This window comes from Lacimicrobium alkaliphilum, from assembly GCF_001466725.1.
Taxonomy (GTDB): domain Bacteria; phylum Pseudomonadota; class Gammaproteobacteria; order Enterobacterales; family Alteromonadaceae; genus Lacimicrobium; species Lacimicrobium alkaliphilum_B.
In genome coordinates, this window is sequence record NZ_CP013650.1 from 228806 (window position 1) to 286476 (window position 57671).

The following is a 57671-nucleotide window of genomic DNA, read 5'->3' on the forward strand; positions in this document are numbered from 1 at the left end:
TACGCTGTATGTGCTGGCGCACAAGGAACTCAATGGTGCCACCCTTGGGGAGCCGTCGCCGCATAAGGGTATCAGCGGTCTCGAGCATCTGGATAAGGTGGTGGATATTGATCAGAGCCCCATTGGCAGAACGCCGCGCTCGAATCCCGCCACCTATGCCGGGTTGTTTACGCCGATTCGGGAGCTTTTCGCCGGCACCCAGGAAGCCCGCTCAAGGGGTTATAAGCCGGGGCGGTTCAGCTTTAATGTGAAGGGTGGGCGCTGTGAAGCCTGTCAGGGTGACGGCGTGATTAAGGTGGAGATGCACTTTCTGCCTGATGTGTACGTGCCCTGTGATGTGTGTAAGGGCAAGCGTTATAACCGTGAAACTCTGGAAGTGAAGTATAAGGGCAAAAGCATTCATGAAGTGCTGGAGATGACTGTCGAAGAGGCCCGTGAGTTTTTCGATGTGATCCCCTCCATTGCCCGTAAATTGCAGACTCTGATGGATGTGGGGCTGTCTTATATCCGCCTGGGGCAAAGCGCTACCACTCTGTCTGGTGGTGAGGCTCAGCGGGTGAAACTGTCCCGAGAATTGTCCAAGCGGGATACCGGCCAGACCTTGTATATTCTTGATGAGCCTACCACCGGACTGCATTTTCATGATATCCGCCAGTTGTTGCAGGTACTGCATCGTCTGCGCGATCATGGCAATACTGTGGTGGTGATCGAACATAATCTGGATGTGATTAAAACCGCCGACTGGCTGGTGGATCTCGGCCCGGAAGGGGGCTCCGGCGGAGGCCAGATTATCGCCGAAGGCACGCCGGAACAGGTGGCGGCCACAAAGGCTTCTCACACCGGTCACTTTCTCAAGCCTTTGCTGAAAGATATTTCAACCGTGAAAAATTAATTCACCACAGAGGCACAGAGAACACGGGGTTAATTAAGGGATTTCCGGATTGCGCTGCATTCAGGCTACAGCGAACTGTAGCCCGTAAGAAGCGCATCTGATTACAGGAGTGGGTCGATTTCACCGCAAAGACGCAGAGAACGCAGAGGTTTTAAGGCAGATAACCTTATCCGCTCTGTGCCCTCCGTGGCTCTGTGGTTAATATTGGAGTGATTATGCTAACTGAGAAATTTAAGGTCAGGTTTTATGAGACCGATGCCCTTAAACATGTGAGTAATACGGTACTGGCCGGCTGGTTTGAAGCCGCCAGAGAGCCGGTTTTCAGAATGTTTACACCGGACATGGATCTGGACAACTGGCCGCTGATCCTGGCCGGTTACAAGATCGACTTTCTGCGCCAGATTTACTTTGGTCATGATGTTGAGGTACGAACTGGCATTAAGCGCATTGGTAACAGTTCCTTTGAGGTGATACAACAAGTCTGGCAGCAGGGTGAAAAAGCGGCCGAAGGTGTGACCACTATGGTGCATTTTGATTATCATCAGCAAAAATCAGCACCCATACCAGAAGATGTAAGTGAGCAGTTACAAACGTTGATGGTTACTGACGACTGAGGTGAAAGGAGTTCGGTGTGAAGAGGAAGGCGAGAGGAGTATAAGGTGAGCCAGTTTATAGAAGTGATCGATAATGCCCTGCCAGAGGAATTATGTGAGTCACTGATCCGGCAGATTGATACCAGTCCTAACCGTCAGCCTGGGCGAACCGGCGGTGGTGTGGACACCAGTAAAAAGGTCAGTGAAGATGTGTCTATCTGCACCCATGATGAATTTGCATCGCTGTTGCCCAAAGTACTTGAGTGCACCACGTCACACCTGGTAGAGTACTTTGCCAAATATTATTTTGCCCTGATTGGCCCTATTGGCCTGACCCTCAAGCATCCCAAAACCGGTGAACCGGTTAAGCTCACACAGGACAACTTTGATGAAGTGGCTCGGCCAAATCTGCAGAGCCTGGTGCAATACCTGTTTCGCATGGGTGATATCAATGCACAGAAATACCCGGCCAGCAAAGGCGGCTATCCGTACTGGCATTCTGAGGTGTATCCGCAGACCGGCCACAACGAAGCGCTGCATCGCATTTTGTTGTTTATGTATTATCTCAACGATGTCGAAGAAGGAGGAGAAACCGATTTTTATTATCAGGATCTGTCCATCCGTCCCAAACGCGGCACAATGGTGATTGCTCCGGCCTATTTCACCCATACTCACAGGGGTAATGTGCCTGTGAGTAACGATAAATATATCCTTACTTCCTGGGTGCTGTTTAACCGGGCAGAAAATCTTTATCGGGGATAAAGACGCTTATTCTTTTCCATTGTCCAGCCACCTCAGCCGTCGTAAGGCTCCACCTTGGTGCCGAGCAGGCGATACCCCACAGTGGCAATCTCTCCTTTCCAGCCCTCGGTAGATAATGTGCCGGTCAGCCATACGGCGTCCCAGAGGTTTTCCACCGGTGCACCTTCGGGGAATTTTACATGCACGATCTGATTCGGCGGCGGCGGGGGTACGTGAATACAGGCACCAAAGAAAGGCACCAGTAAAAATTCGGTAAGCTTTTCTTCATCCCCTTCCAGCGGCACGACAAATCCCGGTATTCTGACCACACTGCCATTCAGTGCTTCAACAACGGGGGCATCCAGATTTTGCTGGACCATGTTGTTATTGGCTTCATGATCAACCAGCTGTTCCGGTAACTGATAATCTTCGGGGATAAGATCTTCCCAGAATAACTCCAGCGGCTCTTCGGCAAAGGCGAGCACAGGCATTAGGACAAGTGCAATAATCCACTTCTTCATCAGGTATCTCCGTGGTTAATCTGTAGAGAAAAAAGGCCAGCTTGTGCTGGCCTTTCTGACAGTTTTAAGCTTAAAAAGCCGGTTTATCCGGCGCATCATTATAGCGCTGTACGCTCTCAGTAATTTCTTTTTTGGCGGCAACGCTGTCTTCCCAGCCCTGGATCTTGACCCATTTGTTAGGTTCCAGATCTTTATAGTGAGCAAAGAAGTGTTCAATTTGATTTTTCAGCAATTCATCCACCTGATCGATTTCGGTAATGCCCCGATAAATGGTTGAAAGCTTGTCAGCCGGAACAGCCAATACCTTGGCATCTTCACCGGATTCATCGGTCATTTTCAATACACCCACAGGGCGGCAGCGGATCACACAACCGGGTAACAGGGCGAAAGGGGTCATCACCAGTACATCCACAGGGTCACCGTCATCAGACAGTGTATGGGGCACATAGCCGTAGTTAGTCGGATAGTGCATACAGGATGACATAAAGCGATCCACAAAAATTGCGCCGGAGTCTTTGTCGACTTCGTATTTTACCGGATCCGAGTGGGCCGGGATTTCGATGATTACATTGATTTCTTCAGGCAGATTGTTACCTGAGGGGACGTCATTCAGACTCATGAAAAGTTCCTTTAAAGTTGGCTAACAGGAGATGGCGGGGAATTATACGGATTTTAAGTGAAAATGGCATCCTGCCTTGGTCGATAAAGATAGGCCAGTCCATCTACATAACTGTTCCCAATTATGAGTCCCGTGGTGTTGTTACGATTGAAAACACGCGGTAAATCCTTCCCTGGACGCTCCGCCACAGCGTCCATGCTGCGGAGGGTTGTCAATCATAACAACACCATCTGACACATATGGTGCTGAGTGAGTAATGATCCCGATGGTCTGGTAATGATAAAAAAGGCCGCATCAGCGGCCTTAGGTGGTAAAACTACAATCAGGCTGAAGCCACCCACTCCTTGATCTTTCTCTCCAACAGCGGCAATGGCAGCGGGCCGTCAAGCAGAATCAGATTATGAAAGGTTTTGATATCAAAACGCTCGCCGAGTTTTTGTTCGGCATAATCACGCAGCTCCTGCATTTTAAGCTGGCCGGTCTTATAGGACAGGGCCTGGCCCGGCATGATCATATATCGCTCAACTTCAGACTCGACATCGGATCTGGCCATGGTGGAGTTAGCCAGCATATAGTCAATGGCTTGCTCACGGCTCCAGCCTTTGGCATGGATGCCGGTGTCTACGACCAGACGCATGGCGCGGAACAGCTCGGCATCCAGTTTGCCGTAGTACTGGTAAGGGTCAGTGAAAAAGCCAAGTTCTTTGCCCAGACTCTCGGCGTAGAGCGCCCAGCCTTCGGCGTAGGCGGTGTAAAAGTTCTGGCTGCGGATTTTAGGCAGCCCTTCAATTTCCTGCTGCAGACTAATCTGAAAGTGATGGCCAGGAGAGGCTTCGTGGATAGACAGGGTCTCTACACCGTATTTAGGTTGGCCTTTAAGGTTATAGGTATTGGCGAAGAATATCCCGGGTCTGGAGCCATCTTTGGCCGGTGGTGTGTAGGAGGCTCCCGGTGCAGACTTGGCCTGTGAAGGGGGGTAAGGTCTGACCATATAGTCGGCTTTGGGGATCTTGCTGAAGAGGGTCTCCAGTTTAGGCGCCATACGCTCTTTGACCGCTTCATAGGCGGCGAGGATTTCTTCCTCTGAGTCAAAATAGAACTGCGGGTCGGTTTTCAGGAACTCAAAGAATTCTTCCAGGCTACCTTCAAAGCCCGTTTCTCTGGCCACTTCGCGGATTTCATTGTGTATTCTTGCCACTTCGTCAAGACCGGTCTGATGAATTTCATCGGCGCTCAGCTCCAGCGTGGTATTGGTTTTAATCATAAACTCATACCAGCTCTTGCCGTTTGGCAGAGCGCTGTAACCATGACTGTCGCGGGATGCAGGCAGGTATTCCTGTTCAAGAAAAGTGTGCAGGCGGGCGAAAGCCGGTGTCAGGCGCTCGTCCACCAACTCTGTATAAGCGCTGTGCAGACGCTGATAGTCTTGTTCGCTGAGTTTGTCTTTGGCCTGGTTTAGTGGAGCAAACAGATCGCTTTGTGTCGGGTCTTCATGCAACTGAGCCTGAATCTGCGGCAACATGGATTCCACTACCGGGCGTGGCTGCACCACATTCATGTCGATACCTTTGCGCATATTGATGACCGCCTGATCCAGCCAGATCACAAAACCGTCGGCCCGTTGCAGAAAGTTGTCGAAGTCTTTGGCGTTATTGAAAGGCTGAGCGCTGACACCACCACCAAGTTGCATAAAAAAGTTATGGGGGCTGAAAATAAACTGGTTCAGTGGCAGCAGCTCAAAGGGATAAGCGCTGCCCTCAAGCTGCTGTTCAAGGTTGCCCTTAAAAATATCATAGGTGTAAAGATCCTGGCCTTTGAGGCTGGCGCGATCGATTTGTTTAACGGCTGTCAGATACTTGCTGGAAATCGCTTCTCCCTCTGCAATAAATTCTGCTGACAGCGTATTGGGCCACAGATGATTAAAGCGGTTATCTCCTAAGAACAGCGCATTAATCGGCTCCCTGGGTAAGGTCTCTTCAATATACTGATCGGTCAGCGCGACCAGACGGGCATCGGCGGTTTTGGCCTCGGCCATAATTCCGGCCAGCGTAGGATCGACAGCGGTGGTGTTGACTGAGCTGGTACTGCAAGCCTGCAGCAGGCTGGCACAAACGGCCAGGGTGATGAGTGATTTTTTCATTGTTGGTCTCTTATTCGGTGGTATTTATTTCCCGTTTGCCAGATTAGCAAATAATGCTGCGCTGATTTGCTATTTAAGTGTTAACGAATATGACAGTGGTTTTTAAGAAGCCCGTTAAGGCATTAAATCCGGCTATGAGCAGTTGGGGCAGAATAATTGCCGTATTTTTCATCAATCAGTTGCTGACAGATCAACATATGGCGTTTATAGTGGTTTTGCGTAATGCAAAAAAACTAGATAAAACAACGGGGTAAAGCCGCGTTTTTTAAGTTGTAGTGGTGATGCCCCGATCAGCGCCGGACAACAGCGCAAGCAGCACAGCTTGCCTGGTTGGCTTCGGCGCCCTGATTAACTGCTGGGGAAACTATGACTGAATTATTCTATTTGCCACCGCTGTTCGGCCTGGTCGGGCTGATCCTCGCGTTCGTGATTTACGGACTGATTAAACGCATACCTGTTACCAATAAGGCCATCGATGTGATTGCCGATCGCATTCACCTCGGTGCCATGGTGTTTATGCATCGTGAGTACAAGATGTTGTTTATCTTCTCACTGGTGCTGGGCATCTTTTTATATTTTTCTCTCGGTGCTAATACTACCCTGGCGTTTGTGGTGGGGGCTGTCAGCTCTGCCGCAGCCGGTTATATCGGTATGTTTACCGCCACCAAAGCCAATGTACGTACCACTCAGGCAGCCCATGACACCGGGGCTGCTTCTGCATTGTCTGTGGCCTTTATGGGCGGTTCGGTGATGGGGCTTTGTGTGGCCTCGATGGGACTGTTGGGTCTGGGCATGCTGTACTGGTATTTTGGTGACGATCCGGCCACCGCCCATGTGATCCATGGTTTTGGTATGGGGGCTTCCAGTGTCGCGCTGTTCTCCCGTGTGGGTGGCGGTATTTTCACTAAGAGCGCCGATGTGGGCGCCGACCTGGTGGGTAAAATCGAAGCCGGTATCCCTGAGGATGACCCCCGTAACCCGGGCGTGATCGCCGACAATGTGGGCGATAACGTAGGTGATGTGGCCGGTATGGGCTCAGATATCTTTGAATCCTATTGTGGCTCAATGATAGCGACCATCGCGATTGCTTCCACTCTGGTGATGAGCGATCTCGGTAGTCGTGAAACCCTGATGTTTCTGCCTTTGGGTCTTGCCTCAACCGGCCTGATTTGTTCTGTGCTGGGTATTTTGCTGGTTAAGATGATGTCTGCCAACAAGCCTGATGTGGCACTGAGGGCCGGTACCATAGGTGCTGCGGTGCTGTTTGTGATTGCCGCCTGGTTTGTGATTCAGCAGGCCGGCATCAGTGCCAATGTGTGGTGGTCGGTGGTTGCCGGTGCTGTGGGCGGCATTATTATAGGTCTGGTGACTGAGTACTACACTGCCGGTTCACCGATTCGCAAAATCGCCAAATCCGGTGAGACCGGACCTGCTACGGTAATGATTACCGGATTGGCAATAGGTATGCAGTCGGTAGTGATCCCGGTGTTGACGCTGTGTGCCATCATCTATATATCCACAAGTTTATCCGGCCTTTATGGTGTGGGTATTGCCGCAGTGGGGATGCTGGCCACGGTGGGCATTACCATGGCTATAGATGCTTACGGACCGGTGGCAGATAACGCCGGTGGCATCGCAGAAATGGGCGGTCTGGGTAAAGAAACCCGTGACATTACCGATTCGCTGGATGAGCTGGGTAATACCACTGCGGCCATAGGTAAAGGCTTTGCCATTGGTGCGGCGGCGCTGGCGGCACTGGCCATTATCGCCGCTTTTGTGGAAACCATGACATTGAAATACCCTAACTTCACACTGCATCTGGGCGATCCTATGGTGCTGACGGGGTTGTTTATTGGTGGTGTGCTGCCCTTTCTGATCGCCTCTATTACCATGACGGCAGTGGGCGATGCCGCTTTCGAGATGATTCAGGAAATCCGTCGTCAGTTTAAGGAAATTGCCGGTTTGATGGAGGGCACTGCAGAACCGGACACGGCCCGCTGTGTGGATATTGCCACCAAGGCAGCGTTGAAGAAAATGATCCTGCCCGGGGTACTGGCGGTGGCCGTACCGCCATTGGTGGGCTTTATTATTGGCCCCCATGCACTGGGCGGCATGCTGGGTGGCGCCCTGCTCGGCTGTGTGCTGCTGGCACTGATGATGGCGAACTCAGGCGGGGCCTGGGATAATGCCAAGAAGCATGTGGAAAAAGGTAACTTTGGTGGTAAAGGCTCCGATGTTCATGCCGCCACTGTGGTGGGTGACACTGTAGGTGACCCCTTCAAAGATACCTCTGGCCCGTCCATGAACATTCTGATCAATGTGATGGCCATTGTCAGCCTGGTGATTGCACCGCTGTTGTAATCATCACAGGAAAAGCAATATTCACCACAGAGGCACGGAGGACACAAAGAAGTTAAAGGGGTTAAACCCTTGATACCTCTGTGTTCTCTGTGGTCATGTAGGGTCCAATTTATTGGACTGTTTCAGGATAGTTGTTGAATGAATTCGACCCCTTTATCAAAGATGGTCAAATTCGATCTCGCAAAGGCGCAAAGACGCAGAGAACTTGGCCTTGTAAGCTCCTTGCGTCTCAGCGAAAGATAGTTATTAGTTCGTGATTTTAGTGGTCGAAGGCTTTTTACCACGAACCACACGAAAAACACGAACAGGAAATGTAACCCCAGAGACAAAGAGGTTTTAATGCTGTAGTTTCCTTTTACCCCTCTGTGTTCTCTGTGCCTCTGTGGTTATTCTTAGTCTTTCCCAAAGATTCAGGTTTTGATAACTTTTTACCCGGCGTGCTGCTTAAGTAGTTTAACCATCTCAGGTTCATTATTCAGTTTGGCCAGATCGATCAGGTAGCCCACTTCCAGCTCGTTCAGGGTTTTATCACCCAGCGCCTGTTTCAGGCTGTCCAGATTGCCATTGACGATAATGGTTTTCAGGCCCGACATTTCGCCAATGCCTTCAATTTTGCTCGATGAATTTGACATCTTTACGTTCTCCTATCAATAGAATGGCAATAACAGCAAATGATCCGAAAGAAAGCTGATCAGATTTTCCCGTTGCTGGCGGTATCTTTTAACTTGGTGGTTAACAGCCCCTCTTTAAAGGGTAGCTTGTATGTGGATATAAAAACACGCCAATAACTGTTTATTTATACAGTTATCATGTTATGCTGACATGACTTTCCAACACAGGAGATTGTTATGGCGATCATCGTACGCTATGTGGTTGAACACAAAGGGGTAGAGAAGCTGGTGACAACAGACAAGAAAGAAGCGGATCAATACGACAGGATGCTGGATGTGGCCGATAACCTGGCCGATTATATCCAGGCCAAAGGGCTGAATATTGATGATGCCCTGCTCGAAGAGTTGTCTATCCTGCTGTCACAGAATAAAGACAAGGTAGCAAAACTGTTTAAAGGCACCGATGCCCAAAGCTTGCTGGAACAGGAAAAGGCTGAAGTCGTTAAGCTGGAAAAAAAGCAGGCTTAGTCAGAGTTGAATTGCTGTAGCCAGACTTACTCGAAAAGTTTCTATTATGTGTCATCATTGAGGTAGTCAGGGTAAAGGTTCCTGCTCTCTGGAGATGAGTGGGAGTCTTTTATAAAAGCACTGCTTTTTAGAATAAACCTGCCGTGCTAAAGTCTCTGAAAGAATCAATAACAGGGAAATGTTGTGCCTTCCAATAAAAAACACTCCTGTGGTCGACCTCCGGTGGCTGTCCTTTTTTTCCAGTCCAATGTAGCTATTTGTTTTCTTGTACCTGTGCTCTTGTTGCTATGCACTAAAGCATTTGCTGATGACATTGATCGTGCTAATGAAGCACTGACTTACATAGAGACTAACCTCACTGGGGACAGTTACATTGAACCGTTGGATATTACTGCTTTGGAGCAACACCTGGGCGCTTTGAGCCTGGTGCTTGAAAACTATCAACTTGATGGTGACGACGGAAGGTTAGTCAGATACAACCGGATTCAGGCTATCGAGTGGTTAAATTTTCACCGGCTTCACACCGACAAAATAGTGGACATTGCTCAGGTTGAGATGGCGATAAGGGATACAAATATTCTGGTGCAACAGATCCCATACAGAGAGGCGTCCTCGCTACAGTATGGGGCCGGATTGATGGCAATGCATTTGCTGGAATCTACTGATATGGCATATGAGTTCTGGCGTGAATGTGCAGGCCTTCAGCACGCTGGTTGCATGAATATTCTGGCTAGCGGCCATTTTACCGGAGAGAATGGAATTCCTGTTGATTTTGAGCAAGCAGTGCTTTGGCATCAGGGGGTTTATAATACCGGGACAGATTTTAGATGTGCAGGCTTCTATTCAGCTAATCAATTGGCTCAGTTAAGTTTTCACTTTCCTCAATATGACACTGGTGGCACCTGGCAAGAGTGGTCGGAAAAAAGTGATGCTTTGATGAAGCAAGTAAGAGAAAGAGCGGGTGAGCAGGTTCATTGTCTGCGTTGGAATCAGGATACCATTATTGCTGTAATGAACTTTGCAACAGAAGGAGAGTTAGATCATCAGCGTCTCGACGAGGCTCTGTCAATGATCGAGGATAAAGCTCTCTTTGAAGCGACATTGATGTTAAAAAATGGTGCTGATTTGTCTCAGGCTCCAAACGTTTTAGATGCTATTGAGTATGATTTTGAACGTTGCTATATAGCTTTGCAACTGACGCTATTTGCGAAGTACAGTGGATTGCTACAGCAAAAAGCAATGTTGGAGGATTACCTGCGCTCAACAGGTCAATGTACTTGGGGTAGTGCTCTTATCGATAAATTACAGACTGCTGGCCGATGGTAATAAATCGGAGTTGCTAAACCTGTCAATTAAGGGCTGAGTAGGTAGCGCTGAATAATCTCAGGCTCAGGGCTCTGATCGAGGATAACTTCAGACTCCAGTACACCGCCACAGGCCATAATCATCCGCGCCGAGGCGGTGTTGTGCCGATAACAATGAATATGCACTGTCTTAATCCCCATTGCTTTCGCTTTGCCTATGGTCAGCTGTAGCAGCGTTTTACTCAGACCTTTTCCCCGGTGCGAAGGGCGAATACTCAGACCAATATGGCCACCGGCGTGGCGGATAATGTCGTTTAAACTATGACGAAGACTGGATACACCGATAAGCTCGTCATTCTCAACCAGCCAGTATGTGCTGCTGGGCACATAACCAGGCGGCAGGTTAACGCCCTGCTCAAATTCTGTTAATCGTGCCAGGTAGGCTGGAAAATCCTGATAGTCAAAATCCAGCGGAAACGGATAGCGCTCCTCATCTCCCAGTTCCTGAATATACTGATGATAGCTTTGCTGGTAGTGCATATCCGGAGCGATAAGTTTAATGGTCACGACGTAGCTCCGCTGTAGCAGAGGACAAAACTCTGAGCGATGAGCGCAGCAACAGCACTACCAGACCCAGCGCCACTATAATATCCGGCCAGCCAGAGCCTGTCAGCCACACGGCCCCTGCGGCCACAAATACCGACAGGTTAGTAGCGATGTCATTGCGCGAACATTCCCATACCGAGCTCATATTGACATCTTCATGGCGATGCCGCCACAGCAGGTAAAGACACACTGAGTTGGCTGCCAGGGCAATCAGACTAAAGGTGCCCATGATCTCAAACACCGGTGTGCCAGGTACCATCAGCTTGTAGATTATCTGCCCGGCCACTACACAGGCCGCGATAAAAATCAGTAACCCTTTAAACAGTGCGACTCTGGCTTTGGCCCGGGCACTGCGTGATACCACATATAAACTCAGAGCATAGGTCAGTGCATCGCCTAAATTATCCAGGCTGTCGGCCAGCAGTGCACTGGAGTTCGCATAAAACGCTGCCACCGCCACCACCACAAACATCACGGCATTGATCGCCAGCACAATTTGCAGGGTACCTTTTTGCCGTTGGCGCAGGGCGTCAGCAGCACAACTGCTGTTACAACATCCACTCATAAATTGTTATATCCGTTAATTAATGCTGTCTTGTTGTTTTTATTCGAGATAAAAAATGCCAAATTTATTGCCATCGGGGTCGCGAAAATAAGCCGCATTGACGCCGGGTTTTCGCTCTCCCGGCTCACCCTCACAGCTGCCACCCTGTTTTAGTGCAGTGGCGTAAACATTTTCCAGCTGTTCAACGGATTTGGCTTTAAGACCGACCATGCTGCCGTTGCCGTGACTGGCCGGGTTGCCGTCGTAAGGCATGCATACCGCGATGCCGGTGTCCGAGCCCGCAGATTTCCACAGGATTGAACGTTCATTTTTCATTACCTGTTTAGCGTCGAACAGGGTCAGTAATCTATCGTAGAATTGTTCTGCCTGCTCAAGATTATTGGTGCCAAGAACAATATTTGAAACCATCATGCCTCCAGCCTTAATGCAGTCTTTATGTTAGATCCAGCGCCTGACGCTGGCCTTATAGTTGGTAAATTCTGCGCCGAACTTTTCCAGCATAAAGCGCTCTTCCGGGATAATCTGCAGACGATTCATAACAACTACAAACAGCGGCAACATCAGCAGGCTAAACGGGTTGGCAAGATAGATTGCCCAGCCCAGCAACGCCAACAAAAAGCCAACATACATAGGGTTGCGGCTATATCGGTAAATACCACCTGTTACCAGACTACTGGCCTGATCCGGTACCCTTGGGTCAACGGTGGTTTTAGCCCGTCTGAATTCCCATACCCCGGACAAAGCGATGGCAGCGCCCGCCACAGCCAGTAAAATTGCCATCCAGAGATTAGCAGGCAGCTCCAGAGCCGCTGCCGGAAACCACCGATCCAGCAGCCACATTGCCAGAGCGAAAATAGCTACCTGCACAACAGGAGGAATACGAAGTTCGAGTTTCTGGATCATATTTTAAGTCTCAGGAGTTACAGGCGCAGGCTATCTGCCCATTTTTCTGATTCCACTGTGCATAATCCTGATGTGCACATTGGCGTTTTATTCTCTCGCAGTGAGCCGGGTTGCGGGAGTAGTCTTTGCCGGTGGCGGCTTCAAAAAGACTGTCTTCAACCTGCTCCTTAATACTTTGCGAGGCACAACCGCTCAGGAAAAGGGCTGTTGCCAAAAACAAATATTTCATATTAATCCTTTAAACTGCATTACGCGACGTTACTTTACCAAAGCTGTTGCTGGCAAACAGGCTTTTGTGTTTTTAAGGTCGGGGCTGGCTGTCGGGTAGCAGCAGTACATTACTGCACCGCCGACCCCTAAGAACCGTACGAGCGAGTTTCCCCCGCATACGGTTTAAGCCTTTATAAGTCAGTACCTAAGTACTGACCGGCGACTAAATGGGGTGCCGAGTGGTAAACCACTCGGACTTTTATCACAGTAAACCAGTAATATATGCAGTAAATAGTAACGTGCTAAATGCAGAAATTATCTTTGCAACATCAAAAGTCACCGTAATTTTCAGATCGTAATTCATGGCTAAAGCCTCAAATTCGATCTGGGCGCCCAGACCAAAGTGTTGATGGACTGGAATTTATATTCGCGCCCTTGCCAAGGCGCTAGTTGAAGCTTTGTCTAGAATAAACAACAACAGCGGACAACAATCGGAAGGTAAGTCATATTCGATACTGATTTATTAGACTGTCTCAGCGGACAGCTTCCACCATATTAACGTGGGGTGTACACACGGCGGTTAAGGGTCACCGACCCTACCTCGACTTACGATTTAAAGTTTCGTCAAACTTTACCGAGTATTTTTCAGTGGTCTTGTTCCACCCGAATATGTAACCGACTTCAAGGAAGCCCTTAAGCCACCGTATCATTGGTGACAAGTGAGCCTGATAAAGCTCACACCCCATATATATAGCTTTTGAGTAAAATATCAACAGCTATTTGCATGCAACTGCCGATGACAATTGGGATGCAACAAGACTACGTTGCTCAGCTTATCGCTACTCCCTTTACCCACTCGACAATATGATGGATATTCCATCTTGTTGGTTAAAGAAATGTGGCTTTTGTATGTTGACTCAACTTTGACCTCCCTGTCTTTTATGTCTCTCGTCCCTTCGAGCCAGTTACCTTTGTAAGGACACAAAGGTAACCGAAAAGTCCCTCGCTCAGGACAGCTTCTGATTCCGTTTCCGAAGCAGGCTTACTCATCGCACCGGCCTTAGGTAACATCCATGTAAGGGTGGCGGCCTCTGGCGAACGTCCCTGTTCGCCAGTGCGGTAAGCCCGCGAAGCCGCCTCTTATTCCCCCTAAAAACGCCACGTCCGGACAGGGCGATGTGTAAAAGGCGGATAATTTTCAGGGATGAAAATTAAGCGGAGACTGAACAGGGATGTGAATCTCCGCGACCGGCTTTTACCAAGCCATGGCAGGACTTTGTGTGGCGTTAGGGGCGTGCTTTCTTTGGGTTACCTTGCTTTACACGAGTAAAGAAAGGTAACTGGCACACCAGGGACGGTGTGTCATACCTGCAGGGACAGCCAAGCCATCTGTTTTGCTAGAGCGTTTGAAAAAACACAAAAAAGCCCGGTACAGGACCGGGCTTTTCAGATTACTTAGCCTGGGGGCTGATTACATCATGCCGCCCATGCCGCCCATGCCACCCATATCAGGCATGGCTGGTGCATCTTCCTTTGGAATTTCGGCAATCATGGCTTCAGTGGTGATCATCAGGCTGGCTACAGAGGCTGCAAATTGCAGTGCGCTGCGGGTTACCTTGGTAGGATCCAGGATACCCATTTCCAGCATGTCGCCGTAAGTGTCGTTACCAGCGTTATAACCGAAGTTACCTGAGCCGTCTTTGATCTTGTTCACAACCACAGAGGCTTCTGCACCGGCGTTAGCGGCGATTTGACGCAGAGGCGCTTCCATCGCACGCAGGGCCAGTTTGATACCGTGAGTCTGATCTTCGTTGTCGCCTTGTAGCTCGCCAACTTTAGTGGCTGCACGTACCAGGGCCACACCACCACCAGGTACCACGCCTTCTTCAACGGCAGCACGGGTAGCGTGCAGCGCGTCTTCAACACGGGCTTTCTTCTCTTTCATTTCCATTTCTGTGGCAGCGCCGACTTTGATTACTGCAACACCGCCAGCCAGCTTGGCCAGACGTTCCTGCAGCTTCTCTTTGTCGTAGTCAGAAGTGGACTCTTCGATTTGCGCACGAATCTGACCAACACGATCCTGAATGGCTGCGTCTTCACCGGCACCGTCAACAATAGTGGTGTTGTCTTTGTTGATGACAACACGCTTGGCGGTACCCAGATCTTCCAGCGTCGCTTTTTCCAGTTCCATGCCGATTTCTTCAGAAATCACGGTACCGCCAGTCAGTACAGCGATGTCCTGCAGCATGGCTTTGCGGCGGTCACCGAAACCAGGGGCTTTAACTGCAGCCACTTTAACGATGCCACGCATGTTGTTAACGACCAGTGTAGCCAGCGCTTCGCCTTCCAGATCTTCGGCAATCACCAGCAACGGCTTGGACGATTTGGCCACGGCTTCCAGAGTAGGCAGCAGTTCACGGATGCTGGAGACTTTCTTGTCAACCATCAGGATGTAAGGGCTGTCCAGCTCAACGGTGCCATTTTCGGCTTTGTTGATAAAGTAAGGAGACAGGTAACCGCGGTCAAACTGCATACCTTCAACCACGTCAAGTTCGTTCTGCAGACCCTGACCTTCTTCAACGGTGATCACACCTTCTTTACCGACTTTTTCCATGGCATCAGCAATCAGCTTACCCACTTCCTCGTCAGAGTTGGCAGAGATAGTACCCACCTGAGCGATGGATTTGCTGTCGGCACAATCCACAGACAGGGCTCTGAGTTCTTCAACGGCAACCGTCACAGCTTTGTCGATACCGCGTTTCAGATCCATAGGATTCATACCAGCGGCAACAGACTTCAGGCCTTCGGTGATAATCGCCTGGGCCAGTACGGTGGCTGTAGTAGTACCGTCACCAGCTTCGTCATTGGCCTTGGACGCCACTTCTTTTACCATCTGTGCGCCCATATTCTCGAACTTGTCTTCCAGTTCGATTTCTTTAGCCACAGACACACCATCTTTAGTGATGCTGGGTGAGCCGAAAGACTTTTCCAGTACCACGTTGCGGCCTTTAGGGCCCAGGGTAACTTTTACCGCGTTGGCCAGAATATTAACGCCCTTAAGCATTCTGGTGCGGGCGTCATCAGAAAAACGTACTTCTTTTGCTGACATAATCTCTTTCCTCTAAATTCAGTTAAACCAATGGGCCGGATCAGGCTTCAACAACAGCCAGAATGTCGCTCTCGCTCATGATAAGCACTTCTTCGCCATCCATTTTTTCTGTTTTGACGCCGTAGCCGTCGTTGAAAATCACTGTGTCGCCAACTTTCACATCCAGGGCTTTCACATCGCCATTTTCCAGAATGCGACCATTACCAACGGCAATGATTTCACCACGGGTAGACTTCTCGGCAGCAGAGCCAGTCAGTACGATACCTCCAGCAGACTTGCTCTCCTGCTCTTGGCGTTTAACGATAACGCGATCGTGTAAGGGACGGATTTTCATTCTCAAATCTCCTGAAAATTACCAATATCGAAGGATAGGTCCCGATCACTCGGGGAATGTATGACCGCAGGCTTGCCTGTCAGTCTGAATCGTTACTGACAGCCAAGATGGGGGTGGCAAGTTTGATCTCAAGGGCCGGATGAAAAAAAACTATAAGATTTTTAAATCTCAGGAAGTTTTTGTACTTCCGTTATTTTGCCGAGGATCTGGTTAAAGGCGTCAATAAATTCTGTGTCTAACCTGGCTCTGCTGAACATAAAGTGCTGAGGGGTGACGTGAACCGGTTTATCAAGAATCCGCAAGTCAGTCAGATTTTCTTCTCTGATGCGCACCTGCACCGCCAGACTGTCGTCGATAAAACCATCGATTCGTCCCAGACGCAGCATATCCAGCCGCGAGCCGAAAGACTCAACATGCAGCAACGACACGCCTAACCGGGAATGTTTTAATTGCTCAATCTCATTGCCAAACCAGCCGCCACCATTGAGGGCAATCAGCCATCCACGTTCGAGCCATGAACGAACAGAGCCCTGATTTTCAGGCAGCACAACGTCAGTCCGGTACACCAGAACATTATGCTGTTGGCGGTAAGGTGCTGAGAACCAGAATTGTTGTTGTCGCTTAGGGTTTTTGCTGGCTGCAATGACCACATCAGCCTGACCCGAGCGCAGCGCCATTTCGACACGCTTTTCCGGCAAAGGCAGTATCTCCAGATGACAACCCATCTTTGCCAGAGCGCTCTCTAACAATACTTTGTCAGTACCAGAGTAAGTACTGTCATTTACTCTGAAAAAGTAGGGCGGCCAGTCTCCGGTGTATACCAGCGTAAGCGGCTGCTGACAAAAAGCATCCGCATCAAGGGAAGAGCTCAGCATGCAGCACCAACAGAGTATTCTGATCATTCTTTCCATCTTCAACCACTAAACCCTTGTTTCAGAGTGTTTATTCGCACAGCCTGGCTATCAACATAAAACAAGTATAGAGGTTGTATTGAGGAAAACAGCGTTTGGGTCAGGGGGCCTGCTCCAACGGCAGGCTTATCAGCCTGCCAGTGGCGGTGCCAAGATAAAGGTGGTTGTTTTCAACACTGAGGCTGAGAATGCTGTCCAGTCCTTGCAGCATTTGCTGTACCTGCCATTGTGCGCCCTGATGGGCCGATAGATCAGCCGGGGGGTTCTGATAGAGGGGGCCACTCTCTGTCTTAACATGTTGTGAATAGTTTTTGCTGCTGGCCTGGCTCTGATAGATGCGCTGATGCTCCATTGTGCCGGTGTCGAGTTCAAACACCTCACCGGAGAGGGTGGCAAAATAGATTTTATTCTGTGCCGCCACAGGTGCGGCGAAAATCAGATGAGGCATCGGGACAAACTGGGTTATATTGCCGTTGGTCTTTTTCCGCGCCACCAGTCCCAGGCCGTCAGACAGCCCATAATAGAGCTGTTCCTGGTGAATAATGGCCGGGGACCCTACCCAGGTGTTGCCGTGTTTTGCAGACCAGAGTAACTCTCCGGTTTCTGCCCTTAGCCGGTAGGTATAACCCCCTCTGTTACCAGCATACACAGACTTGCCATCGGTCACCGGGTCCAGATTAAATCCCAGCCAGCCATTCCAGTCTGCTCCATAGCCCCGCTGTTTGTCGCCCTCAAACTGCCACACTTGTTCGCCGGTCTGTGGATCAAGGCCGTATAAATGATTGTTCCAGCTACCGACTACTAACCGATTACCAACCAATACCGGGGTGGTATGGGTCACGCCGGTATCGGTATGCCACAATCTGCTGCCATCTTTAAGCGATACAGCATAGGTGCCGTTTGCGGTGCCATAGTAAGCCCGGGTGCCATCAACCGTTACCGAAGAGCGATACCAGGCCCATGGGTCGGTAAACAGGCCTTCTCCCCAACCCCAGCTCTGGCCTTCAATTTTTAATGGGCCATCGACACTGGCATGATGCCAGATTGTATTACCGCTGAAATCCAGAGCGTGCAGGCCATCCCCGGCATGGATCAGCAATCCGCCCTGATGCGCTACAGGTGTGGCATACAGCTTATGTGAAAATCCGGTGCGGTTAAGCACCTGGCCCTGATCATTGAACTGGTACAGGGTATGGCCGGCCGCCACATAGATGCCCTGCTCTGTGACCAGAGCTTTGCCACTGACAGGCCCGTCCAGCTGATGTTGCCAGCTGGGCTCAGTCGCCTGTAGCGGCGCGCTCAGAAAATAAAGTAACAATAACAGTAACGCCGATAAAGATTTCATTCTGTGATCCTGATAGGGAATTATTAACAGGAGTCAGAGTGAGGTGTTCCGGCGAAAAAGTCCTGAGCCGACGGTAAAGCTTTCTAAGGAAAGGTAAATAATGTTAAATATCAGTTGGTTAGTATGCCAATTTGTTTGAGCAGTTGCTGGTATTCGGGCAACGGATGCAGCGGCGCATAGGCCGGATCGACGGCCAGCCACAACACTTCTGTCTGCTTTTGCTCCACGGCCTGATGCAGTTTATCAAGGGCCAGCTGAAGTTTGCCGGCTTTGGTGGCATAACGGGCCTGCGACAGCGGTGGCGCGTATTGGCCGATATTCTGGTCGTAATTATTCTCCAGTAACCATTGATAAACCGCCTGCAAACCGCCCTGCTGAAAACGGGCTGTGGCTGAGGTGAGTTGCCGCTGGCTAAAGCCGCGTTGTTGCATGATCTCGCGCAGATGACGGAAGGATTCTTCCTCACGGCCCATATTCTCCAGTACAGCCTGGATGGAAATATGGTAGCTCAGTTGCGGCTCACTGAGGTTGGCAATTTTATTCAGCTCATCCAGTGCCAGCTGGTATTTGCCCATCATATTGTAAATCCAGGCGACCACAGGCGCGGCGTAGTTCTGTGGCGCCAACCTCATATACTCCCGGGTATGTTGCAAAGCAGAATCGAACTGGCCACGGGCGAGCAGGAATTGAGCATAGAGAAAATGACTCTGACTGTGTTTTGGGTCCAGTTTAAGGGCCTGCTGAAATGTCCTCCCCGCTGCTTCGAACTGCCAGCTGCGGGTAAAGTAATACTGGGCCAGGGTCAGGTGTGCCGGGGCGAACTCCGGCGCCAGTCTGATCGCCTGTTGTAACCAATTCTCTACCTGATCCTGTGCGGCATCCGGTTGTCTGAGTCTGGCTTCGGCCATTCCCCAGTGCGCTTCACCCATGTCAGGTGCCAGTTCCCGGGCGCGGTTAAACAGTGTCTCTGCTTGCCTGGCTTTATCGGCACCGTTCTGAGACAACAGATAACGGCCCTGTTGATAGGCATCAGCAGCCTGAGGTGGATAAACAACAGACGATGTTGATGTGTTCAACGTGGCATACCATCCCAGTATACCGGCTAGCGCGATGGCAAAAACCGCCAGAAACCAGACTGGCATGGGATATTTTTTGCGGGTGGGGTTGTCCTCTGTCGTTAACGGGGGAGGCAGGGTAACCGGTGCAATCAGCTGATAACCTTTGCCGGGAAGAGTTTTAATATAGTCCGGTTGGCGGGCGCTATCGCCCAGAGCTTTGCGTAGCTGACTGATGGCAACGGTCAGGGCATCTTCACTGACCACTTTGCCTGCCCAGATAGTTTCCAGCAGTTCGTCTTTACTGACCGGGCGATCATGGTGCTGCACCAGATACAACAACACCTGCATAGGCGTATGCTCTATGCTGCGTTGTTGTTGATCCTGCTGCAAACTATTGTGAGCGGGACTGACCCGCCATTGCCCAAGCTGAAAATCCTGCATAACCACATTGTCAGATAAATACACCGCGTATTTAAAGGCTAAAGGGGGCCGGGGTAAACCTTTATTTATTGCTGCTCAGTCACGGGATAATTCTTCTGCCACCAGTTTTAAGTCTTCTACCAGACAACCTGCTGCGGGGGTTAAGCCGCCCTCGGTGCGCATGGTGATCCCCACCGGGCCTTTTCGGGCCAGATCCGGTACCGGCAGACGACACAGTTCACCGAGTTTTTCATAGGTTCTGAAAATCTGGTAGGGCATCGCCGCCAGCATATCGGTTTCTCTTAATAAAGTGCGGTTAGTAAGTACTGACACCGATTCTACTACCGGTACCGGAGAGGGCAGGCCCTGATCACGGAAGTTCTGATCCAGCTCCCGGCGCAGATAGGTTTGTACCGATGGCAGGATCCAGGATTCTTCCAGCAGGTCTTCCAGGCTGAGTATGCCCCGGCTGCTGAGGTGATGACCGGTACGGGCGACAATCACGGTCGGCTCCTGATACAGCTCCACAGAGGTCAGGCCGTCGTAATCCTGATGCTCGGGAATCCGTCCTACCACCATATCCAGGTCGCCCTGCACCAGGCCAGGCAGCAGCACATCCTGTGTGCCTTCAATCACAGTCACCGAAATATTCGGCCGCTCCGCCCGCAGCCTGACCAGCGCTTTGGGTAATAAAGTCAGGCTGGCGGTGATCAGGGTTCCCACCGTCACATGGCCGGATAAGCCACCCTGCAGCGAGGTGAGTTCTTCGCTGACATGTTTTATCTGCGATAGTACCAGTTTGGCATGTTTAATCAGCACCTCTCCGTAGAGCGTCGGTGTCACGCCCCGGGATGAGCGTTCAAACAGAGTTAACTCGTACGCTGATTCGATGTCACGGATGATCTTGGTTGCCGCTGGCTGAGCCATATTCATCAACTGCGCCGCCTTAAAGATATTGCACTGCTCTCCAACGGTGACCAGCAATTTAAGATGCTTGAGTTTCATGCGGGCCACCATGTCCCGCTGTAGCTTCTCAGGTGTCATCACAACTCTCTCATAGGGTGAGCTTATTACTATAAGCTAAAATGTATACTCTGCGCAGCATTTAACCTTTTAAATTATATCTGGCACATTTGCAAACGGTTAAGAAAGACCGCGCAGACCTCCTTAGCCCATCCCCGGGCCGGAGCGTACCACCGCCTTAGGGATAACTTTTTTTATATATCTGAGCGTTCAAATTCTATTTTTATATTATGTTAACGGTCTGTAAAGTCATTCCCAGTCCGTAATCAGGTTGCCAGGCAACCATTAATGAGAGTCCGGAATGACCACTACATTATTGAAGAACTATATCGGCGGAGAGTTTGTGAGCGGTTGCCGAGAGTTTAATAATCTCAACCCGGTGACCGGTGAAATTATCTGCCAGGTGTGCGAAGCAGACCAGGAGCGGGTCAATCAGGCCGTGACTGCCGCGAAAAACGCCCTCAAAGGCCCCTGGGGAGAGTTATCGGTGCAGCAGCGTGCCGGACTGCTGCATAAAGTTGCAGACGGGATCGAGGCCCGCTTTGATGAGTTTGTCGCCGCAGAGATGGCGGATACCGGCAAGTCACTGCAACAGGCATCGACTATCGATATCCCGCGCGGGGCGGCCAATTTCCGGGTTTTTGCCGATATGGTGAAGACCGCATCCAGTGAGTGCTTTCATACCGACACCGCCGATGGCCGCGGTGCGCTGAATTACAGTCTGCCCCGGCCCTTAGGGGTGGTGGCGGTAATAGCGCCCTGGAATCTGCCATTATTGCTGCTTACCTGGAAGCTGGCACCGGCGCTGGCCGCCGGCAATTGCATTGTGGCTAAACCTTCTGAAGAGACGCCCTCAACGGCCACCTTACTGGCGGAAGTCATGCATGAAGTTGGCATCCCGGCAGGCGTATTTAATCTGGTACATGGCTATGGTCCCAATTCAGCGGGCGAATTTCTCACCAGTCATCCACAGATTGATGCCATTACCTTTACCGGTGAATCCCGCACCGGCAGTGCCATCATGCGGGCGGCTGCCGAGCATGTGAAACCCCTGTCTTTCGAACTGGGGGGGAAGAATGCGGCGATTATCTTTGCTGATGCCGATCTGGAAGAAGCGGTGGCAGGAACGGCTCGCTCTGTGTTTACCAATGGCGGCCAGGTCTGTCTTTGTACTGAGCGTGTCTACGTGCAGCGCCCGCTGTTCGATACCTTTGTTAACAAACTGAAAGCCAAAGCACAGAGCCTGAAAATAGGCTGGCCAAAGGATCCTGACACCGATATGGGGCCGCTGATCTCTGCAGAGCACAAGAATAAGGTGCTGTCTTACTATCGCCTGGCGCGGGAAGAGGGCGCGACCTTTATCACCGGTGGCGGCGTGCCCGAATTCGGTGATGAACGGGATCAGGGTGCGTGGGTGGAGCCGACCATCATCACCGGATTACCAGAGTCTTCCAGATGTGTGAAAGAAGAAATCTTCGGTCCCATTTGCCATATCACTCCTTTTGATACTGAAGAAGAAGCCATCAGTCTCGCCAATGACAGTCGTTATGGTCTGGCGGCAGCTATCTGGACCCGGGATATCAGCCGTGGTCACAGAGTCGCCAGAGAGATGGAGGCCGGTATGGTCTGGGTTAATACCTGGTACCTGCGTGATCTGCGCACACCTTTTGGTGGCGTGAAAATGTCTGGCATTGGCCGGGAAGGGGGGCAACATTCACTGAATTTCTATGCCGAACCCAGCAATATTTGCATTAAATTATAGGAGGCGAGTATGACAATACCTTGCGGCAAGGCTGAGCAACAAGCTGCACTGCAGTTGCGCCAGGCGACGGAAACCTTCGTGCCCTGTCAGCCGGTTCGCTCACTGCTTACTGAGCCGTCCCTGGAGTCAGCTTACCGGGTGCAGGAGCTCAATACCCGTCACTGGCAACAGCAGGGACGCCGCCTGGTGGGTCGCAAAATTGGCCTGACCTCAAAAGTGGTGCAGACCCAGCTTGGAGTTGACCAGCCTGATTTTGGTGCGCTGTTTGCGGACATGGCTATTGCTGAGGGAGAAGAAATCTCTGCCTCAAGATTATTGCAACCTAAAATTGAAGCTGAGATTGCGCTGGTGCTGGAAAAAGATCTGAGTATGGAACAGCCCACTGCCGCTGATGTTATCCGCGCAACCGCCTTTGCCTTGCCAGCCCTTGAAATTGTCGACAGCCGAGTGGCCAACTGGGATATTAATATCCTCGATACCATAGCTGACAATGCCTCCAGTGGTTTATATGTGTTGGGTAGTCAGCCGGTCAGCCTGAGCCAGCTTGATTTGAAATCCTGTGCTATGGCCTTGTGGAAACGAGGTGAGCCGGTTTCCAGCGGTGCAGGTGTCGCCTGTCTGGGTAATCCGTTAAGTGCTGCATTGTGGCTGGCCCGTACCATGAGTCGTTTTGGTCAGCCCCTGAAAGAGGGCGACACCATATTGACCGGAGCCCTGGGCCCCATGGTTCCGGTTCAGCCTGGCGACGTATTCGATTGCACTATCAGTGGCCTGGGTAATGTCAGTGCCTGTTTTGCCAGCCAACCAGAACAAGGAGCGCAGGCATGAACAATAAACAACATCAGACTCAGCAACTGGCCGAACGGCTGGATAAAGCGGCAATCACCGCCACTGCGACACCGCAACTGAGTCAGGATTACCCTGAGATTAATCTGTCGCAGGCTTACCAGATTCAACAAGCCAGTATTGCCAGACGTTTATCGCGTAAAGAAAGGCTGGTTGGTGTCAAGATGGGGTTTACCAGTCGCGCCAAAATGGTGCAGATGGGGGTGGACGACCTGATCTGGGGACAACTGACTGACAACATGCAACTGGTGGAGGGCGGCATTCTGAATATGCAGCATTATGTACATCCCCGTATTGAGCCTGAAATTGCCTTTCGTCTGAAAAAGTCACTAAAGGGCAAAGTGAGCCTGACCGAAGCCATGGCTGCGGTAGAAGCAATCGCGCCGGCCCTGGAAATTATTGATTCACGCTACGCCAATTTTAAGTTTTCACTGACCGATGTGGTGGCTGATAACTCTTCGTCCTCCGCCTTTGTGCTCGGCCCCTGGTGTGCACCATCTGAAGATATCAGTAATCAGGCCATGATCCTCTGTATCAATGGCAGGCCACAAGAGGTGGGATCGTCAGCGGCGATTCTGGGGAATCCTTATCGTTCACTGGTTGAGGCGGCACGTCTGGCCAGCGAGTCTGGTCTGTGTCTGGAAGCCGGGTGGACAGTGTTGGCGGGCGCCGCAACGGCTGCGCAGGCGTTGTCAGCAAACAGCCATATTCAGCTTAAAACATCGACACTGGGTGATGTACATCTGTACACCTCAGCAGCGAAACAGGGAGCGGCGATATGAAACCTTCAGCGACGCTGGTAAAAGGTAAAGCCACGCCACGGGGTGCTTTTCCGCATATCAAACGGGCCGGCGATTTTTTGTTTATTTCCGGTACCAGTTCCCGTTTGCCGGATAACAGCATTGCCGGTGCTAAAGCTGATGCTATGGGCACCACCACATTGGATATCAAAATTCAGACTCGTGCTGTGATCGATAATATCGCCGATATTCTCGCTGCTGAAGGTGCCACATTGCAGGATCTGGTAGAGCTGAACACCTTTTTGGTGAATATGAATGATTTTGGCGGTTATAACCAGGTGTACGCCGAGTATTTTGACGAGCAGGGGCCTGTACGTACAACGGTTGCCGTGCATCAGCTACCTCATCCGCACCTTCTGATTGAAATAAAGGGGGTTGCATACAGCCCTCTGCAGCAAAACAAGGACATGATATGAGCCAGTTAAAAGCCTTTAATTTCCAGCAATGGCTGCAGGAGAACCAGAGCAAACTGCGGCCTCCGGTCAACAACGCCATGATCTGGGAAGATGCCGATATGATGTGCACCGTAGTGGGAGGCCCCAATCACCGGTTGGATTATCATGTGGATCCGGTTGAGGAGTTTTTCTATCAGTTCAAAGGTAATGCCTATCTCAACATCATGGGGGAAGACGGCCCCTATAAGCTCGAGTTAAAAGAAGGTGATGTGTTTCTGTTGCCTCCCTATGTGCCTCACTCGCCTCAGCGCCCCGAAGCCGACAGCCTGTGTCTGGTGATCGAGCCTAAGCGTCCCGCCGGCAAAAAAGATGCATTTCGCTGGTATTGTCTGAACTGCAATCATTTGCTGCATGAAGTACAGGTTGAACTGGTTTCTATTGTCAACGATCTGCCGCCCCTGTTTGCAGCCTTTGCGCAGGATGAGCAATTACGTACCTGTGATGCCTGCGGCCAGCTGCACCCGGGTAAATAGGAGTGACGATGAAACTTATTGATATGCACTCGCACTTTTTCCCGGCCACGGTGCCCGATTTTGCCAGCCGTTTTGCTAACAACGGCTGGCCCACAGTCGTACACCGAAATGCTGAGCAGGCCGATATTATGATTGACGGCAAAGTCTTCCGGCCCATTACCCATGCCTGCTGGGATACCAGTAAACGGCTGGCGGATATGGATCTATTGGAGATAGATACGCAGATCATCTGTGCTACCCCGGTCTTATTTGCGTATCACCGGCCTGTTGAACAAACCCTGGCGCTGGCCGAGTGGCTGAATGATCAGGCATTGGAAATGTGCCAGCCTGCACCCGGTCGCCTCAAAGCGCTGTGCCAGGTGCCGATGCAGGACATCGACGCAGCCTGCAAAGAAGTTTCCCGCTGCATGGAAAATGGTCATGTGGGTGTGCAGATTGGCAACCATGTGGGTCTGAAAAATCTGGATGATGAGGGCATCGTCAGCTTTTTGCACCATTGCGCTGATATTGGCGCGCCGGTGCTGATTCATCCCTGGGACATGATGGCGCCGGAACGGATGCCTAACTATATGCTGCCCTGGCTGGTGGCGATGCCAGCTGAAACCCAGTTATCCATCTTATCGTTGATCCTCTCGGGCGCATTTGAGCGCTTACCTGAGAGTCTGAAAATTTGTTTCGCCCACGGTGGTGGCAGTTTCCCTTACCTGATTGGTCGCGTGGATAATGCCTGGCGGCACCGCGATATAGTGCGACAGGATTGTCCCAACCTGCCGTCCAGCTATATGGACAGATTCTACGTCGACTCTGCCGTGTTTCATCCTGATGCCCTGGATTTATTAGTTAAAACCATGGGGGCAGAACGGATCATGCTGGGTTCGGATTACCCTTTCCCGTTGGGTGAACAGGTGATCGGTGAGCTGGTGAAAACTCATCCAACAATTAATGACAGCGTTAAATCACGCATTTTGGCTGGCAACGCCGCTGAATTTTTTAGCCTGGATTAAATCCGATAACAGCAACGACCATCGTGTCTGCAGGAGTCATTATGAACAAAGTAAACCGTATCAGCTCATCAGTGCTTTTAGCGCTGGCAATGATGGGAAGCAGTCAGGCCAGCCCGTGGGATATCAGCAAAGATGCGCCGATTAACATAGACGATCCTATGGTCAGAATACAGGCCGGTATGTCGACCGATCGCAGCCCTAATCCGCCAGCACCCGGCAGCTATGGTATGCAAAGTGATGGCAGCTTCAAACATCCGGTGGCCACGCCAGAATCCCATGATTCGCATCCGTTTGCCGGACAACTGGATTACTGGGATACCAACAGCTATATCAAAAATATGAAGGTGGAAGCCTACTATCCGATACAGGTTGAGCCCTTCCATACCTGGCAGAATATCGTGGATTTTGACGGTAAGCGTTACCTTTACCAGTATGTACGCGGCGATCTGAAAATTTTCGATATCACTAATCCAAAGAAGGTTGAACTGCTGCTGACCAAAGGCCATACCTGGGGGCCTGAAGGCGGCGGTGAGCCGGTTAACCCGTTTCCTGAAGGCGAAATGATGGGTGCGGCCTCCATCCAGTGGAGCGATGTGCGGCAAAACTATGTGATGGTGCAGGCATACGAGATCCGTCGTTTTGGTTTGCTGCGCGATAAATACCGTCAGCCGGACAAGGTTGAGGCGATTCGTAAAAGTCCGCACCTTAAAGGCTTTAAAGTCTATGAAATGAAAGGGCCAATGCCTCAAGACTGGACCTTACTGGCCGAACGCACCACCGATATTCTCAATCCGGATGCGCCGGTGGGCGAGCAGCAGGGTTCCGGTGTGCGTGATATTCCGGCCTATTATGGTGATGGCATTATGTACGTGGCGGCGGCACCTGATAAACGTTATGGTCTCACTGAGTATCCTAATGACCTCTACAGCGCCGGCTATCAGGCCTGGGATATGTCAGACCCGGCAAACCCCAGATTACTGGATATGCTGTCCGTTCCTGGCCAGATTATTGGCGACCCCGAACATGAGGCCGTGTACAGGGCCGACGCGCGGGTGGGTAATCGTACTTCATGGATGGGTGCCCGTATGGCACTGTTTCTGCCCCATAAAGATTCCCGCTATGGCTATGCCGCTATGGGAGGACTGGGCTTTTACGTAGTGGATATCAGTGACCCCAGCAATATGCAGGTGGTCGGTAACCTGAAATTCCCGCCCAATATCGCCGGTACCGAAGGTGACTTTATCGACGTTTCTCAGGTGGAGGAAACCGGGCTGGTCTATTTTAGTGGTTACCCGCTAAATGAAGATTGCTACGAGCCTTACAAGAATATTCACATCATCGATGTCTCTGATCCAACTAATCCGGTGGAAAAGGGCGTTATGCCGAGGCCGAAACCGCCTGCAGATGCCGCCTTTACTGATTTTTGTCAGCGCCGTGGCAGTTTCGGGCCAAAACGCACCGGGGCTTATCATCAACCCGGGGTCGCGAAGCAGGGCATTTTGCCCTTTAACTTCTATAACGCCGGTTTGCAGGTGTTCGACGTCTCCAACCCTGAAAAACCGCAAATCAGTGCCTACTTTGTGCCGCCTTTTGCGCCGGACAAGGTGGCCAGTTATGCCATGGGGAATCTGTCACATGCGGTTTATGTGGAATATGATCGCAATCTGTTCTGGTTATTTACCAACCATGGCTTTTACGCCCTGTCGAGCCCCGTACTCGGTGAGCCGAGCTTCAGCGCACCAAAGACACCCTGGCCACCCAGGCCTTAGGATCAACAGTCTTTATACTAATATAGGGAGCTCAAGGCTCCCTTTTTTATGTCTTTGGATGGGTAATGCAGGACGGGCTTTAGCCAGACAGTCCAAACAGGGGGATTTTGTCGGAGTCAGTTCCACCCTTCGGTTCGCAAAACAATACATCCTGGTATTCGTTTTTGACTTTGGTGTAGCCTGCAAGGAGCGTAGCGGATTGCGGGATGTTGTTCTGTTCCCGGATTCCGCTTCGCTGCATCTCGGGCTACAGTGTTTTTCATGTCTTCGGTTGAGCAATGTAGATCGGGCTTCAGCCCGACAACGTATGCATGGCAGGGATTGTGTCGGAAACAGTTCCATCCTGCGGTTTGCAAAACAAGGCAACTTTACTCGGGGTAGAAAGAAGGGCAGAGCCAAATTTATTGGGCATATGGGGTTAGCCTTCGGCCTATCTGGGCGAATAAATTCCATCCTTAGGTTCGCGAAACAATACATCCATGTATTCGCTTTCGACCTTACAATAAAGGTAGCCTGCAAGGAGCGCAGCGGATTGCGGGATGCTGTTCTGTTCCCGGATTCCGCTTCGCTGCATCACGGGCTACGGTGTTTTTTCATGTCTTCGGTTGAGCAATGTAGGTCGGGCTTCAGCCCGACAACGTATGTACGCCAGGGATTGCGTCGGAATAAATTCCGACCTACAGTTCCTGGCGGGCCATATCCAGTGCCAGGTCTTCGATCATATCTTCCTGGCCACCGACGGTACCGCGTTTGCCCAGCTCCACCAGAATATCTCTGGCGCTGACACCGTGGCGCGCTTCGGCCCGTTTGGCAAATAACAGGAATGAGGAGTAAACACCGGCATAGCCCAGTGTCAGCGAATCCCGGTCAACACGGATTGGCTGGTCCATCATGGGAACAACCAGATCCTCTGCTACGTCCATGATTTTGTACAGATCGATATTGTGTTTGGCGCCCATGCGATCCAGCACGGCAACCAGTACCTCAAGGGGAGTATTGCCGGCTCCGGCACCCAGCCCGGCCACAGAGCCGTCGATACGTGAAGCGCCAGCTTCGATAGCCGCAAGGGAATTGGCTACGCCCATGGCCAGATTATGATGGCCGTGAAAACCGATTTCCGTTTTGTCTGAAAGGTGCTGACGCAGCAGCCCGATTTTGGCGGTCACCTCATCGGGCAGCATAAACCCGGCAGAATCGGTGCAATAAATACAGTTTGCACCGTATGACTCCATTAACTTTGCCTGTTCCAGTAACTGCTCGGCGCTGATCATATGGGCCATCATCAGAAAGCCGACGGTATCCAGTCCCAGTTTGGCAGACAGGCCGATATGCTGCTCCGATACATCCGCTTCGGTGCAATGGGTGGCAACCCGGATACAGCTTACGCCGAGATCTTTTGCCATACGCAGATGATCCACAGTGCCGATACCAGGCAGCAGCAACGCAGAGACTTTGGCCTGACGCAGTTTGGGAATAACGGCTTTGAGGTAGTCCTCGTCACTGTGAGCGGCAAAGCCGTAATTCAGTGACGCCCCTCCCAGCCCGTCGCCGTGGGTCACTTCAATCATGGGCATGCCCGCGTCATCAAGACCGGTGGCAATATCAATCATTTGTTGCAGCGTAATTTGGTGCTGTTTGGCATGCATGCCGTCGCGCAGGCTCATATCATGCAAGGTGACAGCTTTATTGGTCAGATTCATAGCATTCTCCTCAGGCCAGTTTATGCGCGGCAATCAATTCGGCGGTGTGCAGACCGGCTGCGGTCATAATGTCCAGATTGCCGGCGTAATGGGGTAAAAAGTCGCCTCTGCCTTCAACCTCCAGGTAAATAGACACTTTCTTGCCGTCGAACACCGGGCCGTTTTTAAGCCGGTATCCGGGTACGTAGGCTTGTACCTTTTCAACCATTTTCAATACTGATTCGGTAATGGCCTGCTCATCGGGTTGGCTGTCACACAGGCAGTGAATAGTGTCGCGCATAATCAGCGGAGGCTCAGCCGGATTGATGATAATGATAGCTTTACCCTGCTGTGCTCCGCCCACTGATTCTACAGCACGTGCGGTAGTACGGGTAAATTCATCAATATTCTGTCGGGTGCCCGGCCCGACAGAGCGGCTGGAAACCGTGGCCACGATCTCGGCGTAGCTGACCGGCTGAACGTCGCTGACAGCGGCTACCATGGGAATGGTGGCCTGACCGCCGCAGGTAACCATATTGACGTTATCGAGTTTGCCCGGCTCCAGTTTGCTCAGATTCACCGGCGGTACACAAAACGGGCCGATAGCAGCGGGGGTCAGATCCACCATAGTAACGCCCAGAGTATTCAGCTTTTCGGCATTGTCTTTATGGGCATAGGCCGAGGTGGCATCAAAGGCGATACCGATATTCAGTTCCTTAACCAGCTCCAGTGCGCCTTCCACACCTTTGGAACAGGTTTTAATACCCAACTTGTCGGCACGTTTTAACCCCTCCGACGCCGCATCAACCCCTATCATCAGTACCGGATTGATATGTTCGCTGCGCAGTGCCTTGTAGAGCAGGTCGGTGCCGATATTGCCGGGCCCGATGATGGCGGCATTAATTTTGTTACTCATAATGGCCTCGTAATAGTGAAGGTGAAAATAGTGAGGGGATCAGAAGTTATTGATGAACATCAGCACTAATACGCCGGGTGCAACAACTCTTGAAACCCATAGCCACAGCCGGTAGCGATTGCTCTGCTGCGACCAGCCCAACTCGTCTGCACTGACATGTCTGGCCACCACCCAGCCTACGAACAACACCACAAAGATGCCGCCCAATGGCATGGCGATGTTAGAGGTGAAATAATCGAACAGACCAAAGAAGGTGGTCGTCGCAAAAGCCGGGATAAAGCCAAGCGGATACACATCAGCCAGCAGATTGAAAGACAACGCGGCCAGAATGCCCAACCCCCAGGCCAGCGAACCGGCACAGAAGGTGGCGCGACGGCGTGACCAGTTTGTTTTATTGACTAACCAGGATGTTGGCACTTCCAGCATGCAGATAGCAGAGGTCAGGGCAGCAAAAAACAGCAAGGTAAAAAATAATGCACCCAACAGCGCACCGGCGGGCATCTGTGCAAAGGCTACCGGCAAGGAGACAAAAACCAGTCCGGGTCCTTCTGCCGGGTTCAGGCCGAAGGCGAAAATAATCGGAAAGATGGCCAGCCCCGCCAGCAGCGCCACCAAAGTATCGGCCGCCACAATGGTCACGGAAGAGCGGGGAATAGAGGTGTTTTTATTCATATAGGCGCCATAGACCATTAAATTGGTCAGCCCGACACTGATTGAAAAGAAGGCTTGTCCGGTGGCTTCCAGCACAACCCCCGGTGTGACTTTGGAAAAATCCGGTGTGAACAGAAATGCCCAGGCGGCAGAAAAATCGCCGATCCAGGCGGCATAGCCCACCATCAGCAGCAGCATCACGAACAACAGCGGCATTACGATCTTAACCAGACGTTCGACACCACCAGCCAGCCCCAGGGAAGAAATGCCCACCACCAGAGCCAGAAACAGGATATGCCAGAACAGGATAAGGCCGGGTGCTGCCTGCAGATTCTCGAACACGCCGGCCACTGCGCCTGCATCCATGCCCTGTAATTTACCGGAGGCCAGTTCCAGCACATAGGCCATGGTCCAGCCGCCGACAATGGCATAAAAAGACAAGACTAAAATCGCGCCGAATACACCCAGATTTCCCATATGTCGCCACAGTGGGTTGCCTCTTGATTCCCTGGCGACGGTGGCAATGGCCTGCGGCGGGCTGTTGCGACCGCGCCGGCCGACCATCAGCTCGGCAATCAGTACCGGCATGGCGATCGAAAGCGCCGCCACAATATAGATAAATACAAAGGCACCGCCACCATTGGTACCGGTGGTGTAGGGGAAACGCCATATATTCGCCAGCCCCACTGCAGTGCCGATGGAGGCCATCATAAAGGCAAAATGCGAAGACCATTGTGGTGCTGTGGGAGTGGATGACATTTCAGTTCCTCTTGATGACTGACAAATGCGGCTTGGCTCAGGTAACCGCATGACGTTGGTTAAAACGGGGTTCCTGCCAGCGCTCTGTGAGCATAATCTCTTTAAAGCGTTGCACCGCATCCCAGATATCTGCATAACTGTTGTACAGGGGGGCAAAGCCAAACCGCAGGATATCGGGGGCACGAAAATCACCCACCACACCGGCATCAATTAACGCCTGCATAATGGGGTAGCCGTCGGCGTGACTGAAGGCCACCTGGCTACCACGTCGTTCTTCATCACGGGGGCTGACCAGTTTGAATCCGTATTCGCCACACTGGCTCTCCACCAGTTCGATAAAGTACCGGGTCAGTGCCTGGGATTTTGTGCGGATCTGTTGCATATCTGCCGCGCCCATCAGGTCAATGCCCACTTCGGTAACGGCTAGGCTCAGTATCCCCTGAGTGCCCGTCAGCATCTGGCTGATGCCTGCACCAGGCTGATAATCCCGCTCAAAATTAAAGGGGGCGTTGTGCCCCCACCAGCCACTCAGCGGCTGGTTAACTTTGTTCTGATGGCGTTTGGCAACAAAGATAAAGGCCTGACTGCCGGGCCCACCGTTAAGGTATTTATAGGTACAGCCTACCGCCAGGTCGGCGTTGGCGGCATTGAGATCAACCGGCAATGCGCCGGCGCTGTGGCAAAGATCCCAGACTACCAGGCAGCCCTTTTGCTGTGCCTGTTCAGTGATGGCCTGCATATCCAGTAAACGGCCACTTTTGTAGTGAACCTGAGTCAGGCACACCACTGCCACCTGCTCATCGATTTTGTCGGCAAACTCGTGCTCTTCGGCGAAGCGCACTTCAAAGTCACTACCAAGCTGCGCCACCAGGCCCTGAATCATGTAGTTATTGGTGGGAAAGTTACTGCCTTCCATCAATACCACTTTGCGCTGCGGGTTGAGCTTGAGCGCCGTGGCCACAGCCTTATACAGGTTAATGCCGGTGGCGTCGGTACATACCACTTCGCCTTTGTCGGCGCCGATAAGACCGGCAATTTTATCGCCGATACGATAAGGCAATTCAAACCAATGATGGGTGTTCCAGCTGCGAATCAGGTCTTGCCCCCACTCCTGCTCCAGCACTTCTGCGGCGCGTTGTGCGGCTTTTTTGGGGCGGGCACCGAGGGAATTACCATCAAGATAAATTTCTCCCGGATTCAGTGCGAACTGGTCTCGAAATCCCGCCAGTGGGTCCTGTTTATCCAGTTTTTCGAAGTGTTCTCTGGTATAGATCATATTATGTCTGCCAATAGGTTCCGGCCGTTACTAAACGACATTGATGAAGTCATGTTAGAGAGTTGTGCCTTTTGTTAAAAATAATAATAATGTAGCCAGCTATATCATTAATTATATGTCTGAGGCGCTACCAAGATACCAGCCTGCCCGATGGCGCTGCTACGGTGACAAGGTGAAGGCGGCAACTTTTGGTTTTAATTACCTCAGTGACACTATATGGATTGTGCCGGACGCTGGCGAGCAATGCAGGCGGGTATGTCGAATGTTACGGATATGTAAATTATGTTATAGCAGAGGCGAAACAAAGTATTTCTATTATAACAACACCTCCCTTAGGGTTATTTCACAGCGGCGGGGGAATGTCTCTCTGGCCCATTGGATCACAACCTTAACCCTGGTTACCGGGGAGGAGTACACAAGATGAGATTGACCAAAAACCCTTTAATTCGTCGCCATCCGCTGGCTATGAGTATTGCCCTGGTACTTTCCGGTAACGCAATGGCGCAGGATGTTGACGCAGAATCGTCGGCGAAAACCATTGAAGTGATTAAGGTCACTGCCAGACATAAGGTCGAGAGCCTGCAGGAAACACCCATCGCCATCTCTGCTTTCAGCGGCGACGATCTCAATGATGCCCGCATCGATGCGCTTAATGGGATTGCTGAGCGCGTGCCTGGCTTTCAGATGAACGTATACAACGCCGCGGAGCCGGAGCTGTTTATGCGTGGTATCGGCAGTGATATCGAAAGCGCGGGCGCCGGCGCTGCCATCGGCGTGTATGTGGACGGCGTATATATTTCCCGCGGAGTGGCCGCGGCCATGGATCTTTACGATCTGGCCAGTGTTGAAGTACTGCGTGGCCCTCAGGGCACCTTATATGGAAAGAACGTGGTGGGCGGGGCGATTAATTTTATTACCCGTAAGCCCTCTCAGGCTTACCCCGAAGGTAAAGTGGAACTGAATGTGGGTAACTATGGCCTGCTTGAAGGCAAAGGCTACGTGACCGGCGGTCTTGCCGATAACGTGGGCGGTAAGCTTGCCTTTAGTGCCACCAAACGGGACGGTTTCGGCGAAAATACCTATACCGGCAATGATGCCGACACCATGGACAGATATAGTCTGCGAGGCCAGTTATTATTTACCCCCAGTGATGATCTGGAAATACTGCTCAGTGCCGATGCCTCCGATTCTGATTCGGTGCCGCCGGTGCGTTATATCAGCTATAGTGAGGGCCGTAACCAGCCCTTTATCAGCGATGATCCCCGCCATGCCCGCAACGAATTTGATGGTTTTGAGAAAGCCGAAGTCAAAGGGGTGAGTGCCAAGATTGATTATCAGCTGACCAAAGCCACCCTCACTTCCATCACCGCCTACCGTGACAATGAGTTTTCCTTCTTTGAAAATGCCGCCGCCGGGCTGGTGGATACCTCTGTATTCTTTGACCCCTGGGGAGACCCGGCCAACAATACCGTCGCTGACGACGCTGAAATAGCCGCGTTGCAGGTAGACGATATGTGGTATCAGCAGAAAAATGAATCTTCCTCACAGTTTTCACAGGAATTCCGCCTTGCCGGTGTCAGTGGCGCGGTGGACTGGCAACTGGGTGCCTACTATATGCGCGAAGACATTGAGCGCGATGAAATGGTGCATTACTGGTTCCATACTCAGTGGGGCACCACCACGGGCAGGTTGTACAATATTACCGAGAATGTCACCGACAGCTACGCCGTGTTCGGCCAGGCCAGTTATAACTTCAATGAGCAGTGGCGGGTCACCGCAGGCTTGCGCTGGAGTGAAGACAAAAAAGACTTCCGCTCGGTTGCCTGGGGTCGCCGCTTTGATAACTTCGACACCCTGCATCAGGATCTGAATGGTAACCGGGTTGAGCGTTATGATGTGTCCACGTCAGAATCATGGGACGCCTGGACACCAAGTCTGGTGGTGGATTACAAAGCCGACAAAGACCTGTTCTATTATTACTCGCTCTCAAGAGGTTACAAAGCCGGTGGCTTTAACGGTGAAGGCCCGGAAAGTGCCGAAGAAGCAATTCTCGCCTTTGCGCCGGAATTTGCTCTTAACCACGAAGTCGGCGTTAAATCCCAGGCCTTTGACGACCGACTGCGTCTCAATGCTGCGGTGTTCTTCACTCAGTATACCGATATGCAGAATCAGGTCTGGGTTGAAACCGGCCCTAATACGCCTGATGATCTGGAAGTAAGAAACGGTACCGGCGAAGCCAAAGGGGTTGAACTGGAGCTGACCGCACTGGTCACTGACAATTTTACCCTGACCGGCAGTTACGGCTTTATTGATGCGGAATTTACCGACTCCTTCGAGGTGGATGGCAATGATCTTCAGGGCAACAGAATGCGCCGTACCCCGGAACACAGCCTGAACCTGGCCGCTACCTATGACTGGGAAACCGAAAGCGGCTATTGGTCAGCGCGACTGGATTACCAGTATCAGGACGAGTACTTCTTTGATAACTCCAATGATCCGCTGACCAGTGTGGATTCCGAAACCACCCTTAACGCCAGTGTGCAACTGGCCAGTCTGGATGACACCTGGTCTGTGCAACTGTGGGGTAAAAACCTTACCGATGAACAGAACGTTGCCTCCACCACAGTGTACGCGGCCTGGGACAATACGGTGTTCTCATCCTACAAAGCTCCCAGAACCTTTGGTGTGTCAGTCACCTATCAGTTCTGACGATTAACAGGCCGGGGCCATGCTGCCCCGGCCGTTCCGTTACTTTCCTGCCAGCGCCAGCATTGGGGTATTACTCACAGTTGTGCCAGTCGTTACCTTGTCAATGCCAACAAAAATATAACATTTATATAAAGTGTTCTTGACACTCAACATGTATACAAATAGATTTAAATGTATTCATAAGCAGAGGGCAATCCCATGAATGAACGAGTAGAACAGAGCACAGTAAAACCCGCCGGCATCTTTTATGGCTGGTGGATCGTAGTGGGGTCGATCATCGGCCTGGCCTTTGGCTATAGCGTTATTGCTATGTCTTTTGGCACTTTTATCAAGGAATTTGAGAGCAGCTTCGGCTGGAGTCGCGGGCAGATTTCCTTTGGCTCGACGGTGATTGGCATTACCGCCATTCTGTTCTTCCCCTATGTGGGCTCGCTGGTGGACAAATATGGCGCCAAAAAAGTACTGGTACCCTCCACCTTATTGTTCGCGGTGACCATAGCGTCGATGTCACTGATGACCTCTTCTATCTGGCATTTGTATGCCATGTGTATTCTGATCCCGCTACTGGGTGCCGGTACCGCACCGCTGACTTATTCCAGATTACTGGTAAGCTGGTTTAACAAACGACGTGGCCTGGCGCTGGGCATTGGCCTGGCAGGGGTAGGGCTGGGTACAACCCTGGTGCCATTAATCGCTTCGTACTTTATTAACCTGTATAGCTGGCGCGAAGCCTATCTGGCTATTGGCCTGATTATTCTGGTGCTGGTATTGCCGATGACCAAATTCCTGATGCGGAATAAGCCAGCAGATATGGGGCTGCAGCCAGATGGCATCGCACCGCAAGCTGCGCCCAAAGCTACCATGGCACAGGCCACCGCTGATAAACCCCTGATTGGCTATACCGCTAAAGAAGCCCTTAAGCAGAAAACCTTCTGGCTAATGTTCGCATCCTTTCTGATTACCGGCCTGACCACCTCCACAGTGCTGGTACATCTGGTACCCATGATGATGGACCGTGGTTTAACCCTGCAACAGGCAGTGGAAACCTTTGCCTATCTGGGGATTTCCATCATTCTCGGGCGGCTGGTAGCCGGTTACCTGATGGATAAGTTTTTTGCACCCTATGTGGTGGTGTTCTTTATGTTCGGCCCGGTGATTGGCCTGGCAGCGTTTGCACTTGGGGCTACCGGTCATTCCGCGGCTTTATGTACCGCACTTATCGGCATCGCCATTGGCGCTGAATTTGATGTGATGGCTTATTTTACCAGTCGTTACTTTGGTAATCGTTCCTTTGGGGTCATTTATGGTTACAGCTATTCCGGATTCAAAATAGGTGCCAGCGTTGGCCCCCTAATCATGGGCGTGGCCTACGATCTGCTCGGCCGCTACACAGAAGTGCTGTGGGCCATGTCGGCAACGATGATCATTTGCTGTGTACTGATTCTGATGATGGGCAAGTACCCGGTGTTGCCGTCCAGACCAGCAGAGGCAGGCAGTGTATCGCCATAAAGAACAAAACAAATAACTTGTATACAATAAATAATAAATGTATTCTTTGTTCATGATGTTAATCAAGACAGGTGGAGTATGACTCAGGTTCTCAGAGTGGGGGTCGCCGGTTTCGGTACCATTGGCCGCGTTGTCGCCAAAGCTCTGGATGAGGGCATGGAAGGGCTGGCACTGAGCGCCATTGCTTCAGGCAATGAACATAAGGCCCGCCAGGCTATGCAGCAACTGAAAACGCCAGTCGCCTTGCTTAATGCGCAGCAACTTGCCAGAGAGGCCGATGTGGTGGTGGATTGTGCCCCCACTGCAGCCTTTATGGACATTGCCGAACCAGTCCTCAGTGCGGGTAAAACCCTGATTACGGTAAGTGGTGCGGCCATATTGCAGAACCCGAAAGTGGTTGAACTGGCACGGCGCTGCCATGGTCGCATTATTCTGGCGACCGGGGCGTTTTTAGGGCTCGACGCCGTGCGTGCTGCGGCACTGGGAACCATCTATTCGGTCAGCATGGTCACCCGCAAGCCGCCCACGTCCCTGGTTAAAGCTAAATACATTGTCGAAAACCAGATTGAGTTGCTGGGTTTAACCGAATCCTTGCGGGTATTCAAAGGCAGTGCCGCAGAGGGGGCCAGGTTGTTCCCGTCTAATGTCAATGTGGCCGCAGCCCTTGGCCTGGCTGGCGTGGGTGCGGATAACACCGAACTGGAAATCTGGGCCGACCCGGATAAAACCCGCAACACTCATACCATCCGCGTGGATGCTGACAGCGCCAGTTTCGAAATGACTATCGAAAATGTGCCCACGGTTGAGAATCCCGGCACCGGGCGTATTACCGCACTCAGTGTGATTGAAGCCTTACGTTCGCTGACCGCGCCACTGCGGGTTGGCAGTTAATATTCTTGCAGGAGTAATGATTATGGCAGCAAAGCCAAGTTCACCGATTCAGTTAAAACATCTGGCCATGGCCTCCGACGATCCGGACAAGAGCAAAGCCTTTTTCGAGAATGTACTGGGCTGGAAAGTGGCCGGTGTGGTCGCCAGCCGCAATGCCAACGGCTACTACATGACCGATGGCAATATTAATCTGGCCATCCTTAAGTTTAAAAACGGCCCGGCTGCCGGCAAAGAGTTTCCGCAGGGCTATGTGGGCCTTCACCATGTCGGCTTTCAGTGTGATGACATCGAACAAATGGTGGCAAGTTTTAAGGCTAATGGTTACGAACCCCGCCATGATGTCAATCTGGCCCAGGGGCTGGGCAAAAACCCGGCCAAAGACAACGCCGAGTATAAGATGAACGGCCCGGAAAATATCATGGTAGATATTTCTGAACGGGGCTGGGTGGGTACACAGAGTTATAAGACACTTTAGTCACCGTTTTGAGGCGTCCATGTTCGCCTTCCCTTGTCCCGGAGTTGGTTTGTGTGACGGCTCCGGGATTTTTTCATTTTTACGGATCAGGCACCAATGAGTTCAGCGGAACTATGGTTGTTTATTCTCACCACGCTCACTTCAACTCTGGCCGGAATTTGCGCCATGGGCGGTGGCATGATCCTGGTACTGTTGCTGCCGCTGTTTGTGAGCCCGGCGGCCATTGTGCCGGTGCATGCGGTCACACAACTGGCCAGCAATGGTTCACGGCTGGCGTTTAATCTGTCGGCAACCTGTTGGTCGCTGATCCCGTTATATCTGCTCGGCTCCATAGTCGGAGTAACGGTATTTAGCCTGCTTCTGGTGCAGCTGGACACCCGGTTGATCCCGCTGTTTATTGCCTGTTATCTGTTACTTTCCTTGTGGTCGGAGCGGGTAGACCGGCTGATGAGCCGGTTTGAGAACTTCTTTGTGGTTGGCGCCTTGCAGAGCGGGCTGGGGCTGTTGGTTGGAGCACCGGGGCCGCTGGCGGTGACCTTGTTGTATAAAAAGCTGGCCGATAAAGAGGCCGTCATCGCCACCGCTTCATTGTTTATGCTGATAGGCAATATCTGCAAAATCACTGTGTTTGTGGTGATCGGATTCCGGTTTTCAGAATATGCCAGCGTGCTGCTCAGTACGGTACTGGGCGCGACCCTGGGTTCCTGGCTGGGTACCCGCTTACGGGCCCATATTCCGGCTCAGCTGTTTTTCCCGTTGATCAAAGGCTTACTGACCCTGATGGCGCTATGGATTTTGTTTCGTAGCCTTTACCAGTACCTCAACTAAGGAGGCATCAATGACCGCGATTCGATTTATTCAGCCCGATGGCAACGCCATCACCATCAACGCAGAGTCCGGTGTCAGCCTGATGGTGGCGGCGCAGGAAAACGATCTGCCCGGCATGGCGGCCATTTGCGGTGGCTGTTGCAGCTGTGGTACCTGCCATGTGCAGCTACCGCCGGAATCAGCTGAAAAAGTGCCCGCCCCTTATGTCGGTGAGCAACAAATATTGGCGCAACTACCGACTGCGACATCGGGCTCCAGGCTGGCCTGCCAGGTGGTGGTGACCGACGCGCTGGAAAATATCAGCGTACAACTGCTGGAGCCGTAAATGGTCTCGCCCCGCTTTAAAGCCGTGCTCACCTCGTTTTTTATGTCGCTGAGTATGTCGTGCATTATGTCGTTGGTAGTCACGCTGTATAACCTGGGATTGCCTGAAGGGCTGCTGTATATCTGGGTAAAAGCCTGGGGGTTTGGCTTTATGGTGGCTTTTCCGGTGGTTTTGGTGATCTCCCCGCTGATCCGCCGCCTGGTGACCCTACTGGTGGGGTAGTAAGCTGATCCTAGGGCGGAGTCTTTGCACATCTCCGCCCTCAAAAGAGGCTAGTTATTCAGCGTTTTTGCCCATGACACCAGTTGTTGGCTGATACTGTCATCCCAGCGACCGGGTTTGCCCTGATAGGAGTCAAGAGCAGACTGATGTAAGCTGTACCAGTGATCGAGATGCGGTACTTTGACGACTTCGTAATCCGGGTGCCCGGCTGCGGCCAGGGTGTCTGCAATCATATCAATATCATATTCCGACATGATCCAGTCGTAGGTTCCCCAGCGAATACGGGCAGGGGCTGTGAGGCTGGACCATTCTCCGGCGAAATTAAAATCCTGCATCTGGTGATAAAAGGCGACCGGACGACCATACATATGTGCATCATCATGGTAATTGTAGCTGGCCAGCAAAGGGTGTTCGTTGATCACCTGACGGTAGCTTTTCTTTTCGATCAGCATGCCATAGTACAGCGGGATATATGCCTGATTGATACGTTGATTGACCTCAGCCTGAGAATGACCGTTCATAGTCTGGATGCGGCGCTCGATTTCCAGCATGTGTTCAAACCAGCTACGGTAAAAACTGCCGTCGGAAATCACACCATTTAGGCGGTATTTATTGGCAAGGTAGGGAGCCAGCGCACTTCCCATGCTGCTGCCCAACACAATGACTTTGTTGCGGTCGATTCTTGGATCCTGCAACAGCCGCTGTAGTGCTACCTCATAACCGTTCAACTCGGTGTTAAAGTCGGTTTCTGAGCAGCGCCCGTCACTGTCGCCGACGCCGGGCTTCTCTACCCTGAATACCATCATATTGGTTTGTCTGATGACATCCTGCAGGGCGCGGATAAAGTTTGATTTACGCCCCGGAAGGTACTCAATGCTGGAGCAACTCAAACCACCGACCACATAGATGGCAGCCAGTTTGTCTGACGTGTCTTCGGGTAGGGTAACGATTGTGCGCTGCCGTATCCCGTAGTCACTGGTAATAAACCCGTACTCGACGTTCAGCCCCTGATACTGCTCAAGTGGGGCGCCCGGCAGGCGAGTGATTACATCCAGCTGCCTGTTGTTGCGTTTGACCGTCAGCGTATAGTCAGTCGCTGCTCTGAGACTGTAGGTTAAATCAGACCAATGGTTGGCGTCGCGAATGACTTCGTTGTTTACCGCGATCAAAATGTCACCGGTTTTTAAACCTGCCTGTTGTAAGGCGGAATGGTCGTCGATGGATGTGATTTCCCTGCCAATGGGCTCGGCGGCTTTAAAGCTGGCTTGCCAGCGTGCGCGTCTGTCAGGATCATCTGCCAGGGCCTGGCATGAGGCAAGTGCCATCATGGTGATAAGCCCAAATAGATTGTACGTGTTCAATTTCATAATGAGTTCCCTGAGTTCAAAACGGTTGTGTTTTCAGTTCAGGGAAATACTATGAGTTTGCGCAGACGCTGAGGGGGAATTTATGCGAATCAGGCACAATTTATTGCAAACGGCGGGATTTGCATGACCAGAAAATGGCAATGGGCGCCAAGTTTTCCTGATTTGTATTTTTTTAAATCCAGGCTGCTGACCCACCTGATATTCTGGGCAGGGTATTACCTGCTATTTAGTGTGATTTGGTATTCACCTGATAAGGGCTATTTTGCCTCCTTTTATCTTGAGTTTATTCTGATGCCCGCCCGCATTCTGGCTGCATACGCAATGATCTATATGCTGATCCCCAACTATCTGGCCGAACGGCGTTACCGGAGCTTTTGCATGGGCTATGGATTGCTGGTGCTGGGGGCCGGACTGGTGCAGATGTTGGTTGGTTTCTTCTTCTTCAGTCAACTGATGCCAGCCGTGGATACTGGGTTTACCCTGAGTTTGAGCAGTTGGGTGCGCAATGCCCTACTGGTTAATACCACCGTCTTGCTGTTAGGCACAGCAAAGATATTTCAGATGTATATCGCCGTGCGCGAGCAACTGGAGACAACACACCAACAAGCCCAGGCTCCCGCTGAAGCTGATTACATAGAAGTGAAAGCCGAAAGGCGTATATTCAGATTAAAAATCAGCGATATTTTATACCTGGAGGGGTTGGGCAATTACGTTACCTACCACTTGCTAAACGGTGAAAAGAAAGTGGTGTATAGCTCACTGAAAGAGGCACAAAAATCTTTGCCGCCGTATTTTATCCGCGCACACCGCTCATATGTGATTAATGTTGCACACATTGACTCCTACACTGCCGAGCAGATTTTTGTGAAACAACACGCACTGCCCCGTGGCAAAGATATTCCGGATGAGGCCCTTAGCCTGAATACAGGTAGCTAAGAAGGAGACCTCTGCGTTTGTCCGCCGCCTGGTAACCAAAATTGTGTGGGGGGTAAGCCGGTATTGCTACCCGCAGGCCCAAGCCACTGCCGGATAAGAGAATTAAGCGCGGATCAAAGAAGATAATGCAAGGTGCAGAAGTTGCCTCTGTAACCTAGTCGGGTGCTATATACGAGCAAAATCTGCCAGAGGATATCCATTGCCCTGGGCATGCCGAGCAAAGCTATAACTCAACTAGATTCAGCTCTGACGATCCGGAAAAAGTCGGCACAACTGAGGTCATCGCACACTGCCACCCGGTTGAGTTAAGCACAGAGTTTGAAAGAGAAAATCGAGGGAAGTAGTGTGCCAGTACAGCCAGAATTCCAACCAAAGCCGCATGTTTATTGCGGCAATCCATTCTATAGCCTGATGCTTTAAGCCTTCTGGCTCATCAGATAGTCAATAGTACCCAGGCTGGTGTTGGAGATATGGTTGCGCATGGCGTCAAAGGCTTTGTCTTTATCGCCCTTGAGGATCGCGTCAACCAGTTCGCCATGTTCACTGAATGAGGTTTCCAGGCGGTTACGCTTTTCAAACAACCAGGGCTGCCGGTAAAGCGTCAGGCGTTTGCGCATCTTGGCGATGGTTTCCAATAATGTTTTATTGCGCGAGCCCTGATGGATGGCACTGTGCAGCTGATCGTTAAGTTCGGCAAAGCGTTCCACATCTTCTTCTTCAACGGCCTGTTTGGATTGTTGGTGCATGCGCTCTATTTGCTTACGCTCCACCGCTGTCATGCGCTCTGCACTTAAACGGGCGCACAGGGCTTCCAGCTCCTGCAGGGCTTCGTACATATCGCCCAGTTGTTCGATATCCAGTTCAATCACGGTGACGCCACGGTGGGCTTTGCTTTCTACCAGGCCACTGGTATGCAACAGGCGAAACGCTTCGCGAATCGGGGTGCGGGAAACGCCAAACTGATTGGCAATTTCCTGCTCTTCAAGTTTTTGCCCGGGTTTGATCTCGCCGGAGATGATTTGTGCAGAGAGCTGGTTATAGATCTTATCGGAAATCGTCAGGTTGGCCATAGATTGTATACTTAAAAAGGTAAACTGAGCTTATAGTACGAGATGGCAGCTAAGTTGCAACTGTTTATATACATAACCATGGCTTTGTGTGCATGGCCCTGGTAAATCAGAGAGTAGGAGAAGGTTAATCATATAATCCCAATAAATTGGGCCCTAAATAGATCGCTCTGCGTTCTTCGCAACGCTGAGGTTGGTTTGTTTTCGTAAAAGCCACTGGATGCCCGATAACGGCACTCGGGCATGACAGGCGGTCTTTCCCGCGCGTAGTTGGCGGGAATCCAGTGCCCTGTTCGCTTTTAATCACGAACCATTTAGGCCCAATAAATTGGGCTCTACAATGTTTCCGGCAAGCCTGATTGATAAAAGCAGCTGGCCAGGTCGAGTGAAGACAAGGAGGCTTCCCGTTATCTGCCATGCCTGGCGCAATATCTCAGTTGGCCAGATTAATGCACATCACTTTGGTCTGTGTCATTTCCTTAATGGCAAAGCGCACGCCTTCGCGGCCCATACTGCCGCGCCGGGCGCCACCGAAGGGCATGGCATCCAGGCGGTAGTCGGTGGAGTCATTGACCATCACCCCGGCCACATCCAGCTCCCGCGAAACCTTGTGCGCAGTGTTGATATTGCTGGTGAACACCGCCCCATGAATGGCGTAGTCGGCCTGATTCGCTAAAGCGATTGCATTGTCCACACTGTCAAAAGGATACAGACTGACTACCGGGCCAAAGGCTTCGTGGCAGGTAAGATTCTGGTCTTGCGCCACATTATCCAGTGCAGTTGGGTGATAACAGGCACCGTTGCGAACGCCCCCTACTAATAGATTGGCACCGCTGTGCACTGCTTCTTTTACCCAGTTTTCGATACGAATGGCTTCACGTTCGTGGATCATGGGCCCAAGATCGGTATCGTCCAGCAAGGGATCACCCACTTTAAGCTGACGGGTCTGGCGCACAAATTTGGCCCTGAAGGTGTCGTAAACATTGCGGTGTACATAAATACGCTGAACACCAATGCAGTTCTGTCCCACTGCCGAGTAAGAGCCGGACACGCAGGCTTCAACGGCGCGCTCAATGTCACAGTCGTCCATCACAATCACCGGTGAATTGGCACCCAGTTCCATGGCCAGCTTTTTAATCCCGGCATTTTTCGCAATCACTTCCGCCGAGGCTTCGCCACCGGTGTAGGTCACCATTGCCACATCTTTATGACCAACCATGGTGTTGCCAAAATCCCGGGCATAACCGGTCAGCACATTCACTTTGCCGGGCTCCAGCCCGCAGTCAACCAAAGCCCTGACCAGTTGCAACGCAGACAGCGGTGCCTGTTGTGAGGGTTTGAGTACCACCGTATTGCCGGCGGCCAGCGCCGGGCCCAGTTTATGGGCGGCCAGATTGAGCGGATCGTTAAAGGGCGTTATCGCCACCACCACGCCCAGTGGCACATGTTCATAATACCCCACGCGCTGCTCACCGCCCTCGAAGCTGTCAAAACGGATGGTTTCACCCACCAGGCGAATGGCTTCTTCGGCGGCCAGATTAAGGGTATTGATACAACGCCTGACCTCTTTACGCGCCGCGGTGATAGGTTTGCCGGTTTCCATGCTGATGGTGCAGGCAAAGCTTTCCTGGCGCGATTCAACCAGTCTGGCGGTGTCCTGTAACAGCCGCGCCCTGTCTTTACTGGGCTGATGGCGGTAACGGGCAAAGGCCGATTGAGCGCTGCTGATTGCCCGCAGCGCGTCCTCGTTGTCGGCGCAGGCCACCCTGGCCAGCTCATTGTTATCGTAAGGGCTGTGAATGGTCATGCTGGTTTTACCCGCCTGCCAGTGCCCGTCAATTAACAGGGTTTGTGCATCGGCCCTGTCTGCTGATGGGGTAATTGCCTGTGCCTGCATATCACCCCCTGTCCTTGCGCAGTACCAGGTTGTCATATTCCCGCGAGTCGAGAATGGCCTCAACGATCACCGGGCCGCCAATGGCAAAGGCTTTATCCAGTGCCTGAGCGTACTCATTCTGATCAAAGGCTTTAAGCACAGGTACACCAAAGATGTTGTCGCCGCCGATGGTGCCACGTTCACGAATGGGCGTGCCGTAAATGGGGTTGCTTTTCTTTTCCTGTTTGATGCGAATGAGGGCCAGATCGTTGTCGGTAAACAGCACAAACACAATGCTCAGGTTTTCCCTTACCGCTACCGCCAGTTCACCGGCGGTCATCAGAAAGCCGCCGTCGCCCACCACCGAACACACCGGTGTATCGGGCAGGCAGAGTTTGGCGGCAATAGCCGAGGGAATACCAAAGCCCATTGCTGACCAGCCGTTGGTCATAATCTGCAGGCCCACTTCGGGGGTTGGCCATTTCTGACCAATCAGGTGAATATGGGCACCCACATCACAGGTCATAATGCCCTGTGCCGGGAATTTTTCTCTTAGAATATCCAGCGCCGCGCAGGGGCCAAAGGCGCTATTCTGAGGCGTCATGCGGGCAAACATATCGGCTTTTCGTGCCGCCAGTTCCTGTAAGTCCCAGTTCTTGGGTACGCAGTCAGTGGCCAGCAACTGCTTAACCGAATGGGGGATATCACCCAGTACGTCGCAGGCCAGGGTGTAGTTTTTGGTATCCAGATCGGTGGCAACGATATCCAGGCTCACCAGTGGCGCATCGGGCATCCAGTCTTCGTAGCTGAATTCCACTTCGTCATAACCGATACTGACCACCAGATCGGCCTGTTGATGGGTTTTCCCCACCACATCACTCAGCGCGTGGAATAATACCCCGGCATAGCTGGGATGGCTCTCTTTAAGAATGCCTTTGGCCATGGGATTAATCACCACCGGCACGTTAAACTTCTCTGCCAGTGCCGCGACTTCATCGCCAATGCCCGCCGTGGCGGCGCGCAGGCCCAGCACAATCACCGGCTTTTTGGCCAGGGTAAACAGCTGTTGCATCTTCTCAAGCTGCTCATCAGAGGCCTTATCGGCCTTGATCACCGGCAGCGGTGTAACGTTTTGCGGTGTACTTTTTTCGGCACTCATGCCCACCGGTAAACCCACATGCACCGGGCCGGGCACACCGGAAAGTGCCAGTTGTGCGGCGTCAAACAGAATTTCTCTGACCTTGCCGGGCTCAAGGCGGGTGGTCTTTTTGGTAATAGGCTGGAACAGGGCCTGATGATCCATGGCCATCTGCACAATGCGGCCACGTTTGTGCTCCGGCATTTCATCGGTCAGGGCAATCATGGGGGAGCGGTCCAGATAGGCACTGCCGACGCCAGTGGCCAGATTGGTGGCGCCGGGGCCGAAGGTACCAAAACAGACACCGGGTACCCCGGTGATTCTGCCGCACACATCGGCCATAAAGGCGGCACCGCCCTCATGGGTGGCCAGCACAAAATCAATGCCCTCGGTGGTACGAATGGCTTCCATATAGTCTACCCAACCACCGCTGGGAACACCGAATACATGTTTTACACCCAGTTCCTTAAGGGCATCAACTACCTGTTGCGCTACGCTAATTTGTGTCATGTGAATTCGCCTGTATTGAATTAAGGGTGAATGTAACCAGCGGAATTACTGTGCACTGACTGATTCAGTGGTTGCAGTTCTGCCATTTGTAAAAAGCTCAGGAGGCTGTCATTAAACTCCACCGGCTTCTCGAAAAATGCCGAGTGACCGCAGTGGTCAAACTCAACAATAAATGAATTGGGTACCTGTTCCTGCACCAGGCGAATGGCCTCTATGGGGAACAGAATATCATCCTGCCCGGCAACAAAGAGCACCGGGAATCCCAGTTCGCCCAGCTGCTGTGGTGCCACTTTCTGCGCCGCGTACTGGCCGCTCAGATTGGTTTTATCGGTCTGGTTAAAGCTGCTGATTTGCCGGTATAACAGTGCCTGAGTGGGGTTGGCCTGCTTAAACTCCGCCCCCAGCACTCTGTCTAACTGGCTTAGCTGGGCGGTCTCGGCACGGGCCTTATCCATGATCTCTGCCACCTGCGCATCCTCTTTAAGACCATGCAGGGAATCGGCAATCATCAGGGCAGCAACCCTTTGTGGGTACTGGCTGGCAAAGGTAATGGCTGTGCCACCACCCATAGACTGACCAATCAGCGCCACTTTATCCAGTTGCAGATGATCCAACAGGGCTTTGAGGTCATCCACAAAACCGCTGCGCCCGAGGCCGGCATGATCGGTTGAATTGCCGAAGCCACGGTGGTCAAAGGTGATCACCTGGTAAGCCTTTGCCAGCACGGCCACCTGCTGATACCAGATGGCATGGTTGCCTCCCAGGCCGTGGGCCAGTACCAGCGGCTCACCTTTACCATGCACTTCATAATAGAGTTGGTCTTTACCAATATTGAGGATTGCCATGAGGTGTTTTCCTTATTGCGGTTTGTCGATAATGGCCTTGATGCGCTCGGGCGGCTCGACCACAAAGTTTTCAAGATCCCACTGATCAAAAGTGGACATTTTATTGCCCGGCCAGACCGAGGGCTGATAGGGCTTGCTTTCAGTGATCTGCAACATGTCGGAATAGAACTCCACATTGTTACCGTCGGGGTCTTTAAACACGATAAAGGTGTTATCACCGGGGCCGTGACGGCCCAGACCGCGGTCGATCTCGATGCCACGGTCGACCAGCATACGGGTGATTTTTTTGATCTCGTCGATGGACTCAACATGATAGGAAAAATGCTCAACCCGGGACTGGGCCGGATCCTGTTTATTGATTTGATCGGGCGGTAACTGCAACAGCGCCAGATCGTGATGATCTTCGCCGGCGCGCAGAAACACCATACGATCATCAATCCAGTCTGAAATTTTCAGTCCGACGATGTCCTGATAGAATGCCACCGAGCGCTGAATATCCTGCACTTTAAGTACCAGATGACCGAGTTTTGTCGGTTTGGGGGTATACATAAGTAACTCCTTGGACTGAGGTTAAACGGCTTCGGCACGCACGGTGTTGACGATATGGCCCACGCCCTCTGCGCTGGCTTCGAGCTTGTCTCCGGCTTTGAGAAACAGGCCGATGCCCTTACCCACGCCTGCGGGAGTGCCGGTCATAATCAGGTCTCCGGGGCGCAGGGTTAAGATGCCCGACAGATACTCAATCTGCTCGAAGATGTTCCAGATCAGTTCACTGGTATTGCCGTCCTGCATTTGCTTACCGTTGAGCCATAAACCCAGTCTGACATTGTGCGGGTCGGCGATGGCCTGTTTTGGCATAAACACCGGTCCCATGGGGCAGAAGGTGTCCCAGCTTTTACCGCGGAACCAGTCGTGCTTAAAGGGGTAGTCGCTGCGACGGTTAAGGTCACGGGCAGAGATATCATTCACCACGGTGTAGCCGGCAATATAATCAAGCGCATCGGCGGCCTTGACCCGCCTTGCCTGTTTGCCGATGACCACGCCCAGTTCCACTTCCCAGTCGAGTTGTGAGGTCTCCGGTGGCATCACCACATCTTCACCGCTGGCGACAATACTGCTGGTGGCCTTCATAAATACATAAGGTGAGCTGTCGGCTTTGGCTGCCAGTACAGTCTGCATTTCTTCTGCATGTTCATGGTAATTGGACGCGGTACCAAAAATAGTGGTTGGCGTAAACGGGGTGGTCAGCCTGATATCATCGGCAAGCGGCGTGATTTTTTCCTGTGAGGCCAACCCCGGTGCCTGTGCCGCCAGGCTATCCAGCTGCGCCGAGATATCAGGCCAGTCGGCCAGACACCGATCACTGTCCCTGGTCCAGCCGGGCGCGCTTTGTTGTGGATGGGCGGCCTGGTAAAGATCGGCCAGGTTATAGCGAAACTGGCCGATAACGATGGCCGTTTGCGGTGTATTATCCTGTATGTATCGGGTCAGAGCGTACTGGCTCATAATCTTGGTCTCCTTTGACGTGCACACTGGCACCGGCTGCGATTCTGATACCTCAATGTGCGTTGTCCGAGGCAGAAAATCGACTAATTAATTCGCCTCCAGATATAAATAAAAATATATATCTGTGGCGTCTTGATTGTTTTTATGTGTATATCATTGCGTTCATCCGACAAATGTCTGGTACAGCATGCGCAGCGACACCAGTAGCAGAAAGCTGCCAAATAGGGTGCTTAACTGACGCTTATTCAGGCGGTGAGCAATCCGCGCGCCGACCGGGGCCAACATTACGGTGACCGGGGCAATCAGGGCCACGCCAATCAGGTTGACGAACCCGAAACTGCCCGGTGGCAGGCGATAATCGTTGAAACCGGAAACAATAAATCCGGCGGCGCCGGGCAGACTGATCAGCAAACCAAATAAGGCGGCCGTGCCCACCGCGCGATGAATCGGTTGGTTGAGCAGGGTCAGTACCGGCACGCTCAATGTGCCGCCGCCAATTCCCATCATGCTCGACAACCCGCCAATCAGCAGCGGCGGGGCGGGCGCCGCGAAGCCTGTGGGAATGTCATCGCTCAGGGTAATATTGTCGGCTGGCAGCAGCATTTTTAGCGCCACAATCAGCGCCACAATGCCGAAAATGGCTGACAGCACCAGACTGTTGACAGAGGAGGCCGCCACCGAACCCGCCAGGGCACCAAACAATATCCAGCCGCCCCAGGCCCTGACCAGGCGAATGTCTACCGAGCCCTTCTGATGATGAGCCCGTGCCGATGAAATGGAGGTAAAAATAATGCAGGTCAGTGACGTGGCGACTGCCACATGCATACGGATGTCCGGCTCCACACCGTAAATACTCAGCGCCACATCCAGAACCGGCACGATCACGATGCCACCACCGACACCAAGCAGCCCTGCCAGGACTCCTGCTACGGCACCTGTTACTAACATCATTGCTGCCAGCGGCAGCAAATCATTGACTACATCCATCATCCTGCTCTTTGTTGAATTATCTAACTGGTGTACCTTAATCTATATTATGTATACAATAAAATCAAATTGTACTCAATGGGCCGGTGGTGAGTTATTCCGGCCTCATTTAAACAGGAGAAATACCTTATGACATCAGTACAAATCAGCGCGCAGCAGCAGGCACAGATTGAGCAGGCTCAAAAACGCGCCAGAGCATTAAAGAAACAGGTGGCACCGCTGGATGACGATGCCCTTGATCTGATTATTCGTGAGGCCCGCAGCCACAATGGCTGGCAGGATAAGCCGGTGACTGATGACGTGTTGCGCCAGTTGTATGACATCGTCAAAATGGGCTCAACCAGCATGAACAGTTGCCCGGGCCGCTTTGTATTTATAAAGAGTGATGAAGCCAGAGCCAGGTTAAAACCCTGTCTGGCGCCGCTGAATGTGAACAAGGTGCTGAGTGCGCCTGTGACGGTGATCATCGCTTATGATCAGGCCTTTTACCGGCAGATGCCCAAACTCTTTGCCCATAATCCCAATGCCGCGGCTATGTTTGAGAACAATGCCGAACTGGCCGCCACCTCGGCATTTCGCAACGGCACCCTGCAGGGCGCGTACCTGATGATCGCGGCCCGCGCACTGGGGCTGGATGTGGGGCCGATGTCCGGATTCAACAACAAGATCTGCGATGAAACCTTCTTTGCCGGTACCAGCATCAGGAGCAACTTTTTGTGCTCCCTGGGCTACGGGGATACCGACAAGCTGTTTCAGCGCCTGCCCCGGCTGGATTTTGATGAAGCCTGTGAGCTGATTTAGTCAGCCTGCCTGGCAGGCGTCAGCAATTCTTGCCTGACCCGGGCCATGATCTCAGGCTGGGGTGAGGGCATACGCAAATCCGCCGAAGGCTGAGCCTGTCTAAATGCCGGGCGGGTTTGCAGGCGTTGCAGCCAGTCCGCCGTCTCTGGCGCCTCCTGCCAGAGACAATCCAGCTGCAGACGCTGAAGTCTGTCTACCAGTGCCATGCTGGCAGTATCGGCTAGCGAGTAGTCAGACCCTGCAAGCCAGGGCGTGTGGCTGACTCTTTGTGCCAGATTCCGGATGATATTGCGTACGCGCTCGATGGCACTGAACACCGCTTGCATATCGGTATCGGTACCCACCAGTTTTCGGAATGCCTCGGCTCTTTGCGGCATCGGGTGTGCCTGCACCAGTTGCTCCAGTTGCTGTTTTTGCATAGTGCGAAAGCGTTGACGGATCATTAACTCAAAGGTCAGCGGCCTGAGTGCCGGATGGATCTCATCATCGAAATACTTGCACCACTGGCGCATCTTCGCTTTGCCTTCAGATGCAGAAGGCGTTAGCGGAATGGCCGGAAATGCATCTTCCAGATATTCATTGATAACGCTGGACTCCGTGATCACCGCCTGTTGATGCACCAGCGTCGGGACGACCCCATTGGGGTTAAGCCGTAAGTAATCCGTCTGCAGATGCTCAAACTCTCGTAATACCACCCGCTGACTTTGCCACGGCAGTTGCTTTTCTGCCAGAGCGGCGCGGACTTTAAAGGACATCAATGAATCCCAGTCATGGTAGAGGGTTAGTTCCGGCATTTCTTTTTTCATTGCGCTTACCTTTCATGACATTGCTGATTTGTGGTCACAGACAGCGTTTCGGAGGCTGTCTGAGTAGAGTTAACCATGTATACAATAAAAATAAAATGTATTTAATATGTTAACTATATGTACAATAAATATTAAATGGATTATAAATTAAACAGGTGGATGCAAAAGTCACCGCATAAAACTCACTCAACACTCAAGAGAAAGAAGGAACATGCTATGACCCTGAATACCCGGCTTGTTACCCGTAAGCGTTATCTCAGCTTGCTGATCACCTCTGTGTTTGCCTCTGCTGCAGCAATGGCTCAGCAAGGCGAAGCGGAACAGGAAAAAGTCGAGAAAATAAGTGTGACTGGCTCTTTTATTAAAGGCCGGATTCAAAGCAGCAGTGCCTCACCCATTTCCTCGGTGAGCGCTGAAGATCTTGCCAATATTGGTGCCACCAGTGTGTCTGATCTGGTCAACACGCTGACCGTTAATACCGGGGCGCAGGTATACTCTGATAGCTTCGAACAGGCCCGTTCTGTGGGAACCACCAACATTAACTTACGCGGTTTGGGGGTGACATCGACCCTGGTTTTACTCAACGGTCAGCGCCAGACCCTGTCACCGGCGGTGACGGAAGGCGGTGACCAGTTTGTGGATTTAAGCTCACTGGTGCCGGCGATTGCGGTTCAGCGGGTTGAGGTGTTAAAAGACGGCGCGTCTTCGCTATACGGCTCTGATGCCGTAGCCGGTGTGGTGAATTTTATTACCCGCTCGAAATTTGAAGGGCTTGAACTCGATCTCAACTATCAGAACAACAAGTATGGCTCCGACGAAGTCAGCTTAGGCGCGATTACCGGTGCCGCCAGTAACAAGGGGAATCTGATGTTTGCTGTGAATTATCTGACCCGCAGCAACGTGCCGAACTCTGAACGGCGTGATGACTATGCCGCCAAGCAGGACTCCTGGAGTGGTTATGGCTTTCCCGGCAAAGTCATTGCCTTTGACGGTCCGCCGGGCCCACCGATTAAGTTGATCGACCCGGTTTGTCTGGATGGTTCTGCGTTTGAGGAATTTCCCGGGCTGGTGCGTCCGGCACCGGATGGCGAACGCCCCAGTGACGGTTCCTGTCAGCTTAACTATGGCTATTATGGCGACATCATTGCAGAAGCCGAGCAGATGCAGGCGATGGCGCAGGGCTCTTATGATCTGACCAGCAATACCACCTTGTTCAGTGAGCTGGTGGTAGCCCGCAACCGCACCACCATTCATTCGGTACCCAGCCAGCCGCAGCTTGATGAGGTGCGGGTACCGGCCTATCATCCGGATGCCATCGAAGTGGGCGGTGCCGATCCCTTCCCCGGCAGCGCATCTGACAGTGGCGTGCTGTTTATCCGGCCATTGGGTGCGGGCTCGGAATCTAATGTGGATGATAAGGTGTTTCGTTCCTGGCGCTATCAACTTGGCATTAAAGGAGATCTGCCCAATTATTGGTCGTGGCAGGCGAGTATGACCACCAGCGTGAATGAGACCGAAAATTCACGAAAAGATGTGATTACCGATAACCTGCAGGCGGCCTTAAATGGTCAGGGCGGGCCATCGGGCGATCAATACTATTACTGGTTATCCTCCAGTCAGCATAAAAATACCCCCGAGATGTACGACTTTATCTTCGGTGAATTCGGCTACAAGGCCAAATCCAGTCAGACCGTTTTCGATGCGCATATCACCGGTGATTTATTTGAACTGGATGCCGGTCCTGTCGGCGTGGCGTTTGGTGCCCAGTACCGGACCGATAAACTGGAGTATGACTTTAACGAGCTTTCCAATGAGCTGGCGTTTAACTTCTTCGGTGGAGGTGAAGACTTCAGCGGTAAACAGGATGTTTGGGCGGTGTTTACAGAATTATCAGTACCTCTGACTGAAACCCTGGAGCTGCAGACAGCGTTGCGCCATGAAAGCTTTGATATTGCCAGTACCACGGATCCCAAAGTGGCCTTTTTATGGGCCCCCACTGAGGACCTCAGCCTGCGTGCCAGCTACGGTTCGTCTTTTCGCATCGCCACGGTATTCCAGACCGACTCTCAGTTTATTACCCCGCAGACTGCCGTTGATCCTTACGCCGGTGGTTTTGCCGGCGGCGAGGAAGTCAGCTTTATTTCGTTGCTGACCGGCGACCCAGACAAGCCCTTAGAACCCCAGACGTCGAAAGCGTACAACCTGGGCTTTAGCTGGTTCCCGGTAGAGGGGCTCTCTGTCAGCGCCGACTACTGGCGCTTCGATTATTCCGACTTTATTACACCGGAATCTCCGGCGGCCTTGCTGATGACAAACCCTGACAGTGAGCAGATTGAGCGCAGCCCAAGCGGCGAGGCAGTTAAAATTACCACCTACTATCGTAATGCCGGCTCGGTGGAAACTGATGGTCTGGATTTCAATCTTCACTACGACTGGTCGCTGGATGAACTGGGAACACTGCGGACGTCGCTGGATGGCACTTATATCCTGAGTTACGACCTGGATGATCCGCTGTTGGGTATGATTGATGGCAGAGGTAACGTCAATGACAACAACTTTGGTGTGTCGACTGTGCCGTTGCGCGCCAACCTGGGTCTGATATGGAATCATAAAAAGCATTCTGCCAATCTGTATGTCCGCCATATTGGTGATTATGAGAATGATAATGATGACAACGCCAAGGTCGCCAGCTGGACCCGAATTGATATGCAGTACAATTATCAGTTTGATGCCTGGTATGCAGAAGGCAAAGGCCCGCGCCTGACGCTCGGAGCCAGTAACCTGTTTGACCGGGCAGCACCTCAGGTACGCAACTCCATTGGTTATGATGCGACGGTGCACGACCCCAGAGGCAGAATGTTGTATCTCAATATCAAACAGCAATTCTGAATCTATGTTTAAGTATGCAAGTCGGCAGCCATAGGCTGCTGGCTTCGTCTAATCCTGTCTGAGCGCTTTTCCCCAGATGGTTTCAATTTGCTGTGGCAGGGTCATGGGATCAAAGGGTTTGGCAATCACATCCAGTGCGCCTAAAGACAGGTAGTGTTTAATTTCCGACGGTTGCACTTTGGCGGTCATAAAGATCACCGGGATCTCTTTACCTCCGGGTATCTCCCTGAGCGCTGTTAAGGTACTGGGGCCATCCATTACCGGCATCATCACATCGAGCATAATCAGGTCGGGCTGAAAGTTATTCACCTGCTGCAGTGCCCGTTCACCATTTTCACACAACAATATTTCAAACTGACCGATATGCTGCAGGGCAATTTCCAGAATCTGTCGAATATCTTCATCATCTTCAACACACATGATCCGCTTTAAGGGGACTGCCTTGTGATTCATCCAGCGTCTTCCTTCAGGATATTGCTATCCCGGGTAAATCCGGCCTGACGGAGTAATTTTTGTGCCTGAGGTGTGGCCAGTTTTCCCTCTGTGTTCAGAGCGGCGAGATGCATGACGATAGCGGCTTTGTCTGTTGTTCCGACAGGCAGTACATGTACTGCACCGATAAGCTCCCGTATGGAGAGGGGCAGCCGCCACTGGATCTTAAGTTTGTTGCCGAACACCTTGGCCCAGTCCTGAACCAGAGTCGTGATCGTCTCGTCCCGGAGCTGTTCGCCAGTATAAGCCAGATCCTGGAGTACTTTTAATACGCCGAGTTCGCCAATTCGGCTTAATAAGCCGGCTATGTAAAGAGGTCGCTCTCGCAAGCCAATTTTTTCACCCATGGATTCGGCGGTTTTTGCCACTTTCTCGGCCTGGTCTTTATAGGCTTTGGCCAGTTCTGAGATATGCGGGTGCTTAAATGAAGAAGAGATATCCAGTGACATCGCCAGAGCATGACTCAGTGCCATATCCACGCCCAATGTGGCCAGGGCTTCGTTAAGAGATTGTATGGCCTTGCCACTGCGCCCCAGTGAATAGTTATTGGCAAGATCCAGCAGCCGGGCTGTAATTGCTGGTGCCTCGCGCCATTCGCGGGCCAGCGTGGCCGGTGACAGGCTGTCTTTTTGAGCAATGAGGGTGAGCAGATGCACAGGGTCTATTTCACCGGGTAACTGAACCAGATTGTCTGCACGTTTGGACAGCAATAGTTGTATATCCACTTCAGCTTTGCCGACTTCATCTGTTGTACAGAGCAATATTTTCAGGCGCTGATGTACTTCCTCTATATCGAAAGGCTTGGTAATAAAACCATTGACCTTGCACCGGGCGGCTTGCACCACTGACTCTCTGTCAGAACGGGCAGTAATCATAATGACTTTGGTACTGGTATCTTGTCGACGGATACGCCTGACCAGTTCAAGCCCGCTGCCGTCTGGCAGATTCCAGTCGCACAGCAGACAATCAGGCGCCTGTTGTTGCCAGAGTTCCATTCCCTGACTCAGGGATTCGGCCCTGACCACATGCATGTTGGCGTCGAGCCCTGATACCAGGCTCTCCAGCAATTCTGCGATCAGTTCGTCATCTTCAAGAATCAAGACTTTCACTGTTGCTCACCTTTGGCGGCGCCAGCCAGCGCCAGGCTAACGCCATTTCGGCCGAGTTGTTTACGCTGGTACAGGGCCTGATCGGCGGCTTCAAGGGCCGATTCGGGATCTTCATAGTCATTCAGAAGCGCAATTCCGGCACTGAGGGTGACATGAAACTCATTTCTGCCCGATTGAAATACAAGCCCGGAAAAATGCAGCCGTATCTGTTCCAGAATCTGTTCCGCCTGGGTCAAATCGCATTGTGGCATTACTATGGCAAACTCTTCGCCACCGTAGCGGCCAATTTTGTCTGTTTTGCGCAATCTGTGGGTCAGCAGGTTCGCCAGTGCCTTTATGACGGTGTCACCTGTGCCATGACCGTAGTCATCATTGACCCGTTTAAAATGATCCAAATCCAGCATCACCACGGCAGCCTGTTCGCCAACCCGCCGACAGCGTGCATACTCGTTAGCCATCTCCTGCTTTATCAGGGAGTGTTTTAAAAGTCCGGTAAGGCTGTCTCTGGCCAGCAGGTTAGCGAGCTGTCTGGCGCGAAAACAGCGGGTCCTGACGGTTTCCTTTAACTCTGAGTCGGAGATAGGCTTGGATATAAATTCATCGGCTCCGTCTGCCAGTGCCTTGAGTTGTTCTGACTTGTCCTGCTCAGCTGACAGATAGATGATGGGGAGACTCAGCCACTGGGGCTGAAAGCGAATCATCCGTGCCAGCGTTGGTCCGGAATAGGCGCCCATATGCACATCCAGCAGTAATATATCCGGTTTAAACTCAGACAATACCGAGAAAATGGCTTCCGGCGTGCCAAGTGTCTTAACCGTCATTCCTGCCGCCGTCAGCGTCAGACGGTAGTGCTCCAACAGATCGACATCGTCATCTACTATCAATACCTTACCCCCTGAAGCCTCCAGGCGCTCTGTTTGCAACCGCTGCAGATATTCTGCGACTTCCGTAGCATTGGTGGCTTCTGAAAACAGTCCATCGATACCCAGGGCGGCGATTTTGTAGCGACTGTCGAATTCCGGGCATGAACCAAAACAGACAATGCTGATACTTCTTTGCGGGGTTTGTTGTTGCAACAGGCGCCTAATCTCAATACAGGCCTGGGCTTGTGATACATGGGCAATCATTATCACAGATGTCGGTATCCGGCTTAACTTCTGGCTAAACTCGGCGCAGCTTGCGACCGACATTAATGCAAA

General features: G+C 51.9%; 54 protein-coding genes (2 of these 54 running past the window's edge). 23 read left to right on the forward strand and 31 right to left on the reverse strand.

Annotated features, from left to right (window positions below; translation table 11 throughout):
- The 3 genes from uvrA to AT746_RS01160 all read left to right on the forward strand — a co-directional run.
- On the forward strand, window positions 1-892 hold the end of the coding sequence (gene uvrA, locus AT746_RS01150; protein ID WP_062475266.1) for an excinuclease ABC subunit UvrA. 1955 nt of this gene lie to the left of the window's left edge; the window shows 892 of its 2847 coding nt (coding positions 1956-2847); its start codon lies beyond the left edge, outside the window; it ends in the stop codon at window positions 890-892.
- Window positions 893-1107: 215 nt separating this feature from the next.
- The gene (locus tag AT746_RS01155; RefSeq protein WP_062475269.1) at window positions 1108-1506 is read left to right on the forward strand and encodes an acyl-CoA thioesterase; all 399 of its coding nucleotides are present in this window, start codon (window positions 1108-1110) and stop codon (window positions 1504-1506) included.
- A 45-nt stretch (window positions 1507-1551) separates the two neighbouring features.
- Window positions 1552-2247: a 2OG-Fe(II) oxygenase gene (locus tag AT746_RS01160; protein ID WP_062475272.1), complete on the forward strand. Its 696-nt coding sequence runs from the start codon at window positions 1552-1554 to the stop codon at window positions 2245-2247.
- 32 nt (window positions 2248-2279) lie between these two features.
- Here AT746_RS01160 and AT746_RS01165 read toward each other — a convergent pair whose 3' ends face one another.
- The 3 genes from AT746_RS01165 to AT746_RS01175 form a co-directional block, all read right to left on the reverse strand.
- Window positions 2280-2747, reverse strand: coding sequence for a DUF3299 domain-containing protein (locus AT746_RS01165; RefSeq protein WP_062475274.1), 468 nt, complete (start codon window positions 2745-2747; stop codon window positions 2280-2282).
- Between the two features lie 70 nt (window positions 2748-2817).
- Window positions 2818-3366 carry an inorganic diphosphatase gene (ppa, locus tag AT746_RS01170; RefSeq protein ID WP_062475277.1) on the reverse strand — a complete coding sequence of 183 codons (549 nt, stop codon included), beginning with the start codon at window positions 3364-3366 and terminating at the stop codon, window positions 2818-2820.
- Window positions 3367-3688: 322 nt separating this feature from the next.
- Entirely contained in the window at window positions 3689-5506 is a 1818-nt protein-coding gene (locus AT746_RS01175) for a DUF885 domain-containing protein (RefSeq protein WP_062475280.1), read from the reverse strand.
- A gap of 366 nt (window positions 5507-5872) precedes the next feature.
- Here AT746_RS01175 and AT746_RS01180 point away from each other — a divergent pair, with 366 nt between their 5' ends.
- Window positions 5873-7867 carry a sodium-translocating pyrophosphatase gene (locus AT746_RS01180; protein ID WP_062475283.1) on the forward strand — a complete coding sequence of 665 codons (1995 nt, stop codon included), beginning with the start codon at window positions 5873-5875 and terminating at the stop codon, window positions 7865-7867.
- Between the two features lie 428 nt (window positions 7868-8295).
- Here AT746_RS01180 and AT746_RS01185 read toward each other — a convergent pair whose 3' ends face one another.
- Window positions 8296-8499 (reverse strand): hypothetical protein, encoded by a 204-nt coding sequence (locus AT746_RS01185; RefSeq protein ID WP_062475286.1) that lies wholly within the window; start codon window positions 8497-8499, stop codon window positions 8296-8298.
- A 216-nt stretch (window positions 8500-8715) separates the two neighbouring features.
- Here AT746_RS01185 and AT746_RS01190 point away from each other — a divergent pair, with 216 nt between their 5' ends.
- Together AT746_RS01190 and AT746_RS01195 are read left to right on the forward strand one after the other, a co-directional pair.
- Window positions 8716-9006 carry a YebG family protein gene (locus tag AT746_RS01190; RefSeq protein WP_062475289.1) on the forward strand — a complete coding sequence of 97 codons (291 nt, stop codon included), beginning with the start codon at window positions 8716-8718 and terminating at the stop codon, window positions 9004-9006.
- 183 nt (window positions 9007-9189) lie between these two features.
- Window positions 9190-10332 (forward strand): hypothetical protein, encoded by a 1143-nt coding sequence (locus tag AT746_RS01195; protein WP_062475292.1) that lies wholly within the window; start codon window positions 9190-9192, stop codon window positions 10330-10332.
- 26 nt (window positions 10333-10358) lie between these two features.
- Here the strand turns inward: AT746_RS01195 and AT746_RS01200 are convergent, their stop codons facing one another.
- From AT746_RS01200 to AT746_RS01250, 11 genes are all read right to left on the reverse strand, one after another.
- The gene (locus tag AT746_RS01200; RefSeq protein WP_082633098.1) at window positions 10359-10877 is read right to left on the reverse strand and encodes a GNAT family N-acetyltransferase; all 519 of its coding nucleotides are present in this window, start codon (window positions 10875-10877) and stop codon (window positions 10359-10361) included.
- Complete coding sequence (locus AT746_RS01205) at window positions 10867-11481, reverse strand: cation transporter (RefSeq protein WP_062475295.1); 615 nt, start codon at window positions 11479-11481, stop codon at window positions 10867-10869. The genes AT746_RS01200 and AT746_RS01205 overlap by 11 nt, the downstream gene beginning before the upstream one ends.
- Before the next feature lie 39 nt (window positions 11482-11520).
- The gene (locus AT746_RS01210) at window positions 11521-11892 is read right to left on the reverse strand and encodes a VOC family protein (protein ID WP_082633099.1); all 372 of its coding nucleotides are present in this window, start codon (window positions 11890-11892) and stop codon (window positions 11521-11523) included.
- A gap of 27 nt (window positions 11893-11919) precedes the next feature.
- On the reverse strand, window positions 11920-12384 hold the full coding sequence (locus AT746_RS01215) for a methyltransferase family protein (RefSeq protein WP_062475309.1): 465 nt from the start codon (window positions 12382-12384) through the stop codon (window positions 11920-11922).
- A 10-nt stretch (window positions 12385-12394) separates the two neighbouring features.
- Window positions 12395-12613, reverse strand: a complete 219-nt coding sequence (locus AT746_RS01220; protein ID WP_062475312.1) for a hypothetical protein — start codon at window positions 12611-12613, stop codon at window positions 12395-12397.
- A 1452-nt stretch (window positions 12614-14065) separates the two neighbouring features.
- On the reverse strand, window positions 14066-15703 hold the full coding sequence (groL, locus tag AT746_RS01225; RefSeq protein WP_062475331.1) for a chaperonin GroEL: 1638 nt from the start codon (window positions 15701-15703) through the stop codon (window positions 14066-14068).
- Window positions 15704-15743: 40 nt separating this feature from the next.
- Window positions 15744-16037 carry a co-chaperone GroES gene (locus tag AT746_RS01230; protein WP_062475334.1) on the reverse strand — a complete coding sequence of 98 codons (294 nt, stop codon included), beginning with the start codon at window positions 16035-16037 and terminating at the stop codon, window positions 15744-15746.
- Window positions 16038-16198: 161 nt separating this feature from the next.
- Window positions 16199-16948, reverse strand: a complete 750-nt coding sequence (locus AT746_RS01235) for a substrate-binding periplasmic protein (RefSeq protein ID WP_082633100.1) — start codon at window positions 16946-16948, stop codon at window positions 16199-16201.
- Window positions 16949-17048: 100 nt separating this feature from the next.
- On the reverse strand, window positions 17049-18293 hold the full coding sequence (locus AT746_RS01240) for a PQQ-binding-like beta-propeller repeat protein (protein WP_062475339.1): 1245 nt from the start codon (window positions 18291-18293) through the stop codon (window positions 17049-17051).
- 110 nt (window positions 18294-18403) lie between these two features.
- Window positions 18404-19792 carry a winged helix-turn-helix domain-containing protein gene (locus AT746_RS01245; protein WP_156413595.1) on the reverse strand — a complete coding sequence of 463 codons (1389 nt, stop codon included), beginning with the start codon at window positions 19790-19792 and terminating at the stop codon, window positions 18404-18406.
- Window positions 19793-19867: 75 nt separating this feature from the next.
- The gene (locus AT746_RS01250) at window positions 19868-20815 is read right to left on the reverse strand and encodes a LysR family transcriptional regulator (RefSeq protein WP_062475344.1); all 948 of its coding nucleotides are present in this window, start codon (window positions 20813-20815) and stop codon (window positions 19868-19870) included.
- Between the two features lie 280 nt (window positions 20816-21095).
- On the opposite strand from AT746_RS01250, the gene AT746_RS01255 reads away from it, so the two are divergent.
- Genes AT746_RS01255 through AT746_RS01285 form a run of 7 tightly spaced genes read left to right on the forward strand, consistent with a single transcriptional unit; the run spans window position 21096 to window position 27903 of the window.
- Window positions 21096-22556 carry a 2-hydroxymuconic semialdehyde dehydrogenase gene (locus tag AT746_RS01255; RefSeq protein ID WP_062475346.1) on the forward strand — a complete coding sequence of 487 codons (1461 nt, stop codon included), beginning with the start codon at window positions 21096-21098 and terminating at the stop codon, window positions 22554-22556.
- Between the two features lie 9 nt (window positions 22557-22565).
- On the forward strand, window positions 22566-23384 hold the full coding sequence (locus AT746_RS01260; RefSeq protein WP_062475348.1) for a 2-keto-4-pentenoate hydratase: 819 nt from the start codon (window positions 22566-22568) through the stop codon (window positions 23382-23384).
- Entirely contained in the window at window positions 23381-24184 is an 804-nt protein-coding gene (locus AT746_RS01265; protein WP_062475351.1) for a 2-keto-4-pentenoate hydratase, read from the forward strand. Before AT746_RS01260 ends, AT746_RS01265 begins: the two co-directional genes overlap by 4 nt.
- Entirely contained in the window at window positions 24181-24618 is a 438-nt protein-coding gene (locus AT746_RS01270) for a RidA family protein (protein ID WP_062475354.1), read from the forward strand. The genes AT746_RS01265 and AT746_RS01270 overlap by 4 nt, the downstream gene beginning before the upstream one ends.
- On the forward strand, window positions 24615-25130 hold the full coding sequence (locus tag AT746_RS01275) for a 3-hydroxyanthranilate 3,4-dioxygenase (RefSeq protein WP_062475357.1): 516 nt from the start codon (window positions 24615-24617) through the stop codon (window positions 25128-25130). The genes AT746_RS01270 and AT746_RS01275 overlap by 4 nt, the downstream gene beginning before the upstream one ends.
- Before the next feature lie 8 nt (window positions 25131-25138).
- Window positions 25139-26134 carry an amidohydrolase family protein gene (locus AT746_RS01280; protein ID WP_062475360.1) on the forward strand — a complete coding sequence of 332 codons (996 nt, stop codon included), beginning with the start codon at window positions 25139-25141 and terminating at the stop codon, window positions 26132-26134.
- 41 nt (window positions 26135-26175) lie between these two features.
- A complete protein-coding gene (locus AT746_RS01285) occupies window positions 26176-27903 on the forward strand; it encodes an LVIVD repeat-containing protein (protein ID WP_062475363.1) in 1728 nt (575 codons plus the stop codon).
- 677 nt (window positions 27904-28580) lie between these two features.
- On the opposite strand, the gene dmpG is transcribed toward AT746_RS01285, so the two are convergent.
- Genes dmpG through kynU form a run of 4 tightly spaced genes read right to left on the reverse strand, consistent with a single transcriptional unit; the run spans window position 28581 to window position 33184 of the window.
- Entirely contained in the window at window positions 28581-29603 is a 1023-nt protein-coding gene (dmpG, locus tag AT746_RS01290) for a 4-hydroxy-2-oxovalerate aldolase (protein ID WP_062475366.1), read from the reverse strand.
- Window positions 29604-29613: 10 nt separating this feature from the next.
- Complete coding sequence (locus AT746_RS01295; protein WP_062475369.1) at window positions 29614-30498, reverse strand: acetaldehyde dehydrogenase (acetylating); 885 nt, start codon at window positions 30496-30498, stop codon at window positions 29614-29616.
- Between the two features lie 39 nt (window positions 30499-30537).
- A complete protein-coding gene (locus AT746_RS01300; RefSeq protein ID WP_062475372.1) occupies window positions 30538-31908 on the reverse strand; it encodes a sodium-dependent transporter in 1371 nt (456 codons plus the stop codon).
- Window positions 31909-31945: 37 nt separating this feature from the next.
- Complete coding sequence (gene kynU / locus AT746_RS01305) at window positions 31946-33184, reverse strand: kynureninase (protein WP_082633102.1); 1239 nt, start codon at window positions 33182-33184, stop codon at window positions 31946-31948.
- Between the two features lie 420 nt (window positions 33185-33604).
- Here kynU and AT746_RS01310 point away from each other — a divergent pair, with 420 nt between their 5' ends.
- The 7 genes from AT746_RS01310 to AT746_RS01340 all read left to right on the forward strand — a co-directional run bounded on the left by AT746_RS01310 (window position 33605) and on the right by AT746_RS01340 (window position 40143).
- Complete coding sequence (locus tag AT746_RS01310; protein WP_062475378.1) at window positions 33605-35893, forward strand: TonB-dependent receptor; 2289 nt, start codon at window positions 33605-33607, stop codon at window positions 35891-35893.
- 198 nt (window positions 35894-36091) lie between these two features.
- Window positions 36092-37402, forward strand: a complete 1311-nt coding sequence (locus AT746_RS01315; RefSeq protein ID WP_062475380.1) for an MFS transporter — start codon at window positions 36092-36094, stop codon at window positions 37400-37402.
- A gap of 78 nt (window positions 37403-37480) precedes the next feature.
- On the forward strand, window positions 37481-38293 hold the full coding sequence (locus tag AT746_RS01320) for an aspartate dehydrogenase (RefSeq protein WP_062475384.1): 813 nt from the start codon (window positions 37481-37483) through the stop codon (window positions 38291-38293).
- A 22-nt stretch (window positions 38294-38315) separates the two neighbouring features.
- Window positions 38316-38768 (forward strand): VOC family protein, encoded by a 453-nt coding sequence (locus AT746_RS01325; RefSeq protein WP_062483846.1) that lies wholly within the window; start codon window positions 38316-38318, stop codon window positions 38766-38768.
- Window positions 38769-38864: 96 nt separating this feature from the next.
- Window positions 38865-39596 carry a sulfite exporter TauE/SafE family protein gene (locus AT746_RS01330; protein WP_082633103.1) on the forward strand — a complete coding sequence of 244 codons (732 nt, stop codon included), beginning with the start codon at window positions 38865-38867 and terminating at the stop codon, window positions 39594-39596.
- Between the two features lie 10 nt (window positions 39597-39606).
- Window positions 39607-39921, forward strand: a complete 315-nt coding sequence (locus tag AT746_RS01335; protein ID WP_062475390.1) for a 2Fe-2S iron-sulfur cluster-binding protein — start codon at window positions 39607-39609, stop codon at window positions 39919-39921.
- Complete coding sequence (locus AT746_RS01340; RefSeq protein ID WP_062475393.1) at window positions 39922-40143, forward strand: DUF2798 domain-containing protein; 222 nt, start codon at window positions 39922-39924, stop codon at window positions 40141-40143.
- Window positions 40144-40193: 50 nt separating this feature from the next.
- On the opposite strand, the gene AT746_RS01345 is transcribed toward AT746_RS01340, so the two are convergent.
- Window positions 40194-41510, reverse strand: a complete 1317-nt coding sequence (locus tag AT746_RS01345) for an alpha/beta fold hydrolase (protein ID WP_062475396.1) — start codon at window positions 41508-41510, stop codon at window positions 40194-40196.
- 123 nt (window positions 41511-41633) lie between these two features.
- Between AT746_RS01345 and AT746_RS01350 the strand changes: the two genes are divergently transcribed.
- The gene (locus AT746_RS01350; RefSeq protein ID WP_062475399.1) at window positions 41634-42446 is read left to right on the forward strand and encodes a LytR/AlgR family response regulator transcription factor; all 813 of its coding nucleotides are present in this window, start codon (window positions 41634-41636) and stop codon (window positions 42444-42446) included.
- A 416-nt stretch (window positions 42447-42862) separates the two neighbouring features.
- Here the strand turns inward: AT746_RS01350 and AT746_RS01355 are convergent, their stop codons facing one another.
- The 7 genes from AT746_RS01355 to AT746_RS01385 all read right to left on the reverse strand — a co-directional run bounded on the left by AT746_RS01355 (window position 42863) and on the right by AT746_RS01385 (window position 50378).
- Window positions 42863-43516, reverse strand: a complete 654-nt coding sequence (locus AT746_RS01355) for a GntR family transcriptional regulator (RefSeq protein ID WP_062475402.1) — start codon at window positions 43514-43516, stop codon at window positions 42863-42865.
- A 430-nt stretch (window positions 43517-43946) separates the two neighbouring features.
- The gene (locus AT746_RS01360) at window positions 43947-45410 is read right to left on the reverse strand and encodes an aldehyde dehydrogenase family protein (protein ID WP_156413596.1); all 1464 of its coding nucleotides are present in this window, start codon (window positions 45408-45410) and stop codon (window positions 43947-43949) included.
- Between the two features lies 1 nt (window position 45411).
- Window positions 45412-47037: a thiamine pyrophosphate-binding protein gene (locus AT746_RS01365; protein ID WP_062475405.1), complete on the reverse strand. Its 1626-nt coding sequence runs from the start codon at window positions 47035-47037 to the stop codon at window positions 45412-45414.
- Window positions 47038-47057: 20 nt separating this feature from the next.
- A complete protein-coding gene (locus AT746_RS01370) occupies window positions 47058-47882 on the reverse strand; it encodes an alpha/beta fold hydrolase (RefSeq protein WP_062475407.1) in 825 nt (274 codons plus the stop codon).
- A gap of 12 nt (window positions 47883-47894) precedes the next feature.
- Window positions 47895-48431 (reverse strand): VOC family protein, encoded by a 537-nt coding sequence (locus tag AT746_RS01375; RefSeq protein WP_062475409.1) that lies wholly within the window; start codon window positions 48429-48431, stop codon window positions 47895-47897.
- A gap of 21 nt (window positions 48432-48452) precedes the next feature.
- Window positions 48453-49388, reverse strand: coding sequence for a fumarylacetoacetate hydrolase family protein (locus tag AT746_RS01380; RefSeq protein WP_062475410.1), 936 nt, complete (start codon window positions 49386-49388; stop codon window positions 48453-48455).
- A 162-nt stretch (window positions 49389-49550) separates the two neighbouring features.
- The gene (locus tag AT746_RS01385; protein ID WP_082633104.1) at window positions 49551-50378 is read right to left on the reverse strand and encodes a sulfite exporter TauE/SafE family protein; all 828 of its coding nucleotides are present in this window, start codon (window positions 50376-50378) and stop codon (window positions 49551-49553) included.
- A gap of 126 nt (window positions 50379-50504) precedes the next feature.
- Here AT746_RS01385 and AT746_RS01390 point away from each other — a divergent pair, with 126 nt between their 5' ends.
- On the forward strand, window positions 50505-51176 hold the full coding sequence (locus AT746_RS01390; RefSeq protein ID WP_082633105.1) for a malonic semialdehyde reductase: 672 nt from the start codon (window positions 50505-50507) through the stop codon (window positions 51174-51176).
- Here AT746_RS01390 and AT746_RS01395 read toward each other — a convergent pair.
- Window positions 51173-51982, reverse strand: a complete 810-nt coding sequence (locus AT746_RS01395; RefSeq protein WP_062475416.1) for a glutathione S-transferase family protein — start codon at window positions 51980-51982, stop codon at window positions 51173-51175. The genes AT746_RS01390 and AT746_RS01395 overlap by 4 nt on opposite strands.
- A 216-nt stretch (window positions 51983-52198) precedes the next feature.
- Here AT746_RS01395 and AT746_RS01400 point away from each other — a divergent pair, with 216 nt between their 5' ends.
- Entirely contained in the window at window positions 52199-54871 is a 2673-nt protein-coding gene (locus tag AT746_RS01400) for a TonB-dependent receptor (RefSeq protein WP_062475419.1), read from the forward strand.
- A gap of 48 nt (window positions 54872-54919) precedes the next feature.
- Here the strand turns inward: AT746_RS01400 and AT746_RS01405 are convergent, their stop codons facing one another.
- The 3 genes in view from AT746_RS01405 to AT746_RS01415 are tightly spaced (each overlapping or abutting the next) and all read right to left on the reverse strand, a layout consistent with a single transcriptional unit that may run on beyond the window.
- Window positions 54920-55324: a response regulator gene (locus tag AT746_RS01405; protein WP_062475422.1), complete on the reverse strand. Its 405-nt coding sequence runs from the start codon at window positions 55322-55324 to the stop codon at window positions 54920-54922.
- On the reverse strand, window positions 55321-56472 hold the full coding sequence (locus AT746_RS01410) for a response regulator (protein WP_062475423.1): 1152 nt from the start codon (window positions 56470-56472) through the stop codon (window positions 55321-55323). Before AT746_RS01410 ends, AT746_RS01405 begins: the two co-directional genes overlap by 4 nt.
- A protein-coding gene (locus tag AT746_RS01415) for a diguanylate cyclase (RefSeq protein ID WP_197414308.1) crosses the window boundary here: on the reverse strand, window positions 56469-57671 show its 3' portion. The gene runs 483 nt beyond the window's last position; only the last 1203 of its 1686 coding nucleotides appear in the window; the start codon falls outside the window, past its right edge — the gene reads right to left on this strand; the stop codon is at window positions 56469-56471. Before AT746_RS01415 ends, AT746_RS01410 begins: the two co-directional genes overlap by 4 nt.

Excerpts from the sequence above, each read along its gene's own strand:
- AT746_RS01155 (WP_062475269.1), top strand. The coding sequence starts at position 1,108 with ATGCTAACTGAGAAATTTAAGGTCAGGTTTTATGAGACCGATGCCCTT.
- AT746_RS01165 (WP_062475274.1), bottom strand. The coding sequence starts at position 2,747 with ATGAAGAAGTGGATTATTGCACTTGTCCTAATGCCTGTGCTCGCCTTT.
- ppa (WP_062475277.1), bottom strand. The coding sequence starts at position 3,366 with ATGAGTCTGAATGACGTCCCCTCAGGTAACAATCTGCCTGAAGAAATC.
- AT746_RS01175 (WP_062475280.1), bottom strand. The coding sequence starts at position 5,506 with ATGAAAAAATCACTCATCACCCTGGCCGTTTGTGCCAGCCTGCTGCAG.
- AT746_RS01180 (WP_062475283.1), top strand. The coding sequence starts at position 5,873 with ATGACTGAATTATTCTATTTGCCACCGCTGTTCGGCCTGGTCGGGCTG.
- AT746_RS01185 (WP_062475286.1), bottom strand. The coding sequence starts at position 8,499 with ATGTCAAATTCATCGAGCAAAATTGAAGGCATTGGCGAAATGTCGGGC.
- AT746_RS01190 (WP_062475289.1), top strand. The coding sequence starts at position 8,716 with ATGGCGATCATCGTACGCTATGTGGTTGAACACAAAGGGGTAGAGAAG.
- AT746_RS01205 (WP_062475295.1), bottom strand. The coding sequence starts at position 11,481 with ATGAGTGGATGTTGTAACAGCAGTTGTGCTGCTGACGCCCTGCGCCAA.
- AT746_RS01210 (WP_082633099.1), bottom strand. The coding sequence starts at position 11,892 with ATGATGGTTTCAAATATTGTTCTTGGCACCAATAATCTTGAGCAGGCA.
- AT746_RS01215 (WP_062475309.1), bottom strand. The coding sequence starts at position 12,384 with ATGATCCAGAAACTCGAACTTCGTATTCCTCCTGTTGTGCAGGTAGCT.
- AT746_RS01220 (WP_062475312.1), bottom strand. The coding sequence starts at position 12,613 with ATGAAATATTTGTTTTTGGCAACAGCCCTTTTCCTGAGCGGTTGTGCC.
- groL (WP_062475331.1), bottom strand. The coding sequence starts at position 15,703 with ATGTCAGCAAAAGAAGTACGTTTTTCTGATGACGCCCGCACCAGAATG.
- AT746_RS01230 (WP_062475334.1), bottom strand. The coding sequence starts at position 16,037 with ATGAAAATCCGTCCCTTACACGATCGCGTTATCGTTAAACGCCAAGAG.
- AT746_RS01235 (WP_082633100.1), bottom strand. The coding sequence starts at position 16,948 with ATGGAAAGAATGATCAGAATACTCTGTTGGTGCTGCATGCTGAGCTCT.
- AT746_RS01240 (WP_062475339.1), bottom strand. The coding sequence starts at position 18,293 with ATGAAATCTTTATCGGCGTTACTGTTATTGTTACTTTATTTTCTGAGC.
- AT746_RS01245 (WP_156413595.1), bottom strand. The coding sequence starts at position 19,792 with ATGCAGGATTTTCAGCTTGGGCAATGGCGGGTCAGTCCCGCTCACAAT.
- AT746_RS01250 (WP_062475344.1), bottom strand. The coding sequence starts at position 20,815 with ATGACACCTGAGAAGCTACAGCGGGACATGGTGGCCCGCATGAAACTC.
- AT746_RS01255 (WP_062475346.1), top strand. The coding sequence starts at position 21,096 with ATGACCACTACATTATTGAAGAACTATATCGGCGGAGAGTTTGTGAGC.
- AT746_RS01260 (WP_062475348.1), top strand. The coding sequence starts at position 22,566 with ATGACAATACCTTGCGGCAAGGCTGAGCAACAAGCTGCACTGCAGTTG.
- AT746_RS01265 (WP_062475351.1), top strand. The coding sequence starts at position 23,381 with ATGAACAATAAACAACATCAGACTCAGCAACTGGCCGAACGGCTGGAT.
- AT746_RS01270 (WP_062475354.1), top strand. The coding sequence starts at position 24,181 with ATGAAACCTTCAGCGACGCTGGTAAAAGGTAAAGCCACGCCACGGGGT.
- AT746_RS01275 (WP_062475357.1), top strand. The coding sequence starts at position 24,615 with ATGAGCCAGTTAAAAGCCTTTAATTTCCAGCAATGGCTGCAGGAGAAC.
- AT746_RS01280 (WP_062475360.1), top strand. The coding sequence starts at position 25,139 with ATGAAACTTATTGATATGCACTCGCACTTTTTCCCGGCCACGGTGCCC.
- AT746_RS01285 (WP_062475363.1), top strand. The coding sequence starts at position 26,176 with ATGAACAAAGTAAACCGTATCAGCTCATCAGTGCTTTTAGCGCTGGCA.
- dmpG (WP_062475366.1), bottom strand. The coding sequence starts at position 29,603 with ATGAATCTGACCAATAAAGCTGTCACCTTGCATGATATGAGCCTGCGC.
- AT746_RS01295 (WP_062475369.1), bottom strand. The coding sequence starts at position 30,498 with ATGAGTAACAAAATTAATGCCGCCATCATCGGGCCCGGCAATATCGGC.
- AT746_RS01300 (WP_062475372.1), bottom strand. The coding sequence starts at position 31,908 with ATGTCATCCACTCCCACAGCACCACAATGGTCTTCGCATTTTGCCTTT.
- kynU (WP_082633102.1), bottom strand. The coding sequence starts at position 33,184 with ATGATCTATACCAGAGAACACTTCGAAAAACTGGATAAACAGGACCCA.
- AT746_RS01310 (WP_062475378.1), top strand. The coding sequence starts at position 33,605 with ATGAGATTGACCAAAAACCCTTTAATTCGTCGCCATCCGCTGGCTATG.
- AT746_RS01315 (WP_062475380.1), top strand. The coding sequence starts at position 36,092 with ATGAATGAACGAGTAGAACAGAGCACAGTAAAACCCGCCGGCATCTTT.
- AT746_RS01320 (WP_062475384.1), top strand. The coding sequence starts at position 37,481 with ATGACTCAGGTTCTCAGAGTGGGGGTCGCCGGTTTCGGTACCATTGGC.
- AT746_RS01325 (WP_062483846.1), top strand. The coding sequence starts at position 38,316 with ATGGCAGCAAAGCCAAGTTCACCGATTCAGTTAAAACATCTGGCCATG.
- AT746_RS01330 (WP_082633103.1), top strand. The coding sequence starts at position 38,865 with ATGAGTTCAGCGGAACTATGGTTGTTTATTCTCACCACGCTCACTTCA.
- AT746_RS01335 (WP_062475390.1), top strand. The coding sequence starts at position 39,607 with ATGACCGCGATTCGATTTATTCAGCCCGATGGCAACGCCATCACCATC.
- AT746_RS01340 (WP_062475393.1), top strand. The coding sequence starts at position 39,922 with ATGGTCTCGCCCCGCTTTAAAGCCGTGCTCACCTCGTTTTTTATGTCG.
- AT746_RS01345 (WP_062475396.1), bottom strand. The coding sequence starts at position 41,510 with ATGAAATTGAACACGTACAATCTATTTGGGCTTATCACCATGATGGCA.
- AT746_RS01350 (WP_062475399.1), top strand. The coding sequence starts at position 41,634 with ATGACCAGAAAATGGCAATGGGCGCCAAGTTTTCCTGATTTGTATTTT.
- AT746_RS01355 (WP_062475402.1), bottom strand. The coding sequence starts at position 43,516 with ATGGCCAACCTGACGATTTCCGATAAGATCTATAACCAGCTCTCTGCA.
- AT746_RS01360 (WP_156413596.1), bottom strand. The coding sequence starts at position 45,410 with ATGCAGGCACAGGCAATTACCCCATCAGCAGACAGGGCCGATGCACAA.
- AT746_RS01365 (WP_062475405.1), bottom strand. The coding sequence starts at position 47,037 with ATGACACAAATTAGCGTAGCGCAACAGGTAGTTGATGCCCTTAAGGAA.
- AT746_RS01370 (WP_062475407.1), bottom strand. The coding sequence starts at position 47,882 with ATGGCAATCCTCAATATTGGTAAAGACCAACTCTATTATGAAGTGCAT.
- AT746_RS01375 (WP_062475409.1), bottom strand. The coding sequence starts at position 48,431 with ATGTATACCCCCAAACCGACAAAACTCGGTCATCTGGTACTTAAAGTG.
- AT746_RS01380 (WP_062475410.1), bottom strand. The coding sequence starts at position 49,388 with ATGAGCCAGTACGCTCTGACCCGATACATACAGGATAATACACCGCAA.
- AT746_RS01385 (WP_082633104.1), bottom strand. The coding sequence starts at position 50,378 with ATGATGGATGTAGTCAATGATTTGCTGCCGCTGGCAGCAATGATGTTA.
- AT746_RS01390 (WP_082633105.1), top strand. The coding sequence starts at position 50,505 with ATGACATCAGTACAAATCAGCGCGCAGCAGCAGGCACAGATTGAGCAG.
- AT746_RS01395 (WP_062475416.1), bottom strand. The coding sequence starts at position 51,982 with ATGAAAAAAGAAATGCCGGAACTAACCCTCTACCATGACTGGGATTCA.
- AT746_RS01400 (WP_062475419.1), top strand. The coding sequence starts at position 52,199 with ATGACCCTGAATACCCGGCTTGTTACCCGTAAGCGTTATCTCAGCTTG.
- AT746_RS01405 (WP_062475422.1), bottom strand. The coding sequence starts at position 55,324 with ATGAATCACAAGGCAGTCCCCTTAAAGCGGATCATGTGTGTTGAAGAT.